The organism is Trichocoleus sp. Lan (genome assembly GCF_039961855.1).
Classification (GTDB): domain Bacteria; phylum Cyanobacteriota; class Cyanobacteriia; order Cyanobacteriales; family FACHB-T130; genus FACHB-T130.
Genome location: NZ_JAMPKA010000006.1, coordinates 1 through 57,671 on the forward strand (window position 1 = coordinate 1; position 57,671 = coordinate 57,671).

Below are 57,671 nucleotides of genomic sequence, written 5' to 3' on the forward strand. Positions count from 1 at the left end.
CAACTGAAGAGTCAACTTGGTCTGCGGGTTGATTGCCTACTGCCACCAGCCCAAGAAACCGTCCCTCCTACCCGATGCCTTTTTGCCTGAGTCTATTTAACCCGAACTCACGTGTTCTTAATTGTTTTGCATTGAGTAGATTTAACTCTAATTTGTTTAGGTAAGATATGGGGTAGAACCCCACCCCCAACCCCCTCCCCGCAAGCAAGGAGGGGGCTAAGAATTGAGGATGAGGCTAAGAGGTAAAGAAGGGGTTTAATAGATTAGGTTTATGAGCTATTGCGATCGCTATCAGACGCAGATGCGGCTTGGGCTGATAAATTGTTGCGATCGCAAGCTTTAGGGTAGTTCATTCGCTCACTTTGAGATTTTTGACGCTTTACTGGGAATACTAAGTTTGGATTCCTGGTAAGGTCAATCAAATTAGTATGAGCATGGACTGGACTACCCTGCTGCGATCGCAACAAGCTGACTTCCTCCAAAAGCTGAAAACTTTCTCTATAGCTAAACTACAGCCACTCCCTAAACTTGCGCTTTCGGTTTTCTTTGCATTAATTATCAGTCTGGTATGGGTTGTCATCCCTGGTGTCAGCATAAATAAAGCTTTAGCTACTGAAGCTCTCCTAATCAATCAACTTCAGCCAGTATCATTGGAAAAAAATCCGCTCAGTTTTTTTGAAAAATTAGGAAATTTTATTACCTCTGGCAGGGGTTTTTTGTCTGATAATTCAGTTCTCTCTGCTAATTCTGTTCTTAGCCCTTCTTTTGCACCTACCCTGGCACCTACCTTTGTACCTACCCTAGCACCTACCCTTGCGCCTACTTTTGCACCTACTCTTTCTTTGGTAAGGATTGATTCCTTTTTTACAGTTCAAGAGTTAAACTTGATTAACATTAATATTGGTGACAAGGAAAATACCTCTTCTTCTATTTTGAAATTCTATAAAGACGGATTAAAGAAAATTAGAGAGAAAGGGGATTATAAGAATGCTATTAAGGATTACAGCAATGCTTTAAGTAAAGGCGACTTTGCAGAAGGTTATGTTAGTCGAGGACGTGCATATTCAAGATTAGGGGATGAGCAAAAAGCCCTTGAATATCACCTAAGAGATATTGAAAAGCAGGAATTAGAGTTAAGCAACAAGCAAAAAAAACTTGGATATCAGCAACAAATTATTAAGTATCAAGAAAAATCGAATGAATATCAACAGAAAGCAATAGCAGATTATACTAAAGCATTGGCTGTAAATCCCAAGTTTCCTTTTGAGCCAGAGGACGGCAAGTGGCAACCCGATCCAGATCGCTATGTTGAACCACTACTTGGACGAGCCGCTGTCTACATTAAATTGGGTAACTATCAGGCAGCACTTGATGATTTCAACGAAGCTATTAAGCGCAATCCTGACTTTTACGATGCTTATTTAGGTCGGTCAACCATCTACCTTGGAATAGGAAATTATCAGAAAGCGATTGAAGATTTGAACGTGGCACTCGATCTCAATCTTGACTATCCATCTGCCTTTTTAAGGCGTGGTTCTATCTGGGGTGAATTGGGAGAACATGAAAAAGCGATTGAAGATTTTAATGAGGTGATTGAAAGCAAAGCGGAAGATGCCAGTACCTATTACGCTGATGCTTACTACAAACGGGGTCTTGCTTACTTAAACTTGGCAGAGAATCAGAAGGCGGTTGAAAATTTAAATGAAGCAATTAAGCTGGATTCTAAATACCGCGAAGCCTACTATAGCCGAGGAATTGCCTACGATAGACAAGGGAAATATAACGAAGCAATTAACGATTACAGTCAGGCATTGCTAATTTACAATATCACAGGGCATTCAGGAGTGTTTGCTGCGGTTCGTTCAGTAGCTATTAGCCCTGATGGAACAACATTAGCTAGTGGCAGTGATGATGACAGTATTAAGCTGTAGAACCTAAATACCGGAAGAGAAATCAAAACAATTTCTGGACATTCTCTAAAGGTTCGTGCAGTCGCATTCAGTTCTGATGGGCAGCTTCTAGCCAGTGGGAGTAATGACAAAACCGTTAAATTGTGGAATGCACGTACTGGAAAAGAAATTCGCTCTTTATCTGGGCATTCAGACCGTGTTACTTCCGTTGCTATCAGTCCTGATAGACAGATTATTGCTAGTGGAAGTGATGACAAAACAATTAAATTATGGGACGTGAATACTGGAGAACAAATCCGCACGCTTTCTGGGCATTCAGATTATATTCAGTCCCTCGCTTTCAGTCCTGACGGGCAAATACTTGCCAGTGGAAGTTGCGATAAAACTATCAAACTCTGGGACGGAAAAACAGGAGAAGAAATTAGCTCCTTAGAGGGTCATCAAAGGTGTGTTCGTGCTGTTGCCTTTAGTCCTCAAGGTAATACCTTAGCTAGTGGTAGTGAAGACCATAACATCATGATATGGAACTGGCAAACAGGACAGCTAATTCGTTCTCTTAGCGGTCACACTGATCAGGTGACATCTGTGGCGTTCAGCCCTGATGGTCAAATCCTTGCTAGTGGGAGTGATGACAAAAACATTAAACTATGGGATATACAAACTGGACTAGAAATCGGCACCCTTTCTGGGCATCAATCTTATGTTGAGTCAGTTGGTTTCAGTCCTGATGGAAAAACTCTCGTTAGCGGTGGTGGTAGTTATGATAAAACTGTTAAGGTTTGGCAGGTACAATAGCGGTAAATTGAAGATACTGCTGAGTAAGCGATCTCATCCCCTTCACACTTGCGCGATCGCATTCCCCACACTGCAAGCGCGATCGCTTTTCCTTGCAAATTACCCTCTACTTCATGGTTGTCTGGTATTGATAAACCAGTGGAGCAACTTCAGAGGCGTAAGCAGCCAAAACACGTTCTGCTTCTTCGTCAAATAAGCTGCCGTCATTACGATTCCAAGCTTGTAGCGCTCCCAAAAGCTTGCCTTCGTAGTAGAGTGGTACGGCTAAAGCTGTCTCAATTCCCAACGCTTTAGCATGATCTTGCCGGACTCGGCGATCGCCCTCAGTACGACAAACTAACACGGGTTTGTCGCTCTGAAATGCCGTACCACACAATCCGGAAGTCGCTGCGGCAACCCTTTTGTCCAACACCCACTCAGCGTGCTTGCCTATTGCTGCCGCATAGTAGACGGTTTCCCCTTCGGACTCAGCTAGTACCACGGAGGCTGTTTCAGCATTGACAATTACTTGGATGCGTTCGGCAATGCCATCTAATATCTGGCGATTTTGACTCATCGTTAACATCTCTTTATCTGCAATCAGTCTATCCAAATACAGTTAGGTTAAATGGCACTAACGCTCGGAGCCTGGAAATAAATTTCACAGCTAAAGTAGAGACACGATTAATCGCGTCTCTACTCTGGAATCAGATTCGCCTGTTAACAGCAGACTTTAACGCGAAATTATTCCAGCCTCTCGGAGTCTGTGGTAGCGCTTTTGTTTATACTTCGACAGGGGTGCTGCTAGCAGTAAAACTTTCTCTAGCAGCCAAGGTGCAATGCGATTGCACCACACAGCTAAATGACTTTGCCATCCCACCAAAATTTCTGGCGATTCCTTTTGCAGTCCAGTAACGAGTGCTTGAGCAACTTTTTGAGAAGTCGTAGGCACTACCCAGCGAAACCACTTTAATTCTCGCACCATGTCAGTGTCGGTCAAAGATGGCAGCAAAGCCATCACCCGGATATTGTAGTCAGCGAGTTCGCCGCGCAAGGCTTGGGTGAATCCCAAAATTGCAAACTTAGTGGCGGAATAAGTCGCCATCGTCGGTGCGGCAATTTTACCCATCAAGCTAGAAACGTTCACGATGGTTCCTTCCCGTTGGGTTGCCATACGTCGAGCAACCAGACGAGTCATGGTGTACATTCCCATTAAATTAATCGCGATTTCTTGCTGCACATCTGGGAGTTGAGATTTCAAAAAGGGCGCTTGGTGTGCAACTCCCGCACAGTTGACGAGCAGATGAATCTGACCATAATCTCGCCAAGCTTGAGCGATCGCAATATTCACTTCTACTATCTGAGCCAGATCCAAAGGTAGAATCGCGGCTTCTACGCCAAGTGCTTCGACTTCGGCGGCGACTTCTGCTAAGCGATCTGCGTCGCGTGCCACCAGCAACAGGCGTTTAGCTCCTTGTTGCGCGAGTTCAAGCGCGATCGCTCGCCCAATTCCACGGGAAGCTCCAGTAATCAGAGCCGTCTTTCCTTGAATATTCATAACTTAAACCTTCTCCATTTGAGGTCTCACCGCGCTGATAGTGCCGAGTTCAAGATGCAAGAAGTAGAGGTAGCATCTTCTAAGCTCGCAGTGAGGAAAACAGTAACTCGTAATTACAGATGAGTTGAACTGAACTGTTGGGAGCAAGACATTTCTCAAAATTCTTGCAGGGAACCCTATTTTTGTAGACAAACCTGAGAAATGTCTTTCCGGGAAACTTCAGTCAAATAAGAGTTGGACTGGCAGTACGTAAGGGGAACACGAGTTAGGAACCAGATGAAATTGAAGAAATGCATTTTGAATCGTGAAACAAAGAAATTCCTCCGCCGTCTAGCAAGGTTGGTGTACCGTCAGAGAAATAAAGTTTCAGGCAATCCTGCAATCAGTGAATGGGTGTACAGCCAAGTTTGATGTAGAGCATGGATGGCACGTCTCCTAAAATACGGGCATTGACCAGAAGCAACTCTTAAGCACACCTTAGCAACTGCATCAACGAATCGCAATAAATTTTAATAAATTCTGCTTAACATTCCGTTACAAAATTGCCAAATGCTTTGCTGGAGCTAAATTGGGCGAGGTGTTCCTTTGGGGAAGTCAAGGGATGCCGTGAGCGCAGGAGCGGGCGACTTCCTATTTACTGGTGTTGTGGAACACACTGGGCGTCCGAAGAGAGCCAACCAAAAAGCGATCGCTCACTCACTCCAAACCACAAGCGAAAAACCGAGCGGTTTTGAGATATTTGATATCCTGGCAAAAGTTAAGTTGATCCCCTTCGCCTATGGCTGCTTTGATTAAAGAAATCCAACAGAGCTTATTAAACCTGATGGGTCAAACTATTGAGGCACTACCAGGAATTTTGATGGGGATCGCGATCCTCTGTTTAACCCGGTATGGAGCGAATCTAGTTCGGCGGCTCGTCCGTGGCGTTGGCAGGCGTGCCCTGAAAAACCCATCACTGCGCCTGCTACTCGTGCAGACCAGTTTTGTAGGAACCTGGGTGGTAGGGATTCTCTTCGCCTGTGTTGTTGCCTTCCCAGACTTGCGGCTGGGCGACATCATTGGTTTGCTGGGACTCAGCTCGGTAGCGATTGGCTTCGCCTTTCAAGATATTTTTAAAAATTTTCTGGCGGGAGTCCTGCTGCTGTTGCAGGAACCGTTTCGGTTGGGGGATCAAGTGATAGTAAACGGTTTCGAGGGAACGATTGAAGAAATTTCCCTGCGCGCCACCCAAATTATCACCTATCAGGGAGAGCGCATCGTCGTGCCAAATGCAATCGTCTTTACCAGTCCGGTGCAAGTGCTGACGGCGATGCCCCACCGCCGGACTGATTTAGAAATTGGCGTTGATTACAATACCCCTTTACCCTACGCCGTCGAAACTCTGCTCGAAGCCGTGTTAAAAGTCGAGGGCGTTTTATCGAAGCCAGCACCGGAAGTAGATGGATTGGGCTTTGGTGATAGCTCGATGAACTTGGTCGTCCGCTATTGGACATCGCCGCACAAGGTAGATGTGCGCCGCACTAGAACCAAGGTGATGATCGCGATCAAACAAGCTTGCGATCGCGCTGACATTAACATTCCTTACCCCATCCGCACGCTTTACAACTACAATCAGCAGCAGTTTAACGATGCTTCCCCAGTTACAGATGGTGCCCAAAAAAGCTGAGAGTTTTGAGTTTTGAATTGAAGAAAAACTCAAAACTCAAAACGAATTCATCCCCTAATTTTGTTAAACCACCGCAGCCACTTTCAGCTCAAAAATCCTCTCGATCGTATCCTCTACCACCTTATCGGGAGTTGAAGCTCCAGAAGTAACTCCTACCACGATGGGACCAGCGGGGAGCCAATTTTCCTGAACTTCCAAATCGCCACCCAGCGGCTTATGCTCCACACGATTGCCAGGGCCAATTCGCTCGGCGCTATCGATGTGATAGGAAGGAATTTTCCGCTCAATGGCAATTTCTTGTAAGTGCGTCGTATTGGAAGAATTGAACCCCCCAATCACCACCATGAGATCTAGTTTTTCATCTACTAGCTGAAACATGGCATCTTGCCGCTCTTGAGTGGCGTCGCAGATGGTGTTGAAGCTTTGGAAATGCTCGTTCAACTCGCTTGGCCCATACTTTCTCATCATCGTGCGCTCAAATAGCTTGCCGATTAGCTCGGTTTCGCTCTTGAGCATCGTGGTTTGATTAGCAATACCAATCCGCTCTAAATCGGTGTCGGGATCGAATCCCTCTGAGCAAGCGCGGCTGAATTTTGTCATAAATTCGTCGCGACTCCCGCCATTGAGAATGTAGTTAGAGACATACTCCGCTTGTGCCAGATTCAGCACGATCAAATACTTGTCAGCAAAAGAACTGGTGGCGACAGTTTCTTCGTGATTGTATTTGCCGTGAATGATCGAGGTGTAAGCTTTTTTCTTGTGCTTTTCGACCGTATTCCAAACTTTAGAAACCCAAGGACAGGTTGTATCCACAATCTTGCAACCCTTGTCGTTGAGCAGCTGCATTTCCTGAACGCTGGCACCAAATGCCGGTAAAATCACCACGTCACCCGCATCGACAACGGAGAAGTCTTTTTCCCCTTTCTCTACTGAGATAAACCCTACTTTCATGTCGCGCAAGCGCTGATTCACAGAAGGGTTGTGAATAATTTCATTAGTAATCCAAATCTGCTCGGTCGGGAAGTGCTGGCGGGTTTCATAAGCCATTGCGACGGCGCGTTCCACACCCCAGCAAAAACCAAACGATTCGGCTAACCGGATGGTGACATCACCGCGTTTCAGGGTGTAGTTGTTTTCCCGAATTTCCTGAATGAGATGGCTCTGATACTCGGATTTGAGGACACCAGCAACTTCCTCTTGATGACCAAAGCCCTTGCGATGGTAGTTCTCAGAACTGTTTAATGACCGTTTGAAGGCTTTTGTATCCATGCAGCCGTTTCCTCTCTCATTCTGGTGGTTCTCCTCGTCGATCATAAAATGCCTGGACGCTCAGCTGGCGTAACCCAGCAAAGTCAAAGCCAGGAATTTTTAATTGGCTTTGCTGGGTTCTGTTTCCACCTGCATGAAGAATTGAAGGGCATAGCGCCAAATAACATAGCCTTGGGGACTTAGGTGCAAGCCATCCGTCGTCAGTTCGGGCTGTATATTGCCGTTACTATCGGCAAACAGGGGATAGAGATCGAGATAGCTGACAGATTCCGAACGAGCGATCGCGCCCAGTTGTCGGTTTAGTTCGCGGATGCGACTGCTAGGGATAGCAATCAGGCGATCGCGTCCCACCCAGGTTGACTTTTTACCGCCGTGGGGCAAAATCGACTGCACAACAATCTGTGCTTGGGGATGAACCCGTCGCAGATAGCGGATAATCTGTCGCTGGTTCGCCAGAATTCTCCGATCGCCCACCCCTCGGATCAGGTCGTTAATGCCAATCATCACCAAGATCGTTTCCGGCTGAGTTTCGTCCAACACATCCAATCGGTTGAGCAAACCCCCTGAAGTATCTCCAGAAATTCCTTGATTGAGCCAAGTGCGCTCTGTGGGCAATAGCTCCGAAGGAAACCACAGACTGAGCGAATCCCCAGCCAGTACGGTTAAATGTTTGGGATTTTTGGTTGCGGCTACCTCCGCTTCTTGCCTGAGCAGCGTCACCCACTGAGCGTAATTCAGCTGGTGGCGCGGCCCTAACGCGGGTGTGGAAGGTAGTGTTTTCGTCAGCAGGCTGGTAGAGACGTCTTCTGGGATCGGCTCTACAGAGGTAGCATCGCTAGCTTGTAACCTAGCTGATAGCCACCGATCCCGATTCAGCAACAAAATTACTGTTAGCATCAGCAACCCGTTAGTAGCTAGGGACAAGAGCGCCCAAGCCGGAAGAAAGGTTTTCGAGCGAGTGGACACACTAAATCAGATTCAGCACAGGTTGAATTTAATCTTAAATTGCTAGCATCCACAAATCGAGCGATCGCCTAGCTGCCAATGGAAATTGCCAATTATTCGCCTTTGAAGCTCAGTCCAGTGGCAAAATCCTCTCCATAACCTTCTTCACCATGCTCGTTGATGTCTAAACCTTGGTCTTCAGCGTTAGGTTTGACTCGCAAATCCATCGCCAAACTTAAAAGTTTGAGGATAGCAAAAGTGCCCACCCCGGCAAACACATAAGTTGCTAAGACACCGACAATCTGTTCCCATAATTGGACGGGATTGCCGAAAAATAAACCGTTGTCTCCTGCTGAGTTAACGGTTGTCGTCGCAACCAGACCCGTCAGAAGCGCCCCTATCGTCCCGCCAACGCCGTGGATAGGAAAGGTATCCAAAGAATCGTCAAACTGCAACTTGGCTCGGAGACTGACGGCAAAGAAACAGCAAACAGAGGTAACGGAACCGATGAAGATGGCTCCGAGCGGATTCACGTATCCGGCTGCCGGGGTCACGCCAACCAGTCCGCCGAGGAAACCGCTGGCAATGCCAATTGCTGTCGGTTTGCCTCTGAGTAGCCATTCCAGGATGACCCAAGTGAGACCGCCGGCTGCCGCAGCGACCATTGTGGCGACGAAAGCTACCGCTGCTAGGGAACCTGCTGTTAAAGCACTCCCGGCATTAAAGCCAAACCAGCCAAACCAGAGCATACCGATTCCGAGTAGCACGTAAGGCACGTTATGGGGTGCGTGTGGTGTCACCATGAAGCTTTTTCGCGGCCCAATCACCCAAGCGGCGACGACAGCAGAGACGCCAGAGCTGATGTGTACGACGGTTCCTCCAGCAAAATCTAAGGCTCCAAATGTACCGATCCAGCCTTTGCCCCAAACCCAGTGAGCTAAAGGAGAGTAGATAAAGGTAGACCAAAGCAGGATGAACCAGAAGTATGCCTTGAAACTCATCCGCTCCACGATAGCCCCAGAAATTAGGGCTGGAGTGATGATGGCAAACATCATCTGGTAAACCATGAACACTTGATGGGGAATCGTGCCAGCGTAACCGACCGGATCGGGTTGGTCGAAGGCGACGTTATTCAAAAATAGCCAGTTCAGGCTGCCAATGAAGGGATTGGCACTGAAAGGAGGATCGGCTCCAGGGGTCAAGGAAGTGGGTGCAAAGGCGAGGCTATAGCCCCACAGAGTCCAGGTAACGCCGACAACTCCCATGAGGATGAAGCTCATCATAATGGTGTTGAGGACGTTGCGCGATCGCACTAATCCGCCATAGAAAAAAGCTAACCCAGGCGTCATCAGCAGCACTAGGGCTGATGAAATTAGCATAAATGCGGTATCGCCTGTGTCGATTTTCGGAGCCTCAGCAACCGCTGGCGACGCTTCCTGACGCGAAGCATCGGCTGGTTCCCCAGGAACCGTTGCGGGAGCGGACAATTCCGGGGAAGGACTCACCGAAGGCGATGCGTCTTGGGCAAGCGCATTTCCTACCATTGGGCCACCCAGAAGACACAGCGCCAGTATCCAAGTAATGAGAACTTTCTTGATCACTGATTTGGTTCCATCAACGCGATCGCTTTGTTAAGCAAATGAATCTGATTGCACCAATTTCAATCAGGTCAATTCTGTATCAAAGTATACAAATTAGCGGAGTTGCCTATAAATATTTCACCCACAGATAGACGACAAAAATGAAATCCGCCCTACTCGCAACTCTATAGAGTTGGGAATAGGGCGGACTCTATGGGGAAAGGAGAAAACTCAAAAGAACAAAATGCTTTCTTTTGGTTTATCTGTCGTTACTTGACATATTCACCGGGCGGAGTCGGCATTCCACCATGCTTACCAGTATCAGAAAACCCAGCAGAGCTTCCTTCCTTAAGGAATCCACTGTAAGCTTCCATGCCATGTTCTCCGATATCCAAACCTTCAAACTCCTCTTCTGGAGTGACTCGGATACCGAGGGTCGCTTTCAACGCCAGCCAGAAGATTGTACTGAGTAGAACGGTTATGCCTCCCACTGTGACAATACCAATCAGTTGAGTGATCAACTGTCCGAGACCACCACCGAGCAATAACCCCTTGGTTGGGCCAAGACCCTCACCGTACCAGGAATAGACACCAGGACCAGCAGCAAATAAACCCACTGCCAGAGTCCCCCAGATACCACAAACCAGGTGAACTGAGGTCGCGCCCACCGGGTCATCAATTTTGATTTTGTCAAAGAGAGTGACAGCGAAAACAACTAATACTCCGCCAACCAAACCGATGATCAAAGAACTGCCAATGCTGATAAAAGCACAGGAAGCTGTCACCGAAACTAAGCCAGCCAAAATGCCGTTGATAATCATCGACAGATCCGGCTTACCCAGGTACAACCAAGCTGTAATGGTAGCGGCAATTCCACCCGCAGCACCCCCCATGTTGGTTGTCAGGGCAATGTGAGTAATGGCGTTTGGATCGGCAGCCATTGTGGAGCCAGGGTTGAAACCAAACCAGCCCAACCAGAGAATCAAAGTGCCCAAGGTGGCAATGCTCAGGTTATGACCAGGGAAAGCAACGCTTTGCCCGTCTTGATATTTACCAAGCCGTGGCCCTAAGAATGCGGCTCCCATCAAAGCTGCCCAGCCACCCACTGAGTGAACGACCGTGCAACCCGCGAAATCCCAGAAGCCTCTGGTTTGCAGCCAGCCACCGCCCCAGATCCAGTGTCCGGTGAGCGGGTAGGCAATCCCGACGAGTAAGAGGCTGAAGATTAAGAAGTCAACAAACTTAATTCTTTCTGCAACCGCTCCAGAAACAATCGTGGCGGCTGTTCCGGCAAATACTAGCTGAAACAAAAACTTAGCAGCTAAGGGAACGCCAGCCCATTTCAGAGAGCCAAAAACACCTTGATAGGCATCGTTGGTGGCAGGGCTGTTATCGGCTCCGCTCAAAAACCACCCGCTCAAACCAATGAAAGGATTGCCGTCCCCGAACATCAAGCCAAAACCAATCGCCCAAAACGCGACGGTCGCTAGAGCAAACACAATCAAGTTTTTGGCAAGAACGTTGACCGCGTTTTTCTGGCGGCAGAAGCCAGTTTCTAACATACAAAAGCCAGCGTTCATGAAGAACACCAGGAAAGCAGCGATCGCTACCCATAGGGTGTCTAGCGCTACCTTCAACTCGGCTGTTGTCGGCCCCTCAGCTGCCGGAGCATCCTGGGCGACTGCTGCATAACCCCACACCATCACAATCAAAATGGCGATAGGAATGCAAGCTTGCCAACTTGGAGTCAGCCGCTTAATGGCAATTTGCAACTGCTTAAACATCGTGGCAGTCCGGGGAGATTGGACTTGCCAATTAGAAGACAATCGCTTCTTTTTGGCTTTCGATTTCTTCTTTTTGAGCGTTAATTTAGGCATCATCACTGCACTTTCCTCAATCAGTCCAACACATCCATCGGTTTAGTCAAAAATCAGTAAATCCAGTCATTTGAAGTGAGTATATGACAAAACCTTACAGGCAACTCGTTAGGGATTTTTTCCTTTATCAACATCTAGACGGGATGTCTAATTTGTCCGGGAAATTTTAAGATTTTGTATTTTCCGAGGCGGGATATTCTGTATCGAAAGTTACATTTTTAGATTCTGGCTCTGGCATCTCAACCCGCAGAACTCTCCTGGAAGTATAAATCGCGGGAGTTTGAGCGAACTTGGAGCTAAATTAGTTTATATCCATCTATGGGGGGATGCCCCAAAGAAAAGCCTAAATTTATTAAGCGAATCCATTAAGACTTCAGAAGCTTAAATTTCTCCGGAAATCCCATATTATAGAAACTTAAATTAAGCAATTACTTTATTAAATAAATGCTTTTATAGAAACTTTCCTATAAATTAAATGCAAGTTTTTTTATTTTATATTTGATGAACAGATAAAAACTGTTACTAAAATAGCAAAAACAAGGTTATCAATTTTTTTTAGGACAAGATTAAATTTGACTTTGATCGCGAAACATTCAACGAATAGATTGGGTCTAAATCTCAAAGAAACCGCCCCTGTCGCCCCTCCAGTTCCGCTAAAAATGAAATCAGCAGTTTTCTTGACGCACCTCGCTATCGGTAAACAAAGCGATTGGCATCAAAAAATTATTCTTGAGATTTCAATCGTTTCTCCTCTCTGCCAAGCCTAAAAAAACAACTGACTCGCCCTTAAAATTAGGGCATCTTCTCCAAATACTGCTTATAGCCGATTTCATCCAGAAGCTGCTGCTTCTCCATCACGGAATCGCTTAAACTGCGGCGATATTGCTGCACTCGTTCGAGTAATTCTGGCTGGTGGGATGCCAAGATTTGCACAGCCAACAAACCGGCATTTTTCGCATTACCAATCGCGACAGTCGCAACGGGAATTCCCGCTGGCATTTGCACGATGGAATAGAGAGAATCAACGCCCTGTAGGTGACGGCTGGCGACTGGCACCCCAATTACTGGCAAAGGTGTCAGAGACGCTACCATACCGGGGAGATGGGCAGCGCCACCAGCACCGGCGATAATCACTTTGATGCCGCGCTGGTGGGCTTGTTGGGCGTATTCCACCATCCGTTCCGGGGTACGGTGGGCAGAGACGATGGCGACTTCGCAGCCGACGCCGAATTCTTCACAAATTGCGATCGCGCCTTGCATTGTGGGCAGATCGGAATCGCTACCCATAATGATGCCAATTAACGGTTGAGTCATTTTTTCGGGAGTTATATCAGTTGGTTGTTAGATAAACTGGTGTCTGCTCGAATTTAGGTATCTTGTCGCAAAAGTGATGACAGACGCAACAACGCTATCCATGACTGCCCCAATCGTGATTCGCAATGCTCGATTCCGAGGCTACGAAAGCTTACAGCAGATTTGGATTCATCAGGGCAGGATTGAGCAAATTCTGTCAATGGACACTGTATTCAAAATGGTTCCACCTGAGGATTTGCAAGTGCTGGATGTGGAGGGAGATTGGGTGTCGCTGGGTGGTGTCGATTTGCAGATTAATGGGGCGTTGGGGTTGGCATTTCCAGAATTGAATCTGGAAAATTGCAATAAGCTACCGGAAATTTGTAAATTTCTATGGCATCAGGGCGTTGATGGATTTTTACCAACCATCGTTACAACATCGGTTGAGAACATTCAGCGATCGCTCTCCATTTTCTCTAATTTTGCCGCTTCCCAGCACCAAGATCGAACCACTGCCGAGATTTTGGGGGTGCATTTGGAAGGACCATTTCTCAATCCCCAGAAGCGAGGCGCACACCCCGCCGAGTACCTATTGCCGCTAACGATTGACAACGTGAAACGGGTTTTGGGGGATGATGCAGAGATTGTGAAAGTGATTACTTTGGCACCAGAATTAGATCCAACTGGGGAAGCGATCGCGTATTTGCGAAGTCTTGGGATCACCGTCAGTTTGGGACACTCCCAAGCTACTGAAGCCCAAGCGCAGCAAGCTTTTAAACTGGGAGCATCGATGGTGACTCATGCCTTCAATGCCATGCCCGGATTACATCACCGCGAACCCGGCTTATTAGGAGCCGCCCTGGTTCATCCAGCCGTACAGTGTGGTTTAATTGCCGATGGTCAGCACGTCTCTCAGACGATGATTCAGCTGCTGCTACGCGCCAGTTCTACCCCCTTAAACCAGGGGCAGCAGGGGGAGCTATCCGAGCAAGGCATTTTCCTGGTTAGCGACGCCTTAGCACCCTTGGGACTCCCCGATGGCATCTATCCCTGGGATACGCGGCAGATAGAAGTGAAAAACGGCACCGCACGACTCCCAGATGGAACCTTATCGGGAACAACATTACCCCTGTTAGTCGGAGTGCAGAATCTAGTCCGTTGGGGGATTTGTGAAGTCGAGACTGCGATCGCCCTTGCTACCGAATCGCCACGACGCGCTATGGGCTTGCTCAAAGAACCGTCAAAACGCGATCGCCAAAAAAACAACAAAACCAGTCCCTATCCTAATCAACCCGCTCATCAACTGCTGCGCTGGCATCTAGACGAATCAACGAATGGACTCACCTGGCAGCGCTTATTACCCAATGCCTAAAATAAGCAATGCCTCTCTTCCTCTGCGTTCTCCGCGTCCTCTGCGGTTCGTATAAATGGTAAGTTTAACCGTTGGGAACACTTCGATAAAATCCAATTTCATGAACGCAGCAGACGATAAAACAATTGTCAAAGACTATTTCAACTCCACCGGCTTCGATCGCTGGAGACGCATTTACGGCGATGGTGAAGTTAATAAAGTCCAACTAGACATCCGCGAAGGACATCAGCAGACAGTCGATACCGTACTTAGCTGGCTGAAAGCCGATGACAATCTCGCCACTCTATCCATCTGCGATGCTGGTTGTGGCGTCGGTAGCCTCAGCATCCCCCTCGCCGAAGCGGGTGCCAAAGTCTATGCCAGCGACATCTCTGAAAAAATGGTCGGAGAAGCCAAGGAAAGAGCCGAGTCAGTTCTAGGTAACGTTAGCAATCCGACTTTCACCGTACAAGATTTAGAAACATTAAGTGGCAAATATCACACCGTTATTTGCTTAGATGTCCTCATTCACTATCCTCAAGACAAAGCCGCCGAGATGATTTCTCATCTCACTTCTATGGCAGAATCTCGGATAATTCTCAGCTTTGCGCCGAAAACTTTAGCCCTCAGTTTGCTCAAAAAAATTGGCAGTTTCTTCCCCGGTGCCAGCAAAGCCACTCGTGCTTATTTGCACCGAGAGGCTGATATCGTCAAAATTCTAGAAAGTAACGGTTTTTCGATTCAGCGACAAGGAATGACGAAGACTCGCTTTTACTTTTCTCGCATACTGGAAGCCACGCGAAAGTAAGGTTAAGATCGCGGCTGTATTGACAACATCGGCTGGGCACCATGAAGCTCATCAAAAAACTGTCTGCGGGCTTGCTACTGACATTTGGCGGGATTTTGCTAATGATTCCGCTCATTGTTTATACCCTGCCGAATCCGAATGCTAGCCCGGAGGATAAACAGGAAGATGGAGACGCTGCCATCGGGGGTCTAGTTTTAGGACTCCCAGCGGTAGCCCTTGGAGGTTGGCTGGTGTGGGGATTGCGGAAACAACACTCGAAAGAAACAAGCGATCGCCTCCAGTCTACCTTTTACCAGCTACTGAAAGAAGGCGGTGGAAATATCACCACCTTACAGTTTGCGATAGAGGCGAAGCTAACAGCTGCGGAGGCAAAGCAGTATTTAGATGATAGAGCTAAAGAATACGATGCTAACTTTAAAGTAAGTGAGGAAGGAGGAATTTCTTATTACTTCCTGTTGAAATAAGAGTAGTTGAAATTATGATGACGCAGATTTTTTTATGCATCGCATCTATTTTAGGCGGATTGTCCGTCGCTGCTGGTGCTTTTGCCTCCCACGCTTTGAAAGAAAAACTCAGCGAACGGGCAGCAGAAATCTTTGAGACGGGTGCCCGTTATCAGATGTATCACGCATTAGCTTTGCTACTGGTGGCATTATTATTAAGTCGCGCCGAGGCAGCACAGTCAATCCTTGTGGCAGCTGGGTATGCCTTCATCGTTGGCGTCGTCCTTTTCTCAGGCAGTCTTTATGCTTTGAGCCTGACGGGTGTAAAGTGGTTGGGACCAATTACTCCACTAGGAGGCGTAGCCTTTATTGTGGGATGGGGTTGTTTAGCAGTTGCTGCATTCAGATTTTAAATAGTTAGCCTTTTCAGCAAGTCCCGCTGAGCTTTACTAAACTCAATTCCAGAACGTTTATTCTTGATCAGTGCTTCTGCTTGGTTCGCATTATTCACAAGCCCCTTGGCAATCAGTGTAGCAGCAACAACTGTTGCTGAACGCCCATGCCCAAGGGCACAGTGAATATAAATATTCCCCTGCCATGCACAGATTTTATCAATCAATTTTTGGAAGACTTGATAATCTGGCACGGACGCATCTAATGTAGGAACGCAGATATAAGCTCTTCCTGAAGTAACGCTTTTAGGTTCTGGGAATTCTGCTGTTAAATCAACTATTAAGCTGATATTATCGGGCAATTCATTAAGAAATACTCTACGACCCAGCCAGATGCCAGGTACTATCTCGTTACAACATTCCTCTTTCCCAATCAGTCTTTGAAAATGCCAGCTTATCCAGGTTAATAATAAGTAGGGCATTAATAAGCATATATTCAGCCATCCCATCGTTCCATCTGACCGTTTTCCAAATACTTTAGCTCCCAGCCATCCGTATGCTGCTCCTACTGCAATAAAACTAACACCAATCCATAGAATTAACCATCTAGCATTACCAAATCTCAAGCCAAATGCCATTAGGTAAATACCACTCAGAAAAAATATTAAACTATACTTCATTATTTGTTGGCAATAGATGCCATTCTTAACAGCACTAATAGATTATTCAGTTAAAAACTTGTTAATTTTATATTTCGTTACCTCAAGCCAACCTACGCTTACTTGTACAAACTATCAGACTCGTAATATTTGTCATACTCTGGACCTGATGCATCTTCCCAAGGTCTACTATTCACAGATTTGTATCGCGCCCCGCAGTTTTCGCAGCGGTAAAAGCTGCGAGAAGGTTGACGAGTAGGCATAATCAACGAGTAACACTTTAGCTTCCGCTTCCTACAAGTTGGGCATCGGATACCAATCAATTGAATCAGCCAGCCCAACCCAGCACTAATCAAAATTGCTAGTGGAAAGGCAAGAATTACACCGATAATAAAGATGAAATTATCCAAATATTTCCTGGAAAGCCAAGAATTACACCGATAATAAAAGTGCTAACATAATCAGCCAATAAGATGCCATCAATTACCTCTAATTATTAGTAAAAGACGCTAGGCGCAACCGCACCAGTAAATCGTTCAGCGCATCTTTACTAGATGGGGATTCGGGCAGGTGACTACTTTGACTAGCTTTCTCTAATTCGCCGCACAAACGATTAAATTCTCCGCGATAAAATGCTATATCAGCATCTTCCAAAACAGATTTTTCTGCTCCTGCTAACTTTCGCTCAATCAAGTCGGGAATATAAGGCAATTTAAAAATATCATTTAAATGAACCAAATTAGCTTCTATAACACCCGTTCGCATTAAATGAATGCCAGTTAATAGCACTCGATAAACATAAAGTAACGGCTTAACACGATGCGGATTTTCTTTCTCGAAAAGCCGCCATTGCGTATTTGCAAAGCCGAGATAATGGTGAGAGTGGTGGCGGGTGATGCAACCTTTGGCAATCTCTTTTAATTCTTCATGTTCTGGCGTCGTGTGGAAAATTAGCGGTGAATATAGCTGCTCTAATACATAACCGTTCTTTTTAAGAAGTAGCGAAAAGAACTTTTTGACATCGTGAGTTACAAGGTCAATTTCCAGCTTGTCCCGTACTTCTGAAACTTCTATCGTTTCACGCCCAATATCTAATCCAACCACCTCCGACACTGGCAGAATGTGTGACCCGCGCAAGTCATAATCAGAATCGGGAGATGGAAAGCCATACAGATGTGCGCCGCTGATTGTTGCGAACAAAAGCGGATAAGGTTGCTCAGAAATGACTGGGAGTAGTGGCTGTGCTATTACCATAATTTATTAATGGGTATTGCCGATAGTTAAGAAGTAAGCTTATAGTATGAATTAACTGCTACAAAATCCGGGTAAATACACCCTTAAACTACTCAAATCGTGGTTTAAGGGTGTTTTTTAGCTGAGTTAAGGTTTCAGGATTGACAGAAGAAAGAGCGATCGCATTGAGAAAGGATGTGCAATGTGTCATCAAGTAAAGTCTTTTACAAAGAGGAAGGTTGCAAAAAGTTAGTTTAGGCTGGATTGCGGAACGAAACCCAACACTCCTAAGCATTAGTTGGACTTCACTGTCGTTCAATCCAACCTACTAATGATTCATTCTTCGTTGCTATCTTCCCAGGAACCTCTTTTCGATTACCCATTCGCTTAATCGCGTAGCTTTTCTGCTTTGCAGTAGAGTTTCCTCGGTGCTTCATTGAAGTATTTAAACAAGGCGGGACATAACCATCCTTCCTTGTTATTTAACTCCCAGCGATACCAATTGCCACCATACTCTTCTCTTACCAAAGTTAGTTCCGCCTGATATCCGGGAAATGGGTTTCCTGAGAACAAAAGCTTAAAACCTTTCTCAGCATTGGGAATCTCTTTAACCAGAAGATCGATCATCTCAGGAATCCCGCTGACAAAAGGCTCTCGTACAAGTCCGACACGCTCATCATCAAACACCCAAGTGTGTTCGTAGCGATAGGGGAAAATCACCATCATTGCGTTAGACATTGGTTCAGCCTTGCAATAGATTTTCTGTGGCGTTACAGGGAAATATTTAAACAATGCTGGACTTAGCCAGCCTTCTAAATTTTTGGCTTCCCAGCGATACCAGTTACCGCCGTACTGTTCTCTCACCCAAACCAGTTCTGCCTGATACTCTGAAAAAGCGATTGGAGAAAACAAGAGTTTAAAACCTTGAGCAGCATTGGGAATATCTTGAACCAGACTGTCAATGATTGCAGGCATCCCGCTGACAAAGGGTTCGCGGATAAGTCCGGCTGGCTCATAGTCAAATACCCAATAGTCTTCATGACGATAGGGAAAAATTACCATCATTGCATTAGGTATCATCTGAATTTCCTCTTTTTTTTTGACGTCTTTAACATCTTTGAAATTCAATTTCTAAACCATACTTCGACGTGCTTTAATCAAAAAAGCATTTGCCTTTTCATAATCCGGACGTTCTGGCAGCGATGTTGTGGCAAAGGCGTCATCAAAGTGGCGATGCAAGCTGAGCCTCCAAGCGTTAACTTCTTCCCAAGGCATCTCCCCGTTGCGGATAGCCAGCAGTTGTAGTCGGTGTTCTTCGACGCGAACTGGGACAAAACCCTCTTGCAGCACGGTGATGCCCGACAACAACAGGCGGATTAGATGCATCGCGTGCTTCCATTTAAATTCCCCCTTTGTACGGATATCTTGTTCAAGTTTTTTGAACTGTGACATCACATATCCGTTATATGTCTGGTAAACTAACTGAGAGAGAAAAATAGACCGAATTCCTAACAATTCTTCAGCCAGGGGCATCACCATTTCTACACCTGGTGTGTAGAGGCACTCTAAGACATTCGGATTTGCTTTGAGTGCCAAGGTCAAAAATTTCTGGAGTTCCCAGTAACACTCCTCGTTCTCTTTATTTTCTAACTGCTCCGGAATTCCGTAGAGCGACCACTGGATATCGGCGGGTGGTAAGTAAATGCCGCGTCGGTCAATATCAGAGTTGGCATGATCTAAACCGTAGGCTCTTGAACCGACGATACAGCGGTAAATGACACACTCGTAAAGGTCAAAATCGGCAAGAACGGCTCCTGGTAGTTGCAGACCTTCTTGTTGCCAAGATGAGTGGATGGTGAGTTCTGAGCGCCGTAGAGACGCCTCTCCCCCGTCTGGAAACTGGACGCGATAGGCGTGGGAGTTGTCAATGGGTGATTTGATAATAACGCCGACGGTGCCGCGCGATCGCGCAATTTCACCCGCAGCATCTTGAATCTCAACACGAGTCACTATCTGGGTTCCAACGGGCAAAATCAGATTGGGGTTAAAGGCTAAACTCTCTGACAATTATTGCTCCCCCTTTGGACTGGTATTCTCCTCTACGCTGCCATAGCCAAAGATGGCGTGTCTACAATATGAAGTATTGTCAAAAATATGAAAGCGATCGCTCTTGCATTTGCAGTATAAGTTGCTACTTTTGGCTGCGGATTCTCTTGGACGACTGATGGTTCAACAAAAATAAGCTTTTCATGTGGAACGACGTTCATCTAACGAACGTCAAACTCATCGGTTTCTCAGCAATTTCCTATCGCCAATTCACCCCAAATCTCAGCCTTTTTTAAGGTTTGGAGCTTAATCTCAACCATTAATGTAGGAGCAAACCCTAGAAAATGTGCCGTATACTTGGCTACCTCGGTTCGCCTATTCTACTGGACTGCCTTTTGTCCAAACCGGAACACTCGCTGATTGTCCAAAGCTATGAACCCCGCGAGATGACCTCTGGTGTCGTTAGTGCCGATGGTTTTGGAATTGGCTGGTATCACGCCCAAAAAGAGACCGACCCCTTTATCTACAAAAATTTGCTGCCCATTTGGGGTGATACGAATGTCTCCAACCTCAGCCGTTATATTGAGTCGGGATGCGTCCTTGCCAATGTTCGCAGCGCTACTACTGGTCAGTCAGTAGATTTGAGTAACTGCCAGCCGTTTCGTTCCGAGCGTCTGGTATTCACTCACAACGGTGCGATCAAAAACTTTCGCAAGACACTTTATAAACCGATTCGGAGCCGACTGAGCGATGAAATTTACCAATCTATTGACGGCACGACAGACTCCGAGCATATGTTTGCCTTATTCCTGAATGAATTGGCATCTAACCCTGGGATGAGCTTGGAAAAAGCACTGTACAAAACGTTGATGACTTTAACCGAGTTAGCTGATGCTTACCACACACCAATCTCTGCCAACATAATTGTCACAGATGGACATCGGATGGTTGCCTCGCGCTTTGCTCAGGGAACAAATGTTCCCTCACTGTATTGGCTGCGGGACGATCCTATCTTTCCAGAAGCAGTAGCGATCGCATCTGAACCATTGTTTACTGGCAACTGGATCGGGTTCCCCGAACAAAGCATGATTAGTGTGGGAGAAGACCTTGAAGTTCAAATCCATCAACTCTGAAGTAGCCAGAGCGAGTACCCTTGATGAGCGGCGGCAACAAATCAAACAATCGATGCAGCGCTGCCGTGCCGGTACTTTAGCACTGTTTGAAGGCATTAACTATGACACCTTCTGTCGTCAGGTGCATCCCGACTTTAGCCCGATTGGCTGGCATTTAGGCCACATTGCTTACACCGAGGCTTTGTGGCTGCTGGTTCGTACTGCGGGTAAAACGCTCGAACTTCCCTTTGGAAAGGGGGGACAAGAGATCGCCCATTATCAACGCTTATTTGCGGCGGATGGCTTACCCAAAATGCAACGGGTTTATTTACCCCTGCTCACTGAAATTCGCTGCTATCTGCACGCAGTCAGAGAACAGGTATTCGATTACCTGGAAGTCGCGCCTTTAGATGAGCAAGAACGCCTTTGGCGCTGGTTGATTCAGCATGAGAGCCAGCATAGTGAAACTATCTCCTTCGTGCTGCAATTACAGCGTCGAGACGCCCAATTCCACGTAGGAAGTCGTGCTAACCTACCGGCAACGTGCAATCACCCCATCTTAGAGGAGATGGTTGAAATTGCGGCGGGTGAGTTTGAGATGGGCAACGAGTCCATCGAAGCTTTAGACAACGAGCGTCCAGTTCACCGAGTTTACTTGGATACCTACTGGATTGACCGTTATCCCGTCACTTGCGGACAGTACCGGGCGTTTATGGAAGCGGGAGGATATCAAAATGCCCGATGGTGGACAGAAGCTGGGTGGAAATGGCTGCAAGAAAATCCCGTGAATCAGCCGCTATACTGGGCACCTGACACAGCTTGGGATAATCATCCAGTCTGCGGCGTTTCCGGGTACGAGGCACAAGCGTATGCCCGATTTGTGGGGAAGCGACTGCCAACTGAGGCAGAGTGGGAAAAAGCAGTCAGTTGGGATGCGATCGCACTGTGTCGCCGCACATATCCCTGGGGCGAGGCGGAGCCAGATGCCCTGCGATGTAACCACGACAACTCAGCGGGGCAAACGACACCCGTAAATGCTTATCCCTCTGGGCAGAGTGCCTATGGTTGCTACGATATGCTCGGCAATGTCTGGGAGTGGACTTCTACCTGCTTTGATGGCTATGACGGTTTTGTCAGTTACCCTTACGTTGGTTATTCCAAGACTTATTTTGATGGAGAGCATCAGGTATTGAGAGGTGGTAGCTGGGCGACTCGTCCCGCCGCTTTGCGCTCTAGCTTCCGCAACTGGTATTATCCGAGCGTCCGTCAGATTTTGTCTGGATTTCGCTGTGCGAAGTAGCTATATCTATAGCGGTTTTCATTCAAGTGCAATAGACACACTCGGAACCTCACCCCTAGCCCCTCTCAGTGAACGGAGAGGGGAGAATATTGAACTTCTCTGGGTAAATGGGGAAGAGCTGGGTGGGGTTAAACCGTACTGCATCCAATCGGTATTTCTCCCTCTAATTGATGGGAGCTAGGGGAAGCTGACCGAATTTGCTTGACTCGATTCCCCCAACCCCCGCTAAATTAGGAGCTAAGAAATAGTGGTACATGGCGTTTCAATCATGTATCAACACAGCCCGATTTTTTATTTACTGAAATAAGCTGCCGATTTATCAGGAAAATGTATAACAAGTAGCCTGAGTCTAAATACATCTAGCTCAGGCATGATTTTATTCAATATAGCTTTGTGTTTCACTAGCTGACGGTTATAGCCAACTATTTTGACCCTCGCGATCGCGTAAAAGCGGATGCCGCAATGATTCGGCTGTTCGCGCCCACACAAACGGAGGATAAATGACAATTTCTAAAACTGCAAGCGGTAAAACTGCTTCCCAATCTACGATAGAAAAACGCTTGCAGATAGAGCATCTACTCAGCGCCACGGCACAGTTACAAAATCAAGAAATTGACGGAACTGATGTTGTGAAGGGTTTAAGTGAGACTCCCAAATCTCTGACGCCGCGCTATTTCTACGATGACAAAGGCTCCCAACTATTTGAGCAAATTTGTGAGTTACCTGAATATTATCTAACGCGCACAGAAACAGCTATTTTACAAAAGTGCGCGGGTGAAATTGCTCAGTTGACGGGGGAAAGCGAACTGGTAGAACTGGGAAGTGGCAGCTCAACAAAAACCCGGATTCTGCTAGATGCCTACCAAGAAATCGGCTACCCGCTGCGCTATCTGCCCATTGACGTGAGTGCTGGAATTTTAGAAACTAGTGCCAGGGAATTGCTAGTTGATTATCCCTCCCTCCAGGTTCACGCTTTAGCCAGCACTTATGAATTGGCATTGACACGACTGGCACCGACGCAATTGCCTAGTCGAACGATCTGTTTTTTGGGTAGCACCTTGGGTAATTTAAATTCTCAAGAATGCGATTGCTTCTTCACCCAAATTGCCGAGGCTCTGGAAGTGGGTGAGTATTTCTTACTCGGAATAGACCGGCAAAAACCAAAACATTTGTTGGATGCAGCCTATAACGATAGCCAAGGCGTGACCGCGGCGTTTAATCTGAATATCCTACACCACCTGAATCGCCGTTTTGATGGCAATTTTGACCCTTCTCAGTTTGAACACTGGGCGTTTTATAACGAATCCGAGCATCAAATTGAGATGCATCTGCGGAGTATGCGATCGCAAACTGTCACACTTAACGCCCTCAATTTAACGATTGAATTTGAAAGCGGCGAGACTATCCTAACGGAAATTTCTCGCAAATTTAACCTCGACGCCCTGCAACAGGAACTTCAGACAAGAGGTTTAAAAACACTCCAAATTTGGAGCGATCCGAATCAGTGGTTTAGTTTATTGCTTTGTCAACTACAACCGCCTACCAGTTGAAAGCAGAACAGTGGAACCCCTCCCCTAACCCCTCCTGGTCAACGGAGAAGGGAACATGAATTGAGGGCAGAGAGATTTTCATAGGTTAGGAAACGCCAGCAAACCTAACACCTGCATGGTTGACAAAGAAAGCTAACACATCCTACAAATAATTAATCCCGCTTATTTCATCACCAACATCATTGCTCGCTTGTCTAAAAGTTGTGAGCAAGCAATTCAGATCCCCAACTTCGATAGAGAAGTCGGGGATCTTGTCTTCACAAATCATTTAGGGTCGCTAGAGAAAAGTTTATTGACCTCTTCTCGATCTGGCTTCTCTACTTCTAGAAATATCCTGACGGACTCGATTGAGCGACCAACCATCTGCTAAACGTCTTTTGTAGGTTCTTAATCCTTCACGATCGGCATTACGACCTAGCTCAGTTTGATAAAGTCGGTTAATCGCTTGTTCTGCTTCTGAACTATCAGCAATGTCATGACGGACTTTCTCCAGTGACCAACCGGATTCTACCCGTTGTCTATACATCCTCAGTCCAGGATTATCCGCCTGACGACCTAACACATTTTGATAAATCCGATTAATGCTGTTGTAAACGTTTGACCGATTGCGGCGATAGTCATAACTGCCATCCCGGCGATCGCGTCGATAGTCGTAATCGTCGTTACGGCGATCGCGTCGATAGTCATAATCACCATTCCGCCGATCGCGTCGATAGTCATAATCGTCGTTACGCCGATCGCGTCGATAGTCATCATCTCGGTCATAATCGTCTTGCCTTGACGACTCTCCTCGATCCCAACAAATCCCCAAAAAACAGGTTTGCTCCCTCCGTCCTCTGTCAGGCTCAGCAGCCGCAGGATTTGCTGATAGGACGACTGGAGCAATTATCAGTGCAGATAATACAGTAACCGTAGCAGCAGACCTGAGAGAGCGTGCTGTGGTGTGCATTCCAATTTTCATAATTTTCCCCTCAAGGAAATTTAAAAGTCAGAGAATATTTTTCTTTGTGGCATATATTCGCTCTATTTTCCGGGTCTCAACTTCCTACGATGGAATAACCCAATCGGGTGAGATCGGTTAAATTTCGCCAGAGAAAATTTCCTCGAAACAAGGCAAGGTCGAGTTTAGAGAACCGCCTTAAGACAACTGGAAAATCTCTGGCATAGCGATCGCGCGGATACCGGATTAAGCTAGATAAATAAATACGATCGCAAATCGTCTAATTTTGTTCCCGCTGCTAACCCTAAAATTGGGAAAAGGCGAGCTTTTCAACTGGACAAGGAACGACAGCCAGATGAGAGCGATCGCATCCGGTTAGCAGATAGTAATCCTTAAGCGGTTAAATGCCAACGGTTTAGATACCCGATTTCTCTCTCGAAGTCGGGGATCTCTCATTCAGAAATCATTTAGGATTGCTAGATAAAGGCAGACCCAATGAAACAGCAAAAAATAACGACCGATTTTGTGTAGAACTTTTACTTCTTAAAGCTTTATCAGTTCAGTATTATCTATTCCTCTGACTGGAGAAAATCTCAATGCCGAAAGCCAGCATTTGTGTTAATGCCAAAACACCCGAACAAGAGTTAGTCAAGGAATGGATTAAGAAGTGGAAAGGCAAGATCCGATATTTGTCTAATAACGAAGGGTGCGGCTGCTGTATTGACCTGTATCAGGTATATGCTCCAGCCGAAGTACTGAATGAACTACCCGCAAAAGTCTTTGCCTCTAGTGAATGGTCAAATTGGTCGCCAAAGTCGCGAACAACTCGCTAACAGGCGCTATCAAAGACCGGCTTATGGTAGTAGATGACCCTAATCATTAGTGCAATCGTCGATTTTTAATTCCTACTACTTGGTAGCGAATAGACCAATGGAGATAAGGAATAATTTTCTTCTTCAAAAGTCAATAATTTCAGAGAGAGTCGCAGTAATTACGATTAAAAAAGGTACCGAATAATCAAGATTTACATTCAGAAGCTAAAATTCATTAACCAGCGCCAGACGTCCCCGACGAACCGCATAAAGCATTCGGTTCAGCAAAAGTTGTTCATCTTCGCTGAGAGAATTTTCAAGCAGTGCTGTTCTGAGTACGCAACGGTCTGTAATTGTTATCTGACCTGATTCAGCAACTTTGGCAGATAAGTCAATGATTGCAGACGGTAAAAGACAGGCTTGAGAAAAAATCGAAGAATTCATGGTTAAGATTGCTGCTATTTGATACTCAGGTTATTGGTTCAAAACAGCACCTAACTCAATCTATAGCTAGAGATTTAATATGATTTAGATTACAGCTCAAGATAGAAGTTTAGTATTTGCACAAAACCTTGAATCACCCCTTTTGAGCAGGAATCGAGTTTTTTGCTACTGAAGAAACTGAAGAAGTGAGAGCAAACGAACACTTTGCTAAATTTGTCAAGGATTTTGTCTTGTGAGTTGAGCGATCGCGCCTGTCGGAAATTGAAACAGTCAAGATTCTCCACCCACAAAACTCCACTTACTTGGCTAACTCCGTATTAAACTCATTCACGAGTCGCCGCTTCAGCTCCACCGATTCTGAGCGAGGTAACAAGTTAAACACTTCACGGAAAACATCGTCTACTTTCTCAAACGCCACCGTACCCTTTTGGTTGAGGACAACTTCGCCCTTCTGGTTTAGCAAGACTGTTTGGGGAACGAGGCCTTCGTAGTAGTAGCCCGGTTCCGTAGGTGTAAAGTTGGATTGTACTGGAATCGAATCTACGTCGATGGGGATGAAATCAGCGGCTCGACCATAAAAAGCTTGAAGCTGCGAAACGACGATTGCGTGTTGCTTGCAATCGCTACTGTCGTCCACGTAGAACACCAACAATGCCGGTTTACCTCCTTTAAGAGAATCTGCCAATGCCACTCGCGGGGGAACCAGCGAGGCATTGCCGCCATAGAGGAGAAAAACATTCCCGTCAAAGTTGTCGTCGTTGATACCCGCTAAAGCTGATGGCGTCCCCAGCAGGCAGCTGAAAGAAACAACCAGTGTCAAGAGGCAACTCAAAAAAAACTGCCGCCAGGAACGGCGAGAAGCTGTCAGAATCCTGATTTGAAATTGTTGCAAGCGAAGAATCATACCAAAGTTGCTGTAGAAACCTTTTTTTCTTTCAGTAGTCCTTAAATTGTCTTTGCGTTCACCCGTTATGGCTCCCGATTCTCTATGAAGTTCCCTGTTTTTCCAGTCACCCTACTAGGATTATCCCTGTTAGCCGGTAGCTTAGTCCTTACTTCCTTATCGTTTATCTCCGAAAGTGTTCGAGCTGCGGTTAGTCCACGCTCGATAGAAGTCAAAGAAACGAACGGTACGGTAACAACTCAAGGAAAGCCAGTGAAAGTTGGCGATCGCTTGCAGGCATCCGGTAGTCTCAGCACCAACTTCGACGCCAGTGCTGTTTTAGCGATGGAAGATGGCATCGGTACGGTTCAGGTTTCCGAAAACACCAACGTGCAAGTCAAGACTTTAAAGACAAGTAAGGATGGTAGCAAACAAACGCGCCTTTATATGGATAAGGGACAGGTCAGCGCCAAAGTACGACCTTTTACTAACCCTAACTCTAGCTTTGAAGTGGAGACGCCTGGGGGCGTTGCTGGGACGAGAGGCACAGAATTTGGCGTCACCGTCGGTTCCAATGGGAAAACTGGGCTTTCAACTATCCGAGGCAAAGTAGCCTTTAGTGCGCGAGGGAAAACTGTGTTGGTAGAGCCGGGGTATTCTGCTTTAATTGTTCCGGGACAGGCTCCAACGATTCCCAAGGTGACAACAGGTGACACGAGACTGAAATTACAGGTTCTCTCGGTGACAGGTGATGGTCAAGTTAGAGTCACTGGAACGGTAGACCCAATCAATTTAGTGTTAGTGAATAATCAGATTGTGGATACGGGAGGCGAGGGACAACTCGATACGGTGGTGCCAATCCCGTCTAATCGGCAGCTGAGATTAGTCGTGCGGAATCCCTTGGGCAATCAACAAGTTTATGAATTGGAAATTCCGAATAGTGCGGGGACATCGGAGAATCCTGTGAATCAATAATTTTTATCGGATAGCCTTTTCCTCTCCTTTTTAGTCGGAAAAGACGAGGCAGCAACCCACGAATTCGCGTTCTCAATCTGAGCTTGGGAACGCGAATCAATTGGCAAAATCCTCCGCACGAGTGAGGTAAAAATTCTCAAGGGCATGAGTTACTGGAGAAGTCGTCAAAGAACTTGAAAGCGCCAATACTGTGACGCGATCGCGTATCTCGTGATGCGATCGCGTTTTGTCTGAATCAAGCTTGTAGCAGTTCTCACTCTTAGTGCATATATACACACTCGTAACCTCACCCCCAACCCCTACGGTGTATACACATCTTTGATTAATTGGCAAAACGTTGATTGATCCCCCTAAATCCCCCTTAAAAAGGGGGACTTTGACTTAATTCGCCCCCCTTTTCAAGGGGGGTTGGGGGGATCAAAACGGGACTTGCAAGTTCAAGAAGACTTGTGTATACACGGTAGCCTCGTTCAAGGGGAAGGACAGGGGCGGGGTTCAACTGGACTGCATCCAAGAATAGAGAATCGCGATAAATTCAGTATTCCATCAGGGGCATTTACCATCCGGTGAGCGTGCGGAACGCTTGGGAAAAGTCCGTATGTTTCCAGGCAAGCAATCACGATGGTTGATGTTTTTGATGGAATCAACGTGTTAATCAAAAATTGGTTTAAAAAAAATCAGCGTTTTATTTCTAGCAGTCAATCAATCGTTCCGGGCGCAATGGTCGGTTTATTGTCTGTCGGGTTATGGCAGATAGGGGCATGGCAACCCCTGGAACGGCTTGTATACAGTGCGCTGTTTCAAGCTCGTAGCGCCAGTATATTACCGCAGACGAATTGGGATCGTCGGGTCGCGGTGATTGCGATTGACGATGCGAGTTTAAAGAAATACGGGAAATTTCCTTGGTCGCGCGATCGCTATGCCCAATTGTTGCAGAAGCTAGAACCAGCCTCTCCAGCAGTCATTGGTTTCGATGTGTTGTTCGTCGATCCAGGCCAAGGGGATGAGAAATTTGCCAAAGCGATCGCTAAATCTGGCAATGTCATCTTGGCAACGGCTTGGGACAATCGCGGGCAACCTCTGGAAGTATTACCCGAATTAAAAAAAGCGGCACTTGGGGAAGGTCAAATTTGGCACAATCCCGACGCAGACGGCATTAGCCGACAGGCAGCCCTCTTTTTTGGCACCAAACCCGCTCTCGGTTTAGCAATGCTGCTAGAGGCACCAGAGGCGGTATCCCTGCCTCATCTGGCTGAGGTTCAGAGGCGTAAAGATGTCTGGATTAACTGGCCTGGGCCAACCCAAAATGTCTCCACCTATTCTTATGCCTCAATCATGGAAGGCAAAGTTGACGCGAAAGCCTTCGCAAACAAGTTTGTTTTAGTCGGTGTCACGGCAACCGCTATCGATCGCTTGCGATCGCCTTACAATCAAAATCCCCCGACCGCTGGAGTTTATCTCCATGCGGCGTTAATTGATAACTTGCTGAACGACAAGCTGCTGCAAACGGTGCCTAAAACGGCAGTGATGCTCTTGTTGTTGGGGATTGCCCCGATTACTAGCTGGCTGTTGTTAAAACAGGGAGTGTGGGCGCGAATGGCGATCGCTATTTTGTTACCAAGTGGTTGGGTAATCTTTGCCCTGAGTGCCTTCATCGACGATGGCTGGTGGTTGCCCATCGTCGCACCTGTGGGAACCGCGATCGCTGCTGGGATCGGCGTTCAGCTGCGAGAACAATATGAAAAGCAACAACTGATGAGTTTGTTTGCCAAGCACGTTGCGCCAGAAATGGCTGACCTCATTTGGCACCGGAAAGACGAAATCTTCCACAAAGGGAAGCTGCAAGCCCAAGAAATGATGGTCACGGTTTTATTTGCCGATATCCGGGGTTTTACCAGTATTTCCGAGAAACTACCGCCGGGGGAATTAATCGAGTGGCTGAACCTGTTCCTAGACGCCATGACAGATTGCATCATGGATCGTGGCGGTGTGATCGACAAATATATTGGGGATGCAATTATGGCGGTTTTCGGGATTCCGTTTTCGCACACCACGCCGGAAGAAATTCAACAGGACGCCCTAAATGCGATCGCGGCAGGAATTGCGATGCAGGAACGACTCAAAAAGCTCAACCAGCGCTTCCACAACGCTAACAAGCCTACGATTGAGATAGGGATTGGCATTCACACAGGGCCAGTGGTTGCCGGAAGTGTGGGAGGTTCCCGACGCCTGAATTATTCAGTCTTGGGGGATACCGTCAATGTTGCCGCCAGACTGGAACCGATGAATAAAGAAGTAAAAATTCACAACCCCTACCAAATGATTGTCAGTGGCAGTACATTTGCTTATGCAAGCGATCGCTATCACGGGCCTGCTGTCCGCGCCATTCAACTGCGGGGACGAGAACAGGCAACAATTATTTACTGCATCCAGGGAGAGAAGGTCAACTTGGCAGATCCAGCGGAAGCGATCGCACCCCCACTGAATATTTCAGCCTAAAGCGGCACACCCAGCGTGAAATTTCTTTTAACTTCACCGTTTAAAGAGGATTTGTGCATCTACTCGCGATTAGCAGATATCTTGATTAAACCCACTTTTACACAACCGATCGCTGACAACAAACTAACAGCTAATTTTCAAACTTTTCCTAGAGTCAGTAAGTTGATTATATTAGCTGCGGTTAGTTGGATTATTTGGAATTTGCAAGCGTCAAGCGTGCAAGCATCGCCCTGTTCCGAGCTACTGAATATATCGCAAAGACCCGGTTTTAATACTCGTCAGGAAGGGAATTTAATCGTTCTGGGACGCCTGCCTAAATATCACTATGTGGTCGTGGTTCCCTCTGGAAGTGAAGCCACGCTGGAACAAGTGCGTCAGTGCGTACCCGATGCCTTGATCGCCAAGTCAAATTTAGGAAATTACATTTTAGCGGGGTCATTTCCCGACCAATCCAGTGCGAAAAGTATCTATTACGCATTGCGATCGCTGAGACTCGATGCACGAATTATATACGTTCGATAGCGATCGCCAGTCACCTTCCCTACTTTCCGCTCTATTGATTGGGTGTGACGCCTTGAGCCAGCTTCACCATCGAGCCAGAGGCATTAGTGCGATAAATCCAGCGGCGTTGCCCATTCCCTACCGTGACTTGCCAGCCAGGAACTTGCATCTCGGTGCAAAGCACCTCCAAGTTATTAATATCTAAGCAGTCATCAGACCAAGTTTGCGGTTGAGTTTGGACAATGTTTAGCGCCGACTTTGGCAACCCTGAATGTTGAGACACGTCCTGCAAAACCGCATTCTGAACCGATGTTAATAAACTAACCCCAGAACGAGGATTTGAAATCGTAACTTTGCGATTGGGGAGCGTTAGTGTAGCGGTCAAAGATAAAATGCCCGTCAACACCAAAGCCTGAACAATTAGACTTAGCTGGCTAGCCTTTTGAGCGATAGTTTCTGTGGGAGAGGCAGGGGTAGTAACTTCTTCCATAGCAAACATTGACAGGGGTGCTGTTATTACAAAGGGCATTAATTGTATTGGTAGAATATGCACCCAGATGCTTACAATTTCCGGAAAAAGTTAAAGGTTCCGGCAAATTAAGTATGAATTGACTTGCAGATTGCTTTTCCCTAATTCCTGAAGCGAGCCTTCTCGTTAATGCTGCGAATCTCCTTTTGGAGATGCCACCTTTCGGAACGCTAACTCGTTTATAGTTGCTACGAAAAGTGCTAATGCGTACTGGTTGATAGGAATTCAGACACTAACACCCTGCAAATAAGTTCCCTAATTAATCTTTTTTTAGTAGAACTACGGTGCCCGCTCCCTAATACTAATGTGCGCCCTCTAGGTGCCTAAATGAAACCCAGAAACTACTGAATTGTTAGCAATTTTGTATAAAGATTTACTGATTTTAGTCCCGCTTGATTATTTATCAAGTGGACTGAGTCTGAGGAAAATAATCTTGCCAAAAAAACAGAAGTATGCATTTCCTCCCTAGAAGGTAGATGATTCCTCTACCTGCCCGCCTTGGCGCAGCCCGATAGCAATTTTGCTATGCTTTTCAATTTGGCTCATCACCTGCTTGGCGCGTTGAATCACGGGTGCGGGTAAACCTGCTAGCCGCCCTGCTTCGATGCCATAGGAACGGTCAGCGCCTCCCGGTTGCACCTGATGCAAAAAGATAATCTGGTCGGGTAACTCCTTCACCGTCACCTGGTAATTTGCCACATTCGGCAAAATCGAAGCAAGTTCGTTCAATTCGTGGTAATGAGTGGCAAAAATCGTCCGCGAGCGAATTTCACTGGCAAGATACTCCGCCACCGCCCAAGCAATCGAGAGACCATCAAATGTTGCCGTCCCCCGACCAATCTCATCTAAGAGTACCAGAGACTTCGCCGTTGCGTGATTGAGAATATTGGCTGTCTCGTTCATCTCCACCATAAAAGTAGATTGACCCGTCGCCAAATCATCTACCGCACCGACACGAGTAAAAACGCGATCGCATATTCCCAAAGTCGCCGCCCTAGCTGGCACAAAACTACCAATTTGTGCCATCAACTGAATCAACCCCACCTGCCGCAAATAGCAACTCTTCCCACTCGCATTCGGACCCGTCAAAATCACTAAATCCGGTCTTCCCTCTTCTTCCCCTTCTTCCTTCGCGCTCTTCGCGTCTTTGCGGTTCGTATCCCCCTTTCTCCCCAACCCAGTCGAATTCGGCACAAAAAACCCAGGTGGCAAAGACTGCTCAACCACCGGATGACGCCCATCACTAATCCGAATTTCCCGACCTTCCACCATCTGAGGGCAGCAATAACCCTGATAAACCGCCACCTCAGCCAAACCACACAGCACATCCGCTGCCGCCACCGCACGAGAAATCGTGCGAATTTGTTCTGCGTATTGCCCCACCTCTTCTCTTAAAGAAGTGAAAATCTCATATTCCAGGCGATTTAAGTCATCCCGCGCCGTCAAAATCCGCGCTTCTCTCTCCTTCAACTCCGGAGTAATATAGCGTTCCTCATTCGTCAGCGTTTGCTTGCGGATGTAGTTATCGGGAACTTGGTCAGCTTTAGTGCGAGAGATGCTGATGTAGTAGCCGAATGTCTTATTAAAGCCCACCTTCAGCGTCGAAATCCCGGTTCGCGCCTTCTCCGTCACCTCCAAATTCGCCACCCATTGCTGATCCTCTTGGGCAAGACTTCGCATTTCATCCAACTGAACATTCACATTGGGGCGAATCAAACCGCCTTCCTTGATATGGATGGGAGGCGCGTCTACCAAATGGGCGCTGAGTCTCTTTGCCAGTTGTTCCAATTCCGGCGGCACCTTCTGCAAAGCTCTCATAAACGGAGAGTAAGCATCCGCCACCAGTTCCGCTAATTCCGGCAATTTTGCCAGAGAATCCGCTAAAGCAACTAAATCCTTCGCATTCGCCGTGCCGGAACCAGCGCGACCCGTTAGCCGTTCTAAATCGTAAATTTGACGCAACAATTGGCGCAAATCTTGCCGCAAGAAGCTATTTTCGACTAATTCTTGAATCGTATCTTGCCGCGCTGCAATGCCTTTGATATCCAGTAGCGGTTGCAGCAACCAACGCCGCAAAGCACGTCCCCCCATCGCTGTGCTAGTTCTATCCAATGCCCAAAGCAGGGAACCGTGAAAGGTGCCATCCCGCACCGTTTGCGTAATTTCTAGATTGCGGCGGGTTTGGTGGTCGAGAATTAGATAATCGCTGAGGGTGTAGGTGCGGAGGAACTGGAGAGGGACGGGGTTTTCTTTCTGGGTGTCTTCCAGATATTCCAGCAAACCACCCGCAGCGCGGACGGCAAGGGGGAGGTGTTCGCAACCGAGTCCTTCTAGACTCCGCACTTTAAACCGCTGCAATAGTCGATGTCTCGATTCACCCGCCGTAAAAGGAGTTTGCGATCGCAACGCATAACAAAAAGATGGCGGCAGACAACTGGGCAAATACTCGGAAGTCTCCCCCGGTCGCAGCAAACTGCCCAAATCTGGCGCATTCGTCGGCACCAACACCTCAGAAGGCTGCAAACGCATCAATTCTTGCGTCAAATGCTCTAATTCGCTCGATTGGGTCGTGAGAAATTCCCCAGTAGAAATATCTGCATAAGCTAAACCCCAGTGATTCCCGGCAATCACCACCGCCGCCAGGTAATTATTCCGCCGCGCATTCAGCATTCCTTCTTCCAGCAACGTACCAGGGGTGAGAATCCGCGTCACCTCGCGCTTCACCAGCTTTCCAGGGTCAGTATCGGCGGAGTCTTCTACCTGATCGCAGATCACCACCGCATATCCCTTCTCCACCAGCTGAGTCGTGTAGCGTTCCCAAGCATGGTGCGGCACTCCCGTCATCGGCACCCGACCAATTTCTCCGGCTTGCTTGCTGGTGAGGACAAGTTCTAATTCTCTCGATACAGCGATCGCATCCTGAAAAAAGGTTTCAAAGAAGTCTCCCACCCGGTACAGCAGCAGTGCATGAGGATACTTATCCTTCACTTCTACATAATGGTGGTACATCTTACTCAGCTTGCTGCGATCCACCAGTCGAGAGTCAGCGTTACGGATTTTGGGTTCGGTCGGGGTAGATGCCGAGTCAGGAACGTTCATGGAAAGTCAGTGCTACGCCGTGGTCTTTAATGACTTTACCGCACGTATCTCTTGCCGTTGTTTGCAGTTTGTTAACCTGAAATCTTGTACTGAACGTCTTCACCCGCCAGGGGATGTAGAGGCGCAATTAATCGTGTCTCCACAAAAGGAAGTTTGCGAGATGCTAAAAATCGTTCCTATTGGTGCGTAATTTCGCGAAATTCCTTCAAAAAACGTCGAAATACAGGATGATTTGCCGAATCATATTCATAAGGATGAATACTTGCTAACGGCTTCAACTCCATCATCGTCGCAGCCAGGAAAGCACCCTCAAAATTCCCTAATTCCTCTGGTCGCACATCCCGTTCAACCACTTCAATTCCCAATTCCCCGGCAATATCTAGCAGTGTGGCGCGAGTGATACCAGGGAAAATATTGGGAGTCAGCGCAGGCGTAATTACTCTATCCTTTTGCAGAAGAAAAAGGTTAGCCACTGCCGCTTCAGTAATTCTGCCTTGTTGGTCAAGCAAAATCGCATCATTAAATCCAGCTACTTCAGCAGCACGACGAGCTAAATAACTGTTTACATAAGTTCCACAGAGTTTCCACGCTACTGGAATTGCGTTACCAGAAACCCGTTCATAAGGGGATATGTGGCAAGTCAGAGATTTATCAACATCGCGGGGAATCGTCACTGCCAAGATGGTTACATCGACCGGCATTGTATCGTTAAAGTTCAGTTGAGGCACTGAACGATAAACAATCGGTCGGATATAGTAATTTGTTGCCGGAACTGCCTCTAAAAGTCCCAGAATACCTGCTTTCAGGTCTTCGTTCGACCAAGAAAAACCCAAACCAATATGTGTAGAACCATTGCGAAGGCGGTCTAAATGTGAATCTAAGCGATGAATGTAATAGCGATCGCAATTCCAATAAGCCATGATCCCATCAAAAACGCCGATACCTAAATGCAGAGAATGGCTAGCAATAGAAGGCGCAGCATTTTCCCGTTCAACTAACTTTCCGTTGTGCCAAACTATCGGCGTTGCTTCAAGAAACATTTATTAGTCTTGCCTTCTCAAGCGGCATTTGTACCAATTAAAACAGTCATCAACTCCCGGCATCACTCGCTAAGCTCTTAGACGCTATGACGGGCGAAACATTTAAGGATGTAGGTTCAGATTCAATCTCCTCTATCTCGTTCCATTTGCCGTCGCGCAAGCTATCTGCGGTACTTTTGATAAAACTCGCTAAAGGTACGGCAATTAATAACCCCAATAGCCCTCCCAGCTTCGCTCCTATCAACAGCGAAAGCAAAATCCAAACAGGATTTAAGCCAGTAAAACCACCTAAAATGCGAGGCGCGATGAAATTAGCATTGATTTGATCGATAGCGGCGGCTACAGCTAACACTTCCACCCCTAGCCAAAAATTTTGTAATGCTACTAGCAGACTAACAATGCTGATACCGATTCCGGCACCAAAGGGAAAAAGAGCCAAAAAACCAATTGCAATTCCAAACAATAATCCTAACGGCACTCGCAAAGCCAGAAATGCCAGCGTGATCACACATCCGCTCCAAGCAGCGAACGTCGCCTGACCGATAAAATAATTGTGGAAATCTTCGCGGAGAGCTTGCCTTACTTGGGAACTAAAGCTAGCCGGAAACCACTTAAAAATTCCGTCCCAGAGACGATCTCCATTTAATATTAGATAGAAAGTTAGAACCACTGTTAGCAGAACATTGACAGCAGTGCCAATCGTATCAAAGGCAAAATTAAGAATTCTACCCGTTACGTTTTGAAGTTGACTGGATAATCGGTCTGTTAGTTGAGTAACGATTCCGCCTAAATTAATCGGAAGTTGCTGAGTTTCAGCCCAAATTTGAAAAGCTTGGAGTTGTTGCCTCCCCGAATCAATCCAACTAGGCAATATATTAGCTAGTTCGTTGAGCTGTTGCCAAATGATCGGAACTAAGGTAAGTCCCAAACCTACCAAAATTAGCAACGCCACTAGGGAAACAGCGACGACCGCATTGTTCCGTTTAACTTTTTGTTGCTGTAAAAACCGGATAGGATAATCTAATACAAAAGCCAGCAAGAGTGCGGCAACAAAAACGTTAACTAGAGGTTGAAAATATTGCAACACGAGTAGCAATAGCCAACCATTGAGAACAGCGAGGGGAAATGCCAATCCTAAAACGACCCATCGCGGTAATTTGTTTGCTGATTGCATCATGTTGAGATTTTGAAATCGGGATTCATAACAACTAAAAAGTTATGCTTCTGGCTACACAGTCAATTGAGGAAACTTGTCCATAAAATCCAGTAAAATTTTTTGGTGAGGAGTGCCTAACGGTCGTACTTGCCTAGCTTTTTCAGAGTAACCCTCGCCGCGTTGAATTTCTTCAGGCGTTAATAAATCCATATCCCAACCTTCTCCTAGCACTAGCTGGTTAAGTTCCACGGGAAGCGGTGCCTGATAGACATGGCGAAGAACGTAGGTATCGGGATAATAGCCAAATAATGATAACGCGGGCGGTGTATAGCCGATTTCCTCCAGCAGTTCCCGCTTGATGGCTTCTTCTGGGGTTTCTCCTGGTTCGAGGTGCCCGCCAAAAAATGCCCAGTGTCCGGGGTAGAGAATACCGGGGATGTTGTCGCGCAGCTGGAGGAGAAATTTGCCGTGGCGATAGAGGATGGCGATCGCTACCTCAACAATTGGTTTATTGTTCATAGCTTCCTTCCGGTAGTAAAGGCACTCCCTTTTTCGCTGGCTTCCGCTCTAGCTGTTCCTGCTGCTGAAGAAAAACTTCTCCTAAATCTTTCCCTGCGAAGGGAATGCTTTGATACTGTACTTTCCCCTTGATTAAAACTTCATCTCCTCTATCGGGGAGATTCTGGCTGGTGAAAACCCATATTTTTCCCGTCGCATCTCGCAACTCATAAGCGCCGCTTCCCACAAAAGGCGCTTGAGATGCTACCTTGCCTTCCAAATAAACCGTTGGGTTGCCCTCATAACTCTGTTGAAGATCGCTGATACTGGTGATCGGGACACTGCGGTTGTTAAACAGACCCAATCCAGACTGAGCCACATGACCGCAGCCGAACAACCCACCTAAAAGTAGTGTGGTGGTGCTGAATTGCAATACTCGGATTTTGACTGACCTCATATCTTGCATCGGGGAAATCTCAAGTTTCTCACTATTTCGGTATTAATACTTATCCCTATCCAGATGGCTCTGACTGGTACAAATATAGTGAATCTTCCAAAGATTTACAGTCGGGCAGGACTGTCTCAAATAAGATTAAACGCAAAGAAGGCGAAGGAAATCCCCTAAGATGCAGCTACAAGGCAAAAGGAAAAACGCGATCGCGTTACTTTTCTCTCATTATCCTTTGGCAGTAAGGGTGGGAAATCTGCGAAACTATCCTATGACAGATGCGCTCTGTTTCATCCCCAAAGAATGAATTCCTGCCCACATTTCTGACACCACAATGGACGAATCAATCGCCCAACTATTAGACGGTAAAGCCCTCGCTGAACGAATTTACGGACAGCTACAAGAGCAAATTCAGCAAATACAAGCCACTGCGGGACGCCCGCCGGGACTAGCTGTGCTGATGGTTGGCGATAATCCAGCCAGCGCTGCTTACGTGCGGAATAAAGAACGCGCCTGTGCCAAAGTGGGGATTGCCTCCTATGGCTCCCATTTCCCGGCGGAAACAACCGCTTCAGAACTAGAGCAAGTCATTCAAAACCTGAATCAAAATGAGCGGGTTGATGGAATTCTCGTTCAACTGCCCTTACCCAACCACTTGGATGCTGTTTCCCTGCTGCATCAAATCGATCCAGATAAAGACGCTGATGGACTGCACCCGCTGAACTTAGGGCGATTAGTGCGTTCTGAAGCTGGTTTACGCAGCTGCACGCCAGCCGGAGTCATGCGCCTGTTGCAGGAATACCAGATTGATGTGAAGGGAAAACAGGCAGTAGTGGTGGGGCGCAGTATCCTCGTGGGCAAGCCGTTGGCGTTGATGCTCTTAGATGCAGATGCCACCGTTACCATCGCCCACTCGCGATCGCACGATCTCCCAGCCATTACCCGCAACGCTGATATTCTGCTAGCAGCCGTGGGGCGTCCAGCGCTGATTACCGCCGAAATGGTTAAACCTGGTGCTGTCGTCATCGATGTTGGCATCAATCGCGTCACCGACGACGCCGGTAATTCACGTTTGGTGGGAGATGTCCACTTTGATTCCGTCCAAAAGGTCGCGAAGTTTATCACCCCAGTTCCCGGCGGGGTTGGCGCAATGACCGTCGCGATGCTGCTGCAAAATACAGTCTGGAGCTACAGCCAGCGCTATCTTTAGTTTTGAATGAAGGCGGTTTGAGGCGCGAGGATTCTGGACGAATTCCATCACTCAACACTGATCGCTCATAATTCGTAACTTTTTGTGACCCAAAGCCCCGTAAAATTGTTACGGAAACGACTGTGCTACAAGGAATCACGGGATGTTAGCGACAGATGACCTTCATGCTCCCAAAGGTGAATCAGCGACCTTTGACCTTTCAACCTACCTGACTCAACAACAAGCTCTGGTAGAAGCAGCTCTGGATAGTTCCCTCCCAGTCACATATCCAGAGAAAATTTATGAGGCGATGCGCTACTCGCTTTTGGCTGGAGGCAAGCGCCTGCGTCCGATTCTTTGCCTTGCCAGCTGCGAACTGGCTGGAGGCACCCTAGAAATGGCGATGCCCACTGCTTGCGCCTTGGAGATGGTTCATACCATGTCCTTGATTCACGACGACTTACCGGCGATGGATAACGACGACTACCGGCGGGGCAAATTGACCAACCATAAGGTTTATGGTGAAGATATTGCCATTCTGGCGGGGGATGGTCTACTGACATACGCCTTTGAGTTCATTGCCTCAAATACCCAGAATGTACCGGCAGCGCGAGTGTTGCAGGTGATTGCTCAGTTAGCCAAAGCAGTTGGTGCTGCGGGATTGGTGGGCGGTCAAGTCGTTGACTTGGAATCTGAAGGAAAGCCGGATATTCAGGAAGAAACGCTCACTTTCATTCATACCCACAAAACAGGTGCGCTACTAGAAGCTTGTGTGGTCTGCGGCGCGATTTTAGCGGGAGCAGAATTGGAAACCTTACAACGAATGTCTCGCTATGCCCAAAATATTGGGTTGGCGTTTCAGATTGTGGATGACATTTTGGATATCACGGCGACTCAGGAGGAGTTGGGGAAAACTGCTGGGAAGGACATTCAAGCCCAAAAGGCAACTTACCCAAGGCTTTGGGGACTTGAGGAATCAAAAGTTAAGGCTCAGCAACTGATTGACGCCGCCAAAGGAGAATTGGCAACCTTTGGAGAAAAAGCCAATCCCCTGATTGCGATCGCAGATTTCATTACTACTCGCACTCACTAAAAAATACGCCCCTCACCCCTAAACTCTCCTACTTGCAATGCTGCTCGCTTTTACCCAACGCAAAACAAAATGCAGGAATTTGCCCACATCCTAGAAAACCATGTGCTACTGGTTGCGACCGTAGCTTGTTTAATCGCTCAAGCATCCAAGCTGATCATCGACTTAGCCCAACATGGCAAGGTGAATGTGCGCGTCTTAGTCACCACTGGCGGGATGCCAAGCGCTCATTCAGCATTGGTAACAGCGCTGGCAACCGGCATTGGACAAACGGTGGGATGGGACAGTATTGAATTTGCGCTTGCCACCATTTTTGCCGTTATCGTCATGTACGATGCTGCTGGCGTCCGTCAGGCTGCGGGTAAGCAAGCTCGCATCCTGAACCAAATTATCGATGAGCTATTTCAAGAACATCACAAGTTTAACGAAGACCGTCTCAAGGAGTTACTGGGACATACGCCGTTTCAGGTGATTGTCGGTTCAGCACTCGGCATCGCTGTCTCCTGCTTAGCAGGGCCAGCGTATTAGCGAGCGATCATTAGTGATTAGCGAGTGACCAGGACTAATGACCGCTCGCAACGATTGGCTATTTACTCACCACTGATGACCTGAGCAGTGTCACTCGGCGGCTATCGACTAGCATTACCAAAAAACCGCGATCGCTCAATCTTCTTAAAGCCGAATTTGCCTCATTTGAATTGGTTGTGTAAACCGCCAGTAAATAAGGACGTTGGACATAGGAAACCAAGCCAACATCGCGACCCAACATCTGCCGTACTTGAGCCGCTACTTCCGGTTTGCTTGAATAATCCACCAACACCGCATAACCAGCACCGAGTGCCTGCGGTTTATAGGTGGGTGCATTTGGATTTGCCGGTGCCTCTGGAGGTCGGAGAACGAAAGCCGATAGCCCAACAATCTCATTCAGATAACGTGCCCAACCGTTGGCATCTTCCACGCTCCTGAAGCCACCAATCCGCGTCATCGTATCTTCAAGATATTTACAAGTTGACGTACTTGTGTTGTTAGGCAACGTTCGTTGAATTTGCTCTTGACTTTCCCTCGTTTGGCTTCCCACTAATACCAAATACTCGCCTTGGGGAGGCGGCTGACAAGTGGGAGGCGACGATTGAGCAGAGGCAACTGCACTCGGCAAAAGAAAAAAGGCAAAAGGCAAAAGAAAGATTTTTTTCATGTTTTCAGTTTTTCCTTTTTGCTTTTCTTCTTAATTTTTAACTGTTTACTTTTGCCTTCTCAGGAAACGGATGCGAGGGAAGCAACTGGATTAGGGATACTTTGGGAAGGTGCCTGAAATTCCCCGCTCAGCACAAACTCTAACCGCAGCTTTAACCAGGTAATAAATTGGGAATTCGTAGAAATGACTGCCACAGAAGGTTGAGGGCACTGAGACTTAATTGCTGCCATTTCCGGTGCCTCTAAAAATGCCGGTTGCTTGACTAGCCAAAAATCAATTTCTTTTTCTTGTTCGTGGTAGTTACGGGTACGCTCTTTGAGGACTTCATCCAAGGGTTCTTCTTCAAGTAAAAAGCGTTGGCTAGCCAGAACGTAGTAGTAATTTTGCATCTTAATAGGTTGTTAATGGGTAATGGGTTGTTAGCAATCGATGATGAGTCATTAGCGAGTGACTAAGGACTCATGACTCATGACACTTCAGTTGTTACCAATGACCGAACATTGCTTGTTTCATCTCTCGAACGGCTCGTTCTATTCCGACAAGAGCTGCCCGACTAATAATGGTATGACCAATATTGAGTTCTTCCATCCCTTCAAGGCAAGCAACAGGGTAAACGTTCCAGTAGGTAAGACCGTGACCGGCGTTGATCCGGATGCCAGCAGCACGCGCTTGCTCGCATCCTTTGGCTAACACGGCTAATTCCTTCTCTCGACTGGTTTCATCTGCTGCTTCGGCATAGCAACCCGTGTGCAGTTCAATGAACTTCGCCTTAATAATCGCAGCTGCCATAATCTGACCGGGATCGGCGTCGATGAACAAGCTGACGGGGATTCCGGCGTCTTGCAACTTTGTCACCATTTCCCCAATTCGGTCGATTTGACTGGAAACATCCAATCCGCCTTCTGTCGTCACTTCTTCGCGTTTTTCGGGCACGAGAGTGACGTAATCGGGTCTGATGTCGAGAGCGATCGCGACCATTTCTTCGGTGGGTGCCATCTCCAAATTTAAATGAGTCCGCACTGTCTGCCGCAGTAATCGCACATCCCGGTCTTGAATATGCCGCCGGTCTTCCCGCAGATGCACCGTGATCCCATCGGCACCGGCAAGTTCTGCCAGCACCGCTGCTGCCACCGGATCTGGTTCTACTGTCCGTCGTGCCTGCCGAATGGTGGCAATGTGATCGATATTGACGCCAAGTGTAGGCAACGGAACCTCTCCCAATGTTTTAGAGTCTTCCGCAATTGATTTTAACCTGAAACGCTGGAAGGCTATCTTTAAAAAGGAGTTAGGACTGAGGACTGAGGGCTGAGGAGTTAGGAGTTAGGAGTTAGGAGTTAGGACTGAGGACTGAGGGCTGAGGAGTGAGTGAAAGACGGCTGAGGAGTTAGGAGTTTAGGACTGAGGGCTGAGGAGTGAGTGAAAGACGGCTGAGGAGTTAGGAGCTAGGCTGATCTGCTATCTATGTATCTATAGCAATAGTAATCCCATGTTAGTTGTGAGATACCAGTGGTTTAGATACCCGACTTTTTGGAGAAGTCGGGTATCTCGCCTTTACAAAGCATTTAGGACGGCTATATCAGCCGATTAACTCAAAGAAGGCATCATCCAGCTCATAGCCCAGCATTTTAGCCATTGACTTTACACGAGAGGTGCTGGGGATTCCCATCTGCTTCATCCATTGTGTCAAGACAAAGATTTTTTGCATCACAAAAATCTCTAGGGCTTCGGGATTGTACTCAATCCCTTCTGTCCGATTGAACTGGTGTGGCACGAGCATAGCAGTGTAGCGGGCGAGTTCACCGGATTTCCAATCCAGCAGAAAGGGCATCCAGGGATATTGGGCATCTAAGCGAATAAACCATAGACGGACTTCTGGGATTTCGGAGAGTTCTCGTGGATCTTCCGGTTCGCGGGGATAGTCAATCTCAAAACGCAGTTGCTGTTCCGAGGATGCGATCGCTCCCTCTTGGAGCAACTTTTCGATCGCCGACTGCACCGGCGACAGATCCAGAGTTTGAATTAAGTCAGAATTGAGCGCGATTGCTGTCGTCATTGAACCATTGTTAAGGTGACACACTTTGAATGCCGACAATAGCGCTGGCTAGCGCTGGCTTCTCTCTACATTGTTGCAGCCTTGCTCCGTCACGTCAGTCCCAGCTCTAAATTAGTTGTCCCACGCTTTGTGTCGGGCTAGCGGCAATTCGCCTGATGTCCCTTGATAGCTTTTCCACCGTCATTTCCCTTTCTGACCAGGGTAGAAAGGAGCTTTAGCTGTAAGATGTCGTTAGCTTTTTGTTATCCCCGCTGTTATAACTGCGTTAACAGACATTTTGTTTGGCGATATTCTCTCAGCGCGATCGCACTTAATCTCACTTAATCGCACTTTAGTCTTATATTCTTTCAGCAACCATACGGCGTACAGGTTTGCAATCTTTACAATACAGGCAACTTGAGGCTTCGCTTCCAGGTTTTTCAGCATAGAGCGGATACGATGCATTCAGCAAAAAATCTGGGGGATTCATCCATCTCCGAAATCCATCTCAATTTTCCTGTAGCAACACTATGTCAGGAAGTAAGTATTTTCCACAAGGCTTTGTGAAGATTTGATAAAGATCGGGCATCTACTCCTGATACTTTGCGTGAAATTACGAGTTTTGATCGTTAAATGAAAACCAAAGAACAAGGAGAGGCAATGATCCCCCAAGAAATGCTCAAGCACCTTGTAGAACAAGTTGATTCTGTTAGTCCATCCAAAGGGATTCAAAAATCTGAGCAGACGGTGGATGAAGTAATCTTTGAATCTGATGTTGACGGAACCCACTATTATCTGGTGCGTTGTCGCCCCAAGTCAGAACGCGGGATTAGCCTCAGCCCCCAAGAACAGCGGATTGCCCGATTGGTCGCACAGGGTCTTCCCAACAAGTGCATTGGAAATCAATTAGGCATCACTCATTGGACAGTTGCTACCTATTTACGCCGGATTTTTGGCAAGTTAGGTGTCACTTCTAGAACCGCCATGATCGCCCGCCTTCTAGAAGAAAATTTACTGCAACAATAGAATCAATTAACCGGGTGCACTCGATAGTGCTGTCCTAGAATATTGGGACGGTGGACATTCCGAGAATAGCTAGGTTAAAGTGGAAATGAGTTTGGATTAGCAGGCAAGCGTGTCAAAGTCTAAAGTATGCAAAAAGAAGCGGCAGCGGTTAAACCTATTCGCTCGTTAGAGGATGCCTTAAATCGTTGTCAAGCGCTGGGTATGCGCGTGAGCCGTCAACGCCGCTTCATTCTGGAATTGCTGTGGCAAGCGAAAGAACACCTGTCGGCGCGAGAAATTTATGACCGCTTGAACCACCAAGGTAAGGACATCGGTCATACATCCGTGTATCAAAATTTAGAAGCGCTATCGGTTCAAGGCATTATTGAGTGTATTGAGCGTGCGGATGGCCGTTTGTACGGCAATATCAGCGACGCTCACAGCCACGTAAACTGTCTGGATACCAATCAGATTTTAGATGTTTATGTAGAACTGCCTGAAACCCTGCTTAAAGAAATTGAACAACAAACAGGGGTTCGGATTAGTGAATATTGCATTAACTTCTACGGGTACAAATTACCGGAATCTGGGTCTCAAGCGGAGAACGGGTAATCAGTAGACGGTAGAATCCACTTTTTAACACCGATTGCTGCTATATCAATAATTTTTTAAACCGTTTGTAGGGACGGAAAATTTTGCGTAACTACAGGCTGATTAAAGTTTAGTGAAAAACGCTTGTAGCAGGCTGTCTAGTTTGATTAAGTGGGCTAACTGAGGGTGGGAAAACTGGAGATTAAATCGCTGCTCCAAATTTCCTTTACCTAACATTTACAAATAGACCCACTAGCACTAGTAAGTGGGATTGGGCGTTAGCGAAACCTAACGAATACTTCATACGGTTCTAGAGTTTTTAACACCCTCAACAGCTAGTTGCTTCGTTGAGGGTTTTCTACTAGCGCCGTCTCATCATCGTATTGGGAATCTACCTTCGGAGCTTCTTGGAATGCTAAGGGTTCCCCTAGGGTAGAAGAAGTTTCTGCAATCACCGTTTCATCGTCTTCATCCTCCATAGGTTCTTCCGGCAACATCGGTTCTCCTTCGGCACTTTCTATCAGAAACACTGTAGGTTCAGAATCTGCACTGCCTTTGTCCTGAGCGCTTCCAGCCTGTTTGAGACGGGGTAATCTTTGAATGTATGCCTGGAACTCTTCCAAGGAAAATAGGGCACCATTTTTCCGGGCAAAGTAGTGGTTCTGATCATCTAACTGGGCTTGAAACAGACAAGCATGAGTGATGTTCGCTAACGTAAGATTGGTTCTTTGCAGGTTAGCGCCTGTCAAGTTTGCCCCTTCAAGCCTTGCTCCAGCAAGATTGGCTCCTGATAAGTCAGCACCGGAGAGATTCGCCCAGGACAAATTGGCTTGCTGGAGGTTGGCACCTGCTAAATTGGCTCCTGCTAACTCAGCCGCTAACAGATTGGTTTGCCAGAGGTTAGCCTCTGCTAACAGAGCATGATTCAAACAGGCAGAGCGTAGCTGTAATTGACTGAGGCTGTGCCGCGCCCTCTGCCAAAAGGCGGTGGGAGATAGGACAACAGTGCGACCGATTAAAGTCAGCAGTGCTTCGGCGTCAAATTCAGATGGCAGGTCGGGGTTGCCGCAAGGCCAGAAAGAAATCTGCGTTGCCCGATGACCGAGATGTGCTTCGCGCATCTGCTTTGCGATCGCGCTGAGCAACAAGAAGACATTCAGCCCAACGGCGGCATCGATTTGCAAGATTTTTAAGGGGTTGTGCAACGCCTGCAACTGGGTATGACACTGGTGGGCGATTCCTTCATCTAGCCAGCGACCTCGACAGTAGGTGCGGTAAAACCGATAGAGGCGTTCAAACAAAACATTGAAGCTAAACTGAGCCGGGTTGCGCTCAAAAATCCGCCGCAGTCGCTCAATTACCATGTCTTCGATTTCAACTGACAATACGCCATAACCCAGTAATTGATAAAGATACTGGGCTACATTGATCGGCGAGTGGATCGCAAAGGTGAATTCACCGTAGGTATCTTGGACTGGTAAGGTGAGGGCTTGCATCTGAGCGGCAATTTCTTCAGCGCAGAGATATTCTCCCAGGTTGCGGTGAGAAAACTCGATCGCTGAGTGATGAGTGTGGAAGAAAAAGGCTGGCAGGGTGTCATCTGACGGCTGTAAGCGGGGGTTTATCGGTTTCTGTGACTCCGTCACCATTCTGGTAAAGGTCGCCTCTACAGCGGATTGGGGGGCTTGATGGCGACCTGTTTGCAGAATGGTCAGTGCCGCCACTTGCATCTGGTGGCGTAGGTCTTGGGGGCGTCGGTTTTGCAGGAGATGAGCGATCGCATCATTGCTGCGGTAAGCATGAGCCAGACCTTCCCGAATCACAAAAGGCATGGAACCGCTGCCAGCTTCGGGGTATGCCAAGAGCCAGCGGCAAATCCGGTCGTAAATTTCAAACTTCGCTTGGGGTAATGTCAGGTGAAAAATCGTGTCGTTGAGCAGTCCATCTCGATGCAAGATGCCCAGTAGATAAAGCATCAAAGGCTTGCGGACGAGGGCAGCGAGTACGTTAGCAGCGCCTGGGGTGCCGACGGGACGAGTCGAAAAGCCACCTCTTTCTTTGACAAAGGCGAAATATCCTTGAGCGATCGCTTTCGATTGCAGTTTCGACCACTGCTTGAACCACTCCCGGAACTCCTCGTGTTCCATTGGCTGAATTGCAATCCGCCGCCGCAAATCGTGGGGCAAAGGGATCAGAGTAGAGGCAAGATCGAAATATTCTCCTTCTCTTCCAGTTGTCCGGCTGGTCAGAATAATCTTGTGGCGGGGCGTGCCCTCAAAAGACGCCATTGCTTCCCCTTGAAACTGCATCAGCTGGTTCAGGAAGGCATGGTAATGACGCCCTGCGTGGCTTGAGCGGGGCAATTCATCCAAGCCATCCAGAATCAACAAGCAAGGAGGATGCATCGGTGAAAGCCAACCATCTGCATCTGTAAATCTGCCCCAAGGGAAGGCAGAGTTCAGGGTTTGCTCCAAAGTTTGCCCCAAGGTAGCGTCCTTGAGTCGGATAAACGCTGGCATCCATCTAGGGTAAAGCTCCTGAGCAACGGTTGATGCCAATATCTGGCAAAAACTCGTCTTGCCCGTGCCCGGAAGACTCTCGATCGCAGCAATGCTGGTCGTATCATTGAGTTGAGCCGTGACCCACTCCATTAAATCCACGGGTTTCGCAGGTACGGCGTTAGCGGCAAGCGGTGTCGTGGTCGGATCTGACTTGGGATTTTTCGTCTCTAACCGGGTGGAGCTTTCTTCGAGCAGCACTCCCTTCAAGGGGACGTATAAATCCTTTAGGGCAAAAGGTTCTGCCAGTAACGGTTCGCTCAAAGATTGTAGAAGGCTGGCTCGATAGCGTTCTCGTTCGAGGTTCAACGAAAATTGTGGCGTGTTTGGGTCTGAGTTTTGATTTGCCTCAAAATTCAAAGTGGTGGAGAACCCAGAACGCTTCCGCTCCGGGTTTCCCGCGCCTGGAGTATCCTGCCAAGTTGATAAATTCCCTAGCTGGACAAATTTCTGTAGTTGTGCCAGCGGCAGGGCATTTTCAGCGATCGCGGCAAGTAAATATCCTGGGAGTCCGTGAACCAGGCGTTGGGCGATTAGCTTGGCTTCTGTTTCCTCGGCACCATTGGCGATCAACCAGGCAATGCCGGTACTGTTCATCTGCTGCACGAGAAAGGAGTCGCCCACCATACTCAGCGCTTGTTCTGCCTGACTATCGGTGAGGCGTCCGGGACGCAAAGTTTTCAGTAAGGCTTGCAACTGGGGATCGGAAAGGGGCGCATCCCAGACCTGCCCGTACAAGTCTTCTGACTCGCCTGGGACGCCTGCACGAGATAACCACGGTCTTCTCAGTTGAGATTCTTGTTCTAAAATTCCTTGTAAGGCGTTCAGGTAAGCAATTTGGAAAGTTAGCCAGGTTCCTTCGTTGCGCTTCAGGGGCTTTTTTTGACTCAGGATACGCAGCAACCCCACACAAAGTTGGGAAGCTACGCCTGCCACTTCCCAAGCTGCTCTCAAAGGTAGTTCTAAGACTTCCGCTAAGACACTAATATCAAAAGGTGTCAGGCTCTTGAGTTCCATATCCCGGACAATGCGAAAGGCAATCCCGGCAATCTGAGTGCCTGGGTGCCTCAAGGTTGCCAGTTCAATGTTGCGTTCCGCCAGCCAATGCCGAATGCTAAGGCTCATCCCACCTCAATTCTAGGAAATAACTCAATATGCCACTTATTAGTCATGTTATCGGGAGTGTAGGCGGCTGGTGTGCCGACCAATCGTGATGAATGGGGTAGAAGCTGTTTTTCATCATCCCTAATTGAGTTGAATTTCAGGATAACTTATGTAAGAGCGAAGCACGGGTGCAAAAAATCAGCTCGATCTCTAAATTCACTCACAAAAGCTTTACCCCTACAAACTTAAAGCTTTTATTATCAGTTTTAGACCCTTTACGCTGACGGCGATTCGGCTCCGGATCGATGTCATCAAGCAGGAGCAGCAAAACGAGGACTCAAGGGTAGTGGTAGTGAGATGGTAGTGAAAAGACAATTACATGAATTTCAAGTACGCACGGCAAACCGATTGCGGCAACGGCAGGGACGCAAACTGGTAATTAGAGTCGTCTCGAATGCCAGCGCATCTGCCACCAAGCTCCGGGACGAGGATGCGGAGCAAACTGAAGCCCCTGCCTCAGCTAAGCAGCCGCCTCTGACACCGCTGAGACGGCGAAATAAGATTTGGCAGTGGTGGCTGTTGTGGCTGAGTATCATCTTCGGGTTGGGTGGGACGGCACTCGCGGCTTTCTTCTTGCTGGCAACGATTCCTCCCCAAGTTAACTGTAAAAATATGTCGCCTTTAGCTCCGGAAATGGATCGGTTGACTTGCGCCCAGCAGGCGGCTCAGTCGGGCAAGTTAGAGCAGCTGGTGGAGGCAATGAAGTTCGTCAAGAGCTTGTCCCCCGATAACCCGGTGTATCCAGAAGCGACTCGGCTGATGGAAGACTGGTCGCGATCGCTCTTGGCGATCGCCCGTCAGAAAATTGACCAAGGAGATTTAAAGGGAGCGATCGCCATTGCCCGCCAAATTCCCTCCTCTAGCCCCCTGTATCCAGAGGTGCAAGCAGCAATGAAACAATGGCAAGGGGATTGGCGGCAGGGTGAGGAGATTACCAAAAAATTCTTAGCAACTTTAAAAGAACAAAAGTGGTTTGAAGCTTCATTGCAAATACAGGCTTTGTCTCGTCTCGATAACCGCTACTGGGATCAAAAACAACTGGATAAACTGATCGATCGGATGACTCAGGAAAAAAAAGCTTGGCAACAGTTAGAAGAGGCGCAGACATTTGCCGAAGCCAAGACACCTGAGGGATACGCGCCAGCGATCGCCCTGGCAGGAAAGGTGAACCCCAACACCTATGTCAAATCAAAGGCAAAAGCCGAAATCAATCTCTGGAGCCAGGAGTTGCTAAAAATAACTGCCGAGCATTTCGAGAAGGAAGAGTTTGACCGTGCTATTACCGCCGCCCAGCTGATTCCTCCGAAGACTTCAGTTTATAAGGAAGCTCAAGATTGGATTCAACTGAGTCGTTCTTATGCAGTTGCTCAGGAAAATAAAATCCTCAGCTTCCTAGAGGCGCAAGCGGCGCTGCGTCAGATTTCCCCAAAAAGTCCGCTTCGCCAGCAAGCACGAGTGACCGAGGCGCTTTGGCAATCTAATTTACAAGATCGGCTGCAAATGCAATTTGCCGAAACAATAGCCAGCTTCGATCAACCGTTGGCATTTGAATTTGCGATTAGCCAAGCCCAAGCGATCGCGCCCAAACGACCCGGACGCATCGAAGCCCAAACTCAAATTGCCCACTGGCGAAAGCAAATTCAACAAATTCAAGACCGAATCGCCCTTGCCCGATCCAAACAGCTGGCAACACCGGGAACTCTAGAAAGTTTGAGGGCGGCGGTTGAGGAGGGAAGCCGGATTAAGCTGGGTCAGCCTTTGCGGATAGAGGCGCAAACCTATATCGCCCAATGGACTAAAGCTATCCAAACGATGGAAGACCGACCGATCCTAGATTTAGCGAAAGGTTTGGCTCAGCAGGGAAATCTCCAGGCGGCGGTTGCAGCTGCCTCCAAAATCGCTCCTGGACGCGCTTTGTACTCTGAGGCACAGGCATCGCTGAGCGATTGGGTAACGCAAATTCAAATCGCTGAAGATACGCCGATTCTTAACGAGGCGAACGCTTTAGCGGCTGATGGGCGGCTCACTGCGGCAATTAATAAGGCTTCTAGGATTCGCTACGGTCGGGCACTGTATCGAGAAGCGCAAGGAGCGATCGCTCGTTGGGCATCTGAACGAGAAGCCATTTTAATAGAAAGACAAAAGGCAGCTGAACTTCAGCAGTCTATCGAAGACAGTTCCTCTGAATCTCAAACGAATAGTGAGCCGGAGGGGAATTATTGACGCTGTCGATCTCCCTCACCGAGAAGGGACAGTAAAGTTTCCCAAGGCTTGGATAATTCCCCCAGCCTCTCATCCTGGGGCGAAACAAACAAAGGCTGCGTATGCAGCCTTTGTTTGTTTCGCTGCTGACTTTTTCAGCATTTTCTCTTTTATTGGCACGCTCCTGCTGGAGAGTGCCCATCGTTGTGTATCTGCTTTAAGCTGCAATCATCGCTTCCCAAGTCCGAGGACCAACGATCCCATCCGGGCTTAAGTTTCTCGACTGCTGGAAGGCGATGACGGCTGAGCGCGTTTGCGACCCATATACGCCATCAATTCCGCCTTTATAGAGTCCTCGATCTTTTAATACTGTCTGAACTTCTGTCACTACTGCTCCCTGACTACCGCTTTTTAGCATCGGCGCGGGTGAGGGAGAATAGCGGGCAAGGGGATTAAATTTTGCAGGCGCTGTGTTTTCGGCGGGCACAGTTGGTCCTTCATTACGCCCCGTTGGATCGGGAATCAGCTGCGCTTGTCTTGTTGGCTGTTCATAGCTCCCACCGTGCATATCGATGGGCACTTCATTTATCTCAGGGGTAATCTGAGAAGCACTAATCCCGGCAGCGTTTGCACTCATCCCGTTCAAGAGTAGCGGGAGCGAGGCAACCGCAGAAAGAATGCTCAGGGATTTGATGGTTGACTTAAAAAATTTTGCTGTCATCAGCGTCAGTTCCTCTTTCAAAAACACAAGATGCTCATAAATGCACCGTTTGTGGCTTAGAAAGCCTCCTATTTGTGATTCATCCGAAGCTTCTTGCTTTGAATGATTTCCAGCTTTTGTATGTCTTCGTTAGCTTATAGGAGATGTCGAGTCTGAGCATAATTCTATAGTTAGAGCTTCTAATTGCTAAATATCTGACTATAGAAATAGCCACTCAATTTTCAATACAAGAACTAGATGATGATGTTTCTGTAGTAGCAGGGGGAGCAATGCCCGCCCTAATCACATTTCGTGGGTCTTGTCCACTCTAAAATCTACAACTTTTTCTTTAGCTTGAACTAAAAAGAGGGGAAGATTAAATAGGACGATTTAAGATAAATTTCCCAAAAAAATAGTTAGATGACAGCGATCGCGCTCTGTGGAAAATACAAGCGTGGCGAACTGACTTTTTCTGCGCGAGGCGTTAGCCTCGCTTCCAAGACACGCGATCGCGCTCTGTTCGCATCGCCCCTGGAATGAGTAATCTGTTATAGCAGGGAGAAAGCGGTGTGAAGCAGGAGGTTGTTGATGAGCGATCGCGTAGCGGATACCCTTGGGACTGTTCGCCGCTTCAAGTTGATGCTAATCGATGATGACCCGATTTTTCGGTTGGGTCTTAGCACCGCTTTGCCGTCGTTTCCCGACCTGCAAGTCGTTGCCCAGGCGGATAGCGTTGCAGACGCTTTGCAGACGCTGGCAGATGGAGTTGGTACAGACAACGCTCCAAATCTGGTGATTTTAGAACTAAACCTAGGTCGCTCTAACTTGTCTTTGGGGGGATCGATCGGGTTGCAGCTGTGCCAGGAATTAAAGACGCAATTCCCGAAATTACCGATATTCCTTCTCAGCCAACGACTCACGCCAGAGGAACTGATAGCAGCCAGAACCCTAGGCGTCGAGGGCTATTGCCCCAAAGGCACCGATCTCTCGGTTCTGGTGCCAGCGCTTCGTCAGGTAGCCGTTGGGGAAGTTTACTGGTCAGAACTCGTACAGACGCAAAACGACGCGCCTGTAGAAGCCTCAGATGTCATACAAAGTCGTTCATCCTTGCTCTGGCAAATCCGTCAGTCGGGACTACGGCAAATCGATACCGCGATCGCCCAGGTGACAAACCAGGTACAAAACCCCAATCTTTCGACACTAGATTGGTTCATCCTAACGGGACGGCGACGAGAATTGCGGACAGCCCGTTGGCTGGTCAATCAGCTGTTACCTGTGGCGACGACAGGCGCAAGAAATCAGGTGGCAGGGACGGGTTTTACTGACCCCCCTGAGGAAAACTCGAATGACCTCCTCAACCCACCTAGATCGGGAAGTCGCGATCGCCGCAGTGGGACTCCTCTCCCTACCCCGGAACCGAGGAGAAGAAATAATCCCTCGTTAGACTCAATACTCGCGACTCAGTCCTCAGCACTTTCTGAATCCTCGATCCTCAGCCCCCTGCTAGACGCTACTTTAAATAAACTTCAATTCGGACTCAAGAATCTGACTGGCTCTCCGTTGGAAATTGATATTCTGCTGGAAGAAAAGAAACGGGAATTGCTCTATCTGATCTTGCGTAAATTCGAGGATGTCTTAGAGGAACTGCGCTTTTCCCAGCTACAGCCGGAAGCGATCGCTCTGAAGCACTCGCTGATTCTGCGGGATTTGTGGCAAGCGTCTACCACTGATTTTTTTGGCAAATATTGCACAATTCAAGTCGGAAACCTTGAAGTGGATATTGTCAATACTTTGTTACAGGATGCAACAATTATTCAACAATCTTTTCTAGATAAAATTCCTCTGGTTGCCGAAATCATTAACTATTTGCTTTTTCAAACTCCGCTGATGATTGATAATGTTTCCTATTCTTTTGGGACACCGGAAGCGCGAGATCGAGCAGAAGTTATCTTGGAGAATTTATTAATTCAAGTTGCCAATAGCGTTGTGCAACCCCTGCTGAATTATTTTGCAGATGTGGAAGCAATTAAGCAGATTTTTTACGATAGGCGGTTAATTTCATCGCGGGAAATTGCTCGATTTCGGAACAATCTATCGTGGAAATATCGTTTAGAAAGATATGTGGGTGAGCCAACCGCAATTTTTGAAAGCCGATATCTTCTGCTAGCGCTGGGTGGTATTGGAATCAAAAAAATCTCTATTTATGCCCCCCGCACTGATGAATTGCAGCAACTCAGGGGTGCCCAGCTAGCTTGTACGCTAGCGCTAGAAACTAGGGATGCGATCGCGCCACGTCTGCGCTCAACGGTTGCCTTCCTAGGTAGCGGTGTTGTTTACGTCCTCACGCAAGTAATCGGCAGAGGCATTGGCTTAATTGGACGCGGCATCATTCAAGGCATTGGCACAACGTTACAAGAAACTCGGTTTGGCAAAAATGGCGAACGCCAGAAGTAAAAAAGGCAGGTGAAAAAGGACAAGTAAAAAGGGTAGGGGTGCAGGGGCATTCTACCTCGTTCTCTGTTCCTTCTCCTCGATTTCCATAAGATTAACTCATAGGAAGATATACTCAGGCTATTCCTGAAGGTTAAACAGTTTTCAACCGCTGCTCCGATAAAATTTAAACACTTGAATCAGGCAATCCGATCGTGAGAAATTGCGACTGCCACCACAATCTCAGCGTTCAGTATAGAGATGAAGGGAATCAATGATGCAGCCCAAGAGATGATAGCAACCTACGATTTACGTCTGGTTGTGCTTTCGATGGCGATCGCGATCGCGGCTTCCTACACGGCGCTAGATTTAGCGGGACGAGTCACGGCGGCTCAAGGACGTGGGCGGAAGCTGTGGCTAGCAGGAGGTGCGATCGCGATGGGAAGTGGCATTTGGTCGATGCATTTTATCGGAATGCTCGCCTATTGCCTGCCAATCTCAATGGCTTACGATTTCCCCACCGTCTTGGTTTCGATGGGAGTCGCAGCGATCGCTTCCGGCGCAGCTTTGTATATCGTTAGCCGCGAACAAATGGGTTGGCGAAGATTACTCGCAGGTGGCATTTTCATGGGCTGTGGCATTGCTGCTATGCACTATACGGGCATGGCGGGGATGCGGTTAGAAGCGACCGTTACCTATGACCTTAGACTGGTAGCAGTTTCGATGGCGATCGCCATTAGTGCTTCCTGGCTCGCCTTGTGGTTAGCTTTTCATCTGCGTACAGCGGCGACATTAACCGGGAACTTGCGAAAGATCGGCAGCGCGATTGTCATGGGATGCGCGATCGCAGGGATGCACTATACCGGGATGGCAGCGGTAAGCTATCAATCAACCAATCCCTCCGGGATGGAGTTGTCCCTGATGATGGACAATTCTTGGCTGGCAGTTGAAATTGGAATTGCCACGACGATCGTGCTAGCGCTAGCGCTGCTGGGTTCTGTCTTCGATCGACGGCTGAAAATTGAGCTTGCCAGAGCAGAGGCACTGCGGGAAAGCGAAGAGCGGTTCCGGGCTTTAGCGCAGAATGCCTCTGACATTCTTGTGATTGTTGCAGCTGATGGCACGATTCGCTACACCAGTGCCTCCATTCAATCGATTTTGGGCTACGACCCGGAAAATTGGCTCTCGAAAAAAGCAATTGAAATTGTTCATCCGAGCGATCGCCCTCAAGGAGAGAAACTATTAGCAGCTGCACTGAATTCTCCAACTAGCAACTCTCCAACTAGCAAAATTACCGCACAGTTTCGCATCCAGAAAGTCGATGGCTCTTGGCGAGATTTTGAAGCGATCGCCAATAATTTACTAGATGTGAAGAGTGTAGCGGGTATCGCGATCGCTTACCGCGACATTACCGAGCGCCAGCGATCGCAGGAGTCGCTGCGGGAAAGCGAACAACGATTTCGCCTGATGGCAGATATGGCTCCCGTGATGTTGTGGATGTGCGATTGCGACAAAACTTGTAATTATTTTAATAAAGGCTGGCTCGACTTTACTGGCAGGACTTTAGAAGAATCAATCGGCATGGGTTGGACGCAAAGCCTCCATCCTGACGATCTTCAGCAGTGTGTAGAAACATACCGCACTGCCTTTGATGCCCGCGAAAATTTTGACATGGAATACCGCCTGAGGCGCTTTGATGGCGAGTATCGCTGGGTTTTCGATCGAGGCGTTCCCCGGCTGACTCCAAGCGGGAGCTTTGTCGGTTATATCGGCTCTTGTATAGACATTACCGAGCGCAAGCAAGCCGAACAAGAGCGCGAAAAACTGCTCGTTTACGAACAACAGGCGAGAATGGCAGCTGAAGAAACCAACCGCCTGAAGGATGAGTTCTTAGCAACCCTCTCTCACGAGCTTCGCACCCCCCTCAACTCAATGCTGGGATGGACTCAGTTGCTTCGGACTCGGAAGCTTGACGAAGCGATTATTGTGCGGGCAATGGAGACAATTGAGCGTAATGCTCGGTTGCAAACACAGCTAATTGAGGATCTGCTGGATGTTTCGCGGATTATTCAGGGGAAATTTCGCCTTTATGTCCGTCCGCTGGAGCTATCCTCCGTCATTGAAGCTGCGATCGCGACCATCCAACCGGCGGCTAGTGCCAAGTCGATTCGATTGGAGTCTTTTCTTGATTCCTCCGCAGGGTTAATCTGCGGCGATCCCGACCGCTTGCAGCAAGTTGTATGGAATTTACTGTCGAATGCAGTGAAGTTTACACCCAAACGGGGGCGAGTCGAGGTGCGGCTGGAGCGGAGCAACTCTTGGGTTGAGATTCAAGTCAGCGACACCGGACAGGGAATCGCTGCCGACTTTCTCCCCTATGTGTTCGATCGTTTCCGTCAAGCTGATAGCTCCATCACCCGGTCATACGGCGGACTGGGACTGGGGTTAGCCGTCGCCCGCCACTTGATAGAACTGCACGGAGGTACCGTCTCTGCCCAAAGTCCGGGAGAAGGAAAAGGCGCGACATTTACAGTGAAGCTGCCGATCCTCGCTGTCCTCATCGAGCCAAAGGATATCGAGCAGGGATTCTGGACCAGGGACAACGAAGGACTCTCAGAGTGTCCTCCAGGACTCAACGGATTGCGAGCGCTGGTAGTGGACGATGAAGCCGATGCCCGTGAGTTGCTGACGGTTATCTTGCAACACTACGGAGGCGAAGTGATGGCAGTTGCATCCGCAAAAGAGGCAATGGCAGTCTTAACTGACGATGCTTCGGATTGGCGTCCGGATGTCCTGGTGAGCGACATCGATATGCCGAACGAGGACGGCTATACTTTTATCCGCAAAGTTAGGGCGCTGGATGCACAACAAAAGGGAATTCCAGCTTTGGCTCTGACAGCGTATGCCAGAGAAGAAGATCGCTCGCGGGCTGTCAAAGCTGGCTTTCAGACACACGTCGCTAAGCCAGTGAAACCATTAGCATTGGTGGCAGCGATCGCCCATTTATCCAGACGATGCGGATGAATCGGAGAATCGTCTCCAGACGCAATCAATCTCGTCTGGAGACAGGGAGTTTAACCCCACCCCTGCCCGTCCCCGCTTTTCTGAGAGATAGGTTTAATATTCGCCCCTCTCCGTCAACGGAGAAGGGTTGGGGGTGAGGTTCCGAGTTCAAGTCAGAACTGTACTAATTTTTCGATCCCCGCTGTGCAGAAACCGCTGGCACCTTGACGCCCAACTTTTTAAACATCGCTTCTCGCCCCTGCATTGCCAAGACATCATCCAGGGGTTTTAAAGAAATTGGCGTTTGATATTTTTCTGCAAGTGCAGTTTGAATGAGCCAGTCAGCAATCGAGGGATTTTTGGGTAAAAGAGGACCGTGAGAGTAGGTCGCGATCGCATTCCGATAAAATGCTCCTTCCATCCCATCTTCCCCATTATTCCCATAACCGCTAATCACACGTCCCAAGGGTTCCACCTCACCTAAATAAGTGCGTCCGCCGTGATTTTCAAAGCCAATTACTAAAGGCGCATCCTCCGACATCTTTCGCAAATCCTCCGCCAATCGCGACGCCGTGATCTCAAACACGACATTCCCAATACAGCGACGGGCATCTGGCCCCGGATGCTTGCTGACAAAATCCAATAAACCCAATCCCTCGATCCGTTGCCCTAAGGCGGGTTCGTAGTAGTGTCCCAGGAGTTGGGGCGATCCGCAAGTAAATACCCCAGGCGTTCCTGCTTCAATTTTCTGAGCGATCGCTTCTGCTTTGCCTTGGCGCAAATCGCGCATGACGATTTCCTGCTGTCGGTCTTGTGCGCCGCCACCCACGATTACATCGACTTGGCGAAATTGCTCTGCGGGGGCGTCCCGATCTAAGGGCATGACGTTGACTTTGATCCCCCGCCATTGGGCGCGTTGCTG

53 protein-coding genes (1 of these 53 running past the window's edge) are annotated in these 57,671 nt (G+C 47.8%); 23 read left to right on the plus strand and 30 right to left on the minus strand.

The window, feature by feature from the left end:
- Window positions 1-269: 269 nt before the first annotated feature.
- On the minus strand, window positions 270-464 hold the full coding sequence (locus NDA03_RS07110) for a hypothetical protein (RefSeq protein WP_348237687.1): 195 nt from the start codon (window positions 462-464) through the stop codon (window positions 270-272).
- Here NDA03_RS07110 and NDA03_RS07115 point away from each other — a divergent pair.
- Both NDA03_RS07115 and NDA03_RS07120 read left to right on the plus strand, forming a co-directional pair.
- On the plus strand, window positions 435-1,931 hold the full coding sequence (locus NDA03_RS07115) for a tetratricopeptide repeat protein (RefSeq protein ID WP_348237688.1): 1,497 nt from the start codon (window positions 435-437) through the stop codon (window positions 1,929-1,931). The two genes, NDA03_RS07110 and NDA03_RS07115, sit on opposite strands and share 30 nt — an antisense overlap.
- A 21-nt stretch (window positions 1,932-1,952) precedes the next feature.
- Window positions 1,953-2,705, plus strand: a complete 753-nt coding sequence (locus NDA03_RS07120; RefSeq protein WP_348237770.1) for a WD40 repeat domain-containing protein — start codon at window positions 1,953-1,955, stop codon at window positions 2,703-2,705.
- A 106-nt stretch (window positions 2,706-2,811) separates the two neighbouring features.
- Here the strand turns inward: NDA03_RS07120 and NDA03_RS07125 are convergent, their stop codons facing one another.
- Both NDA03_RS07125 and NDA03_RS07130 read right to left on the minus strand, forming a co-directional pair.
- Window positions 2,812-3,261, minus strand: a complete 450-nt coding sequence (locus tag NDA03_RS07125; RefSeq protein ID WP_348237689.1) for a GAF domain-containing protein — start codon at window positions 3,259-3,261, stop codon at window positions 2,812-2,814.
- 156 nt (window positions 3,262-3,417) lie between these two features.
- Window positions 3,418-4,242: an SDR family NAD(P)-dependent oxidoreductase gene (locus NDA03_RS07130; RefSeq protein ID WP_190534782.1), complete on the minus strand. Its 825-nt coding sequence runs from the start codon at window positions 4,240-4,242 to the stop codon at window positions 3,418-3,420.
- A gap of 606 nt (window positions 4,243-4,848) precedes the next feature.
- Between NDA03_RS07130 and NDA03_RS07135 the strand changes: the two genes are divergently transcribed.
- Both NDA03_RS07135 and NDA03_RS07140 read left to right on the plus strand, forming a co-directional pair.
- On the plus strand, window positions 4,849-5,037 hold the full coding sequence (locus NDA03_RS07135; protein WP_348237690.1) for a hypothetical protein: 189 nt from the start codon (window positions 4,849-4,851) through the stop codon (window positions 5,035-5,037).
- A complete protein-coding gene (locus NDA03_RS07140; RefSeq protein WP_348237691.1) occupies window positions 5,021-5,908 on the plus strand; it encodes a mechanosensitive ion channel family protein in 888 nt (295 codons plus the stop codon). The genes NDA03_RS07135 and NDA03_RS07140 overlap by 17 nt, the downstream gene beginning before the upstream one ends.
- A 63-nt stretch (window positions 5,909-5,971) precedes the next feature.
- On the opposite strand, the gene NDA03_RS07145 is transcribed toward NDA03_RS07140, so the two are convergent.
- From NDA03_RS07145 to purE, 5 genes are all read right to left on the minus strand, one after another.
- The gene (locus NDA03_RS07145) at window positions 5,972-7,177 is read right to left on the minus strand and encodes a 4-hydroxy-3-methylbut-2-enyl diphosphate reductase (RefSeq protein WP_190411395.1); all 1,206 of its coding nucleotides are present in this window, start codon (window positions 7,175-7,177) and stop codon (window positions 5,972-5,974) included.
- A 99-nt stretch (window positions 7,178-7,276) separates the two neighbouring features.
- Window positions 7,277-8,143: an SGNH/GDSL hydrolase family protein gene (locus tag NDA03_RS07150; RefSeq protein WP_339380495.1), complete on the minus strand. Its 867-nt coding sequence runs from the start codon at window positions 8,141-8,143 to the stop codon at window positions 7,277-7,279.
- A 92-nt stretch (window positions 8,144-8,235) separates the two neighbouring features.
- On the minus strand, window positions 8,236-9,723 hold the full coding sequence (locus tag NDA03_RS07155) for an ammonium transporter (RefSeq protein ID WP_339380590.1): 1,488 nt from the start codon (window positions 9,721-9,723) through the stop codon (window positions 8,236-8,238).
- A 248-nt stretch (window positions 9,724-9,971) separates the two neighbouring features.
- Window positions 9,972-11,582, minus strand: a complete 1,611-nt coding sequence (amt, locus tag NDA03_RS07160) for an ammonium transporter (RefSeq protein WP_190411393.1) — start codon at window positions 11,580-11,582, stop codon at window positions 9,972-9,974.
- 789 nt (window positions 11,583-12,371) lie between these two features.
- Complete coding sequence (purE, locus tag NDA03_RS07165; RefSeq protein WP_190411392.1) at window positions 12,372-12,893, minus strand: 5-(carboxyamino)imidazole ribonucleotide mutase; 522 nt, start codon at window positions 12,891-12,893, stop codon at window positions 12,372-12,374.
- 76 nt (window positions 12,894-12,969) lie between these two features.
- On the opposite strand from purE, the gene nagA reads away from it, so the two are divergent.
- From nagA to NDA03_RS07185, 4 genes are all read left to right on the plus strand, one after another.
- A complete protein-coding gene (nagA, locus tag NDA03_RS07170) occupies window positions 12,970-14,244 on the plus strand; it encodes an N-acetylglucosamine-6-phosphate deacetylase (RefSeq protein ID WP_348237692.1) in 1,275 nt (424 codons plus the stop codon).
- Window positions 14,245-14,344: 100 nt separating this feature from the next.
- A complete protein-coding gene (gene bchM / locus NDA03_RS07175; RefSeq protein WP_190534788.1) occupies window positions 14,345-15,031 on the plus strand; it encodes a magnesium protoporphyrin IX methyltransferase in 687 nt (228 codons plus the stop codon).
- A gap of 41 nt (window positions 15,032-15,072) precedes the next feature.
- The gene (locus tag NDA03_RS07180) at window positions 15,073-15,495 is read left to right on the plus strand and encodes a hypothetical protein (protein WP_190436438.1); all 423 of its coding nucleotides are present in this window, start codon (window positions 15,073-15,075) and stop codon (window positions 15,493-15,495) included.
- Between the two features lie 17 nt (window positions 15,496-15,512).
- Entirely contained in the window at window positions 15,513-15,887 is a 375-nt protein-coding gene (locus NDA03_RS07185; protein WP_190534835.1) for a DUF423 domain-containing protein, read from the plus strand.
- Here the strand turns inward: NDA03_RS07185 and NDA03_RS07190 are convergent.
- The 5 genes from NDA03_RS07190 to NDA03_RS07210 all read right to left on the minus strand — a co-directional run bounded on the left by NDA03_RS07190 (window position 15,884) and on the right by NDA03_RS07210 (window position 20,025).
- Complete coding sequence (locus tag NDA03_RS07190) at window positions 15,884-16,504, minus strand: dual specificity protein phosphatase family protein (RefSeq protein ID WP_190534791.1); 621 nt, start codon at window positions 16,502-16,504, stop codon at window positions 15,884-15,886. The two genes, NDA03_RS07185 and NDA03_RS07190, sit on opposite strands and share 4 nt — an antisense overlap.
- Window positions 16,505-17,014: 510 nt before the next feature.
- Window positions 17,015-17,779 (minus strand): nucleotidyltransferase domain-containing protein, encoded by a 765-nt coding sequence (locus tag NDA03_RS07195; protein WP_348237693.1) that lies wholly within the window; start codon window positions 17,777-17,779, stop codon window positions 17,015-17,017.
- A 366-nt stretch (window positions 17,780-18,145) separates the two neighbouring features.
- Window positions 18,146-18,496 carry a DUF6717 family protein gene (locus tag NDA03_RS07200; protein ID WP_190411478.1) on the minus strand — a complete coding sequence of 117 codons (351 nt, stop codon included), beginning with the start codon at window positions 18,494-18,496 and terminating at the stop codon, window positions 18,146-18,148.
- 393 nt (window positions 18,497-18,889) lie between these two features.
- Window positions 18,890-19,825 (minus strand): nucleotidyltransferase domain-containing protein, encoded by a 936-nt coding sequence (locus NDA03_RS07205; protein WP_348237694.1) that lies wholly within the window; start codon window positions 19,823-19,825, stop codon window positions 18,890-18,892.
- A 32-nt stretch (window positions 19,826-19,857) separates the two neighbouring features.
- Window positions 19,858-20,025: a hypothetical protein gene (locus tag NDA03_RS07210; protein WP_190411385.1), complete on the minus strand. Its 168-nt coding sequence runs from the start codon at window positions 20,023-20,025 to the stop codon at window positions 19,858-19,860.
- Window positions 20,026-20,148: 123 nt separating this feature from the next.
- On the opposite strand from NDA03_RS07210, the gene egtC reads away from it, so the two are divergent.
- From egtC to egtD, 3 genes are all read left to right on the plus strand, one after another.
- The gene (egtC, locus tag NDA03_RS07215) at window positions 20,149-20,937 is read left to right on the plus strand and encodes an ergothioneine biosynthesis protein EgtC (protein WP_190526751.1); all 789 of its coding nucleotides are present in this window, start codon (window positions 20,149-20,151) and stop codon (window positions 20,935-20,937) included.
- On the plus strand, window positions 20,927-22,216 hold the full coding sequence (locus NDA03_RS07220; protein WP_348237771.1) for an SUMF1/EgtB/PvdO family nonheme iron enzyme: 1,290 nt from the start codon (window positions 20,927-20,929) through the stop codon (window positions 22,214-22,216). The genes egtC and NDA03_RS07220 overlap by 11 nt, the downstream gene beginning before the upstream one ends.
- 500 nt (window positions 22,217-22,716) lie before the next feature.
- Entirely contained in the window at window positions 22,717-23,766 is a 1,050-nt protein-coding gene (gene egtD, locus NDA03_RS07225) for an L-histidine N(alpha)-methyltransferase (protein WP_348237695.1), read from the plus strand.
- 289 nt (window positions 23,767-24,055) lie between these two features.
- On the opposite strand, the gene NDA03_RS07230 is transcribed toward egtD, so the two are convergent.
- A complete protein-coding gene (locus NDA03_RS07230) occupies window positions 24,056-24,727 on the minus strand; it encodes a DUF4214 domain-containing protein (protein WP_348237696.1) in 672 nt (223 codons plus the stop codon).
- A gap of 575 nt (window positions 24,728-25,302) precedes the next feature.
- On the opposite strand from NDA03_RS07230, the gene NDA03_RS07235 reads away from it, so the two are divergent.
- Window positions 25,303-25,539, plus strand: coding sequence for a hypothetical protein (locus NDA03_RS07235; protein WP_190429284.1), 237 nt, complete (start codon window positions 25,303-25,305; stop codon window positions 25,537-25,539).
- A 204-nt stretch (window positions 25,540-25,743) separates the two neighbouring features.
- Here NDA03_RS07235 and NDA03_RS07240 read toward each other — a convergent pair whose 3' ends face one another.
- Both NDA03_RS07240 and NDA03_RS07245 read right to left on the minus strand, forming a co-directional pair.
- Window positions 25,744-25,962 (minus strand): hypothetical protein, encoded by a 219-nt coding sequence (locus NDA03_RS07240; protein ID WP_190411380.1) that lies wholly within the window; start codon window positions 25,960-25,962, stop codon window positions 25,744-25,746.
- A gap of 298 nt (window positions 25,963-26,260) precedes the next feature.
- Window positions 26,261-26,866 (minus strand): thylakoid membrane photosystem I accumulation factor, encoded by a 606-nt coding sequence (locus NDA03_RS07245; RefSeq protein ID WP_190411379.1) that lies wholly within the window; start codon window positions 26,864-26,866, stop codon window positions 26,261-26,263.
- Window positions 26,867-26,950: 84 nt separating this feature from the next.
- Here NDA03_RS07245 and NDA03_RS07250 point away from each other — a divergent pair, with 84 nt between their 5' ends.
- The gene (locus NDA03_RS07250; RefSeq protein WP_190411378.1) at window positions 26,951-27,820 is read left to right on the plus strand and encodes a FecR family protein; all 870 of its coding nucleotides are present in this window, start codon (window positions 26,951-26,953) and stop codon (window positions 27,818-27,820) included.
- Window positions 27,821-27,916: 96 nt separating this feature from the next.
- On the opposite strand, the gene NDA03_RS07255 is transcribed toward NDA03_RS07250, so the two are convergent.
- Window positions 27,917-28,096, minus strand: a complete 180-nt coding sequence (locus NDA03_RS07255; RefSeq protein ID WP_190411377.1) for a hypothetical protein — start codon at window positions 28,094-28,096, stop codon at window positions 27,917-27,919.
- A gap of 345 nt (window positions 28,097-28,441) precedes the next feature.
- On the opposite strand from NDA03_RS07255, the gene NDA03_RS07260 reads away from it, so the two are divergent.
- The gene (locus tag NDA03_RS07260; RefSeq protein ID WP_348237697.1) at window positions 28,442-30,319 is read left to right on the plus strand and encodes an adenylate/guanylate cyclase domain-containing protein; all 1,878 of its coding nucleotides are present in this window, start codon (window positions 28,442-28,444) and stop codon (window positions 30,317-30,319) included.
- 15 nt (window positions 30,320-30,334) lie between these two features.
- The gene (locus NDA03_RS07265) at window positions 30,335-30,841 is read left to right on the plus strand and encodes a hypothetical protein (protein ID WP_348237698.1); all 507 of its coding nucleotides are present in this window, start codon (window positions 30,335-30,337) and stop codon (window positions 30,839-30,841) included.
- 31 nt (window positions 30,842-30,872) lie between these two features.
- On the opposite strand, the gene NDA03_RS07270 is transcribed toward NDA03_RS07265, so the two are convergent.
- The 6 genes from NDA03_RS07270 to NDA03_RS07295 all read right to left on the minus strand — a co-directional run bounded on the left by NDA03_RS07270 (window position 30,873) and on the right by NDA03_RS07295 (window position 37,608).
- Window positions 30,873-31,310, minus strand: a complete 438-nt coding sequence (locus NDA03_RS07270; RefSeq protein ID WP_190429281.1) for a hypothetical protein — start codon at window positions 31,308-31,310, stop codon at window positions 30,873-30,875.
- Window positions 31,311-31,814: 504 nt separating this feature from the next.
- Window positions 31,815-34,448 carry a DNA mismatch repair protein MutS gene (mutS, locus tag NDA03_RS07275; protein WP_348237699.1) on the minus strand — a complete coding sequence of 878 codons (2,634 nt, stop codon included), beginning with the start codon at window positions 34,446-34,448 and terminating at the stop codon, window positions 31,815-31,817.
- Window positions 34,449-34,624: 176 nt separating this feature from the next.
- Entirely contained in the window at window positions 34,625-35,488 is an 864-nt protein-coding gene (locus tag NDA03_RS07280) for an aminotransferase class IV (protein WP_348237700.1), read from the minus strand.
- Window positions 35,489-35,537: 49 nt separating this feature from the next.
- Window positions 35,538-36,662 (minus strand): AI-2E family transporter, encoded by a 1,125-nt coding sequence (locus NDA03_RS07285; RefSeq protein ID WP_348231994.1) that lies wholly within the window; start codon window positions 36,660-36,662, stop codon window positions 35,538-35,540.
- 54 nt (window positions 36,663-36,716) lie between these two features.
- The gene (locus tag NDA03_RS07290; RefSeq protein ID WP_190411372.1) at window positions 36,717-37,163 is read right to left on the minus strand and encodes an NUDIX hydrolase; all 447 of its coding nucleotides are present in this window, start codon (window positions 37,161-37,163) and stop codon (window positions 36,717-36,719) included.
- On the minus strand, window positions 37,153-37,608 hold the full coding sequence (locus tag NDA03_RS07295) for a hypothetical protein (RefSeq protein WP_242028997.1): 456 nt from the start codon (window positions 37,606-37,608) through the stop codon (window positions 37,153-37,155). Before NDA03_RS07295 ends, NDA03_RS07290 begins: the two co-directional genes overlap by 11 nt.
- A gap of 316 nt (window positions 37,609-37,924) precedes the next feature.
- Between NDA03_RS07295 and folD the strand changes: the two genes are divergently transcribed.
- The 3 genes from folD (at window position 37,925) to NDA03_RS07310 (ending at window position 40,397) form a co-directional block, all read left to right on the plus strand.
- Window positions 37,925-38,800 carry a bifunctional methylenetetrahydrofolate dehydrogenase/methenyltetrahydrofolate cyclohydrolase FolD gene (gene folD, locus NDA03_RS07300; RefSeq protein ID WP_348237701.1) on the plus strand — a complete coding sequence of 292 codons (876 nt, stop codon included), beginning with the start codon at window positions 37,925-37,927 and terminating at the stop codon, window positions 38,798-38,800.
- Window positions 38,801-38,942: 142 nt separating this feature from the next.
- Window positions 38,943-39,872 (plus strand): geranylgeranyl diphosphate synthase CrtE, encoded by a 930-nt coding sequence (gene crtE, locus NDA03_RS07305; protein ID WP_190986592.1) that lies wholly within the window; start codon window positions 38,943-38,945, stop codon window positions 39,870-39,872.
- Between the two features lie 69 nt (window positions 39,873-39,941).
- Window positions 39,942-40,397, plus strand: coding sequence for a divergent PAP2 family protein (locus NDA03_RS07310; RefSeq protein ID WP_190428920.1), 456 nt, complete (start codon window positions 39,942-39,944; stop codon window positions 40,395-40,397).
- 58 nt (window positions 40,398-40,455) lie between these two features.
- Here NDA03_RS07310 and NDA03_RS07315 read toward each other — a convergent pair whose 3' ends face one another.
- From NDA03_RS07315 to NDA03_RS07330, 4 genes are all read right to left on the minus strand, one after another.
- Window positions 40,456-41,064 carry a hypothetical protein gene (locus tag NDA03_RS07315; RefSeq protein WP_348237702.1) on the minus strand — a complete coding sequence of 203 codons (609 nt, stop codon included), beginning with the start codon at window positions 41,062-41,064 and terminating at the stop codon, window positions 40,456-40,458.
- Window positions 41,065-41,123: 59 nt separating this feature from the next.
- Window positions 41,124-41,453 carry an MgPME-cyclase complex family protein gene (locus NDA03_RS07320; protein WP_190411368.1) on the minus strand — a complete coding sequence of 110 codons (330 nt, stop codon included), beginning with the start codon at window positions 41,451-41,453 and terminating at the stop codon, window positions 41,124-41,126.
- 94 nt (window positions 41,454-41,547) lie between these two features.
- Complete coding sequence (locus NDA03_RS07325) at window positions 41,548-42,270, minus strand: pyridoxine 5'-phosphate synthase (protein WP_190411367.1); 723 nt, start codon at window positions 42,268-42,270, stop codon at window positions 41,548-41,550.
- Between the two features lie 370 nt (window positions 42,271-42,640).
- Window positions 42,641-43,117, minus strand: a complete 477-nt coding sequence (locus tag NDA03_RS07330; protein WP_190411366.1) for a CRR6 family NdhI maturation factor — start codon at window positions 43,115-43,117, stop codon at window positions 42,641-42,643.
- A 612-nt stretch (window positions 43,118-43,729) separates the two neighbouring features.
- Here NDA03_RS07330 and NDA03_RS07335 point away from each other — a divergent pair.
- Window positions 43,730-44,122 (plus strand): helix-turn-helix transcriptional regulator, encoded by a 393-nt coding sequence (locus tag NDA03_RS07335; protein ID WP_242028996.1) that lies wholly within the window; start codon window positions 43,730-43,732, stop codon window positions 44,120-44,122.
- 126 nt (window positions 44,123-44,248) lie between these two features.
- Complete coding sequence (locus tag NDA03_RS07340; RefSeq protein ID WP_190411365.1) at window positions 44,249-44,713, plus strand: Fur family transcriptional regulator; 465 nt, start codon at window positions 44,249-44,251, stop codon at window positions 44,711-44,713.
- Window positions 44,714-45,027: 314 nt separating this feature from the next.
- On the opposite strand, the gene NDA03_RS07345 is transcribed toward NDA03_RS07340, so the two are convergent.
- A complete protein-coding gene (locus NDA03_RS07345) occupies window positions 45,028-48,375 on the minus strand; it encodes a pentapeptide repeat-containing protein (RefSeq protein WP_348237703.1) in 3,348 nt (1,115 codons plus the stop codon).
- A gap of 342 nt (window positions 48,376-48,717) precedes the next feature.
- Between NDA03_RS07345 and NDA03_RS07350 the strand changes: the two genes are divergently transcribed.
- The gene (locus NDA03_RS07350) at window positions 48,718-50,637 is read left to right on the plus strand and encodes a hypothetical protein (protein WP_348237704.1); all 1,920 of its coding nucleotides are present in this window, start codon (window positions 48,718-48,720) and stop codon (window positions 50,635-50,637) included.
- Window positions 50,638-50,833: 196 nt separating this feature from the next.
- On the opposite strand, the gene NDA03_RS07355 is transcribed toward NDA03_RS07350, so the two are convergent.
- Window positions 50,834-51,337, minus strand: a complete 504-nt coding sequence (locus NDA03_RS07355; protein ID WP_348237705.1) for a peptidoglycan-binding domain-containing protein — start codon at window positions 51,335-51,337, stop codon at window positions 50,834-50,836.
- Between the two features lie 567 nt (window positions 51,338-51,904).
- On the opposite strand from NDA03_RS07355, the gene NDA03_RS07360 reads away from it, so the two are divergent.
- Window positions 51,905-53,770 (plus strand): DUF3685 domain-containing protein, encoded by a 1,866-nt coding sequence (locus NDA03_RS07360; RefSeq protein WP_348237706.1) that lies wholly within the window; start codon window positions 51,905-51,907, stop codon window positions 53,768-53,770.
- A 237-nt stretch (window positions 53,771-54,007) separates the two neighbouring features.
- Window positions 54,008-56,770: an MHYT domain-containing protein gene (locus NDA03_RS07365; RefSeq protein WP_348237707.1), complete on the plus strand. Its 2,763-nt coding sequence runs from the start codon at window positions 54,008-54,010 to the stop codon at window positions 56,768-56,770.
- Between the two features lie 163 nt (window positions 56,771-56,933).
- Here NDA03_RS07365 and NDA03_RS07370 read toward each other — a convergent pair whose 3' ends face one another.
- Window positions 56,934-57,671, minus strand: the 3' portion of a protein-coding gene (locus NDA03_RS07370; protein ID WP_190436509.1) for a type 1 glutamine amidotransferase. The gene runs 87 nt beyond the window's last position; the window shows 738 of its 825 coding nt (coding positions 88-825); the start codon falls outside the window, past its right edge — the gene reads right to left on this strand; it ends in the stop codon at window positions 56,934-56,936.

What these genes read in the sequence shown, in the direction of transcription:
- NDA03_RS07340 (WP_190411365.1), top strand. Translation starts at nt 44,249, where the DNA reads ATGCAAAAAGAAGCGGCAGCGGTTAAACCTATTCGCTCGTTAGAGGAT.
- NDA03_RS07335 (WP_242028996.1), top strand. Translation starts at nt 43,730, where the DNA reads ATGAAAACCAAAGAACAAGGAGAGGCAATGATCCCCCAAGAAATGCTC.
- NDA03_RS07240 (WP_190411380.1), bottom strand. Translation starts at nt 25,962, where the DNA reads ATGAATTCTTCGATTTTTTCTCAAGCCTGTCTTTTACCGTCTGCAATC.
- egtC (WP_190526751.1), top strand. Translation starts at nt 20,149, where the DNA reads ATGTGCCGTATACTTGGCTACCTCGGTTCGCCTATTCTACTGGACTGC.
- amt (WP_190411393.1), bottom strand. Translation starts at nt 11,582, where the DNA reads ATGATGCCTAAATTAACGCTCAAAAAGAAGAAATCGAAAGCCAAAAAG.
- NDA03_RS07280 (WP_348237700.1), bottom strand. Translation starts at nt 35,488, where the DNA reads ATGTTTCTTGAAGCAACGCCGATAGTTTGGCACAACGGAAAGTTAGTT.
- folD (WP_348237701.1), top strand. Translation starts at nt 37,925, where the DNA reads ATGGACGAATCAATCGCCCAACTATTAGACGGTAAAGCCCTCGCTGAA.
- NDA03_RS07130 (WP_190534782.1), bottom strand. Translation starts at nt 4,242, where the DNA reads ATGAATATTCAAGGAAAGACGGCTCTGATTACTGGAGCTTCCCGTGGA.
- NDA03_RS07115 (WP_348237688.1), top strand. Translation starts at nt 435, where the DNA reads ATGGACTGGACTACCCTGCTGCGATCGCAACAAGCTGACTTCCTCCAA.
- NDA03_RS07185 (WP_190534835.1), top strand. Translation starts at nt 15,513, where the DNA reads ATGACGCAGATTTTTTTATGCATCGCATCTATTTTAGGCGGATTGTCC.
- NDA03_RS07245 (WP_190411379.1), bottom strand. Translation starts at nt 26,866, where the DNA reads ATGATTCTTCGCTTGCAACAATTTCAAATCAGGATTCTGACAGCTTCT.
- NDA03_RS07315 (WP_348237702.1), bottom strand. Translation starts at nt 41,064, where the DNA reads ATGAAAAAAATCTTTCTTTTGCCTTTTGCCTTTTTTCTTTTGCCGAGT.
- NDA03_RS07210 (WP_190411385.1), bottom strand. Translation starts at nt 20,025, where the DNA reads ATGAACGTCGTTCCACATGAAAAGCTTATTTTTGTTGAACCATCAGTC.
- NDA03_RS07195 (WP_348237693.1), bottom strand. Translation starts at nt 17,779, where the DNA reads ATGGTAATAGCACAGCCACTACTCCCAGTCATTTCTGAGCAACCTTAT.
- NDA03_RS07295 (WP_242028997.1), bottom strand. Translation starts at nt 37,608, where the DNA reads ATGCAAGATATGAGGTCAGTCAAAATCCGAGTATTGCAATTCAGCACC.
- NDA03_RS07230 (WP_348237696.1), bottom strand. Translation starts at nt 24,727, where the DNA reads ATGAAAATTGGAATGCACACCACAGCACGCTCTCTCAGGTCTGCTGCT.
- NDA03_RS07190 (WP_190534791.1), bottom strand. Translation starts at nt 16,504, where the DNA reads ATGGCATTTGGCTTGAGATTTGGTAATGCTAGATGGTTAATTCTATGG.
- NDA03_RS07355 (WP_348237705.1), bottom strand. Translation starts at nt 51,337, where the DNA reads ATGACAGCAAAATTTTTTAAGTCAACCATCAAATCCCTGAGCATTCTT.
- nagA (WP_348237692.1), top strand. Translation starts at nt 12,970, where the DNA reads ATGACAGACGCAACAACGCTATCCATGACTGCCCCAATCGTGATTCGC.
- NDA03_RS07200 (WP_190411478.1), bottom strand. Translation starts at nt 18,496, where the DNA reads ATGTCTAACGCAATGATGGTGATTTTCCCCTATCGCTACGAACACACT.
- NDA03_RS07270 (WP_190429281.1), bottom strand. Translation starts at nt 31,310, where the DNA reads ATGGAAGAAGTTACTACCCCTGCCTCTCCCACAGAAACTATCGCTCAA.
- NDA03_RS07260 (WP_348237697.1), top strand. Translation starts at nt 28,442, where the DNA reads ATGGTTGATGTTTTTGATGGAATCAACGTGTTAATCAAAAATTGGTTT.
- NDA03_RS07330 (WP_190411366.1), bottom strand. Translation starts at nt 43,117, where the DNA reads ATGACGACAGCAATCGCGCTCAATTCTGACTTAATTCAAACTCTGGAT.
- NDA03_RS07345 (WP_348237703.1), bottom strand. Translation starts at nt 48,375, where the DNA reads ATGAGCCTTAGCATTCGGCATTGGCTGGCGGAACGCAACATTGAACTG.
- NDA03_RS07235 (WP_190429284.1), top strand. Translation starts at nt 25,303, where the DNA reads ATGCCGAAAGCCAGCATTTGTGTTAATGCCAAAACACCCGAACAAGAG.
- NDA03_RS07125 (WP_348237689.1), bottom strand. Translation starts at nt 3,261, where the DNA reads ATGAGTCAAAATCGCCAGATATTAGATGGCATTGCCGAACGCATCCAA.
- purE (WP_190411392.1), bottom strand. Translation starts at nt 12,893, where the DNA reads ATGACTCAACCGTTAATTGGCATCATTATGGGTAGCGATTCCGATCTG.
- NDA03_RS07145 (WP_190411395.1), bottom strand. Translation starts at nt 7,177, where the DNA reads ATGGATACAAAAGCCTTCAAACGGTCATTAAACAGTTCTGAGAACTAC.
- mutS (WP_348237699.1), bottom strand. Translation starts at nt 34,448, where the DNA reads ATGAACGTTCCTGACTCGGCATCTACCCCGACCGAACCCAAAATCCGT.
- NDA03_RS07310 (WP_190428920.1), top strand. Translation starts at nt 39,942, where the DNA reads ATGCAGGAATTTGCCCACATCCTAGAAAACCATGTGCTACTGGTTGCG.
- NDA03_RS07140 (WP_348237691.1), top strand. Translation starts at nt 5,021, where the DNA reads ATGGCTGCTTTGATTAAAGAAATCCAACAGAGCTTATTAAACCTGATG.
- NDA03_RS07250 (WP_190411378.1), top strand. Translation starts at nt 26,951, where the DNA reads ATGAAGTTCCCTGTTTTTCCAGTCACCCTACTAGGATTATCCCTGTTA.
- egtD (WP_348237695.1), top strand. Translation starts at nt 22,717, where the DNA reads ATGACAATTTCTAAAACTGCAAGCGGTAAAACTGCTTCCCAATCTACG.
- NDA03_RS07285 (WP_348231994.1), bottom strand. Translation starts at nt 36,662, where the DNA reads ATGCAATCAGCAAACAAATTACCGCGATGGGTCGTTTTAGGATTGGCA.
- bchM (WP_190534788.1), top strand. Translation starts at nt 14,345, where the DNA reads ATGAACGCAGCAGACGATAAAACAATTGTCAAAGACTATTTCAACTCC.
- NDA03_RS07180 (WP_190436438.1), top strand. Translation starts at nt 15,073, where the DNA reads ATGAAGCTCATCAAAAAACTGTCTGCGGGCTTGCTACTGACATTTGGC.
- NDA03_RS07360 (WP_348237706.1), top strand. Translation starts at nt 51,905, where the DNA reads ATGAGCGATCGCGTAGCGGATACCCTTGGGACTGTTCGCCGCTTCAAG.
- NDA03_RS07290 (WP_190411372.1), bottom strand. Translation starts at nt 37,163, where the DNA reads ATGAACAATAAACCAATTGTTGAGGTAGCGATCGCCATCCTCTATCGC.
- crtE (WP_190986592.1), top strand. Translation starts at nt 38,943, where the DNA reads ATGTTAGCGACAGATGACCTTCATGCTCCCAAAGGTGAATCAGCGACC.
- NDA03_RS07320 (WP_190411368.1), bottom strand. Translation starts at nt 41,453, where the DNA reads ATGCAAAATTACTACTACGTTCTGGCTAGCCAACGCTTTTTACTTGAA.
- NDA03_RS07365 (WP_348237707.1), top strand. Translation starts at nt 54,008, where the DNA reads ATGAAGGGAATCAATGATGCAGCCCAAGAGATGATAGCAACCTACGAT.